Source organism: Lysinibacillus zambalensis (genome assembly GCF_040183165.1).
GTDB lineage: Bacteria > Bacillota > Bacilli > Bacillales_A > Planococcaceae > Lysinibacillus > Lysinibacillus zambalensis.
The window spans coordinates 57,672-113,366 of sequence record NZ_JBEGDG010000017.1; the positions used below are offsets into that span (position 1 = coordinate 57,672).

Consider the following 55,695-nt stretch of genomic DNA (forward strand, 5'->3'; position numbering starts at 1 on the left):
ATTCGTCTTCGCGGTCTAGCAGAAGCCGAGGCAAAACGTAAAATTGCGGAAGCCTTCGAATACTATGGTCAAGCAGCTGTTCTTGATATGATAGTACGTATGATGCCAGAATATGCAAAAGAGCTTGCGAGACCACTTGGCAATATTGATAAGATTACTGTTGTTGATACTGGCGGTGGGGAAGGAAGCGGCGGTGCCAATAAAGTAACTGCCTACGCAACTAATTTAATGTCAACGTTACAGGAATCGTTGAAGGAAACTTCAGGGATTGACGTTAAAGAACTAATTGAAAGCTACGCAGGGAAGCATACATTACGTCCTGAATTAGAGCAAATAGCAGTAGGCTTAGGAAAGCAAGTGCAAACTACAGATCATGAAACGCAAGAAGAAATAAAAGAAACAGTTGAACAAAAATAAAATTTTAGCCGCCTGATAGTTGTAATATCGGGCGGCTATTTTTGAGAATTTTTTATTTTTCTTTCATTTGTTTCCATTCACTAGCGAGCATACCGTAAGCAACATGGTCGACATAATGATCATAAAGCCATTCTGCCGCACGAATCGTTCCCTCTTTTGTAAAGCCTAAGCGCTCAGGGATGGCACGGCTTTTTGCGTTGCCCACAGCAGCACGGATTTCGACCTTATTGAGCTGTAAATCCTCAAAAGCATATTGTAATAATGCTAGTACGGTCTGCGACATAATACCGTGCCCTTGAGCTCCTTCGCTGAGCCAATAGCCTATAGCAGCGATTTTATTGCTATGATTTATCGTGTTGAAGCCAGCGACGCCAACAATTTCACTTCGAAAAATGATAACAAGAGAAAGGCTACTTTTTGCTTCATGTCCTTTAATACAGCCCTCTATATATGCTGTTGTATCGGCTATTTCTTTTGTGAAATCTAACCATGGCAACCATTCACGTAAATATGCTCGTGATGCATCTGTTAAGGAAAAAACAGCATGAGCATCTTCTAATTCGATAGTACGTAAAGATAGTTCTGGATTAATAGTAATTTGCAATGTTATTCCCCCTTCATTATTTTAAAGCATCATGCATAAAGCCCTTCATTTCACGACTAAGAACTGTTAACTCCTCGATAATTTCACTGAAATCTTGAACGAGTTGAGCCTGTTCGTTTGTAGCGTCATTGATTTGCCCCATATTTTGCTTCAGGTTATCAAGGTTTCTATTTATATTTCTTAGGGATGCTTCAATGTTTTCAGTTGCGCTTGATGTTTCGGAAGATAGCTTTCTAACTTCCTGCGCTACGATGTTAAAACCAGCGCCATGCTGTCCAGCGCGAGCCGCCTCAATAGAAGCATTTAAGCCGAGTAAATTGGTTTGGCGAGAAATGCTTTTTATTAAATCTGTGACTTCATTTGTTTTCTCTGAATCTTCAAGGGCGTGCTGTGCTTGTTTGTTAATTTCCTCACTTGTTGCTGCCAATTCCTCTGAATGTGAGGCGATCGTATGTACTTTGTCCTGTAGGCTGTTAACGATGCTATCCATTGTTCCCATATAATCCTCGAGTTTAAGTTCATTGTCGATTGGCAGTCCAAACGCTAGAGCTCCTACGACTTTCCCGTTTTCACGGATTGGAAAAGAAAACGCATTGATGGCAACGCCGTATACATCCTCTGGTATAACAACATCAGCATTTTTTCCACTAAAGGCAATGAAAACATTTTGGTCATTAGCATTTACTTTTTGACCATCTTGATAGCCTGAATCTACACGTTTGCCAGCTAAGTATTTTATAACTGTTTCACTTTCCTTCTCAACGACAGCCACGATTGCTTCTTCCTTTAATGAAAGGTGGATATAGGGTACTGAAAGGGCTAAAGCTTCAATAATCTTCATGAAAATTCCTCCAAGTCTGTGCAACAAAAATAGTTTGGTCATCGGAGCCTAATTGCCAATGATTGCAAGATGATTACTTTCACTGTAACACAATATTTGCCAACTCAAAATAGATAAAAACTAAATTTATATGAAGAAAATGTGACTATAGTCATAGGTTGGATGTTAAATGAAATCGTGCATACAAGAGATAAATTTGTCTATTTTATGACAAACAATCGTGAATTTTGAATATTATTGTATTAGAATAATAGTAGCATTGGAAGTACGTTAAGGAGAGAGAGAAATGGATTACATTCAAAAAGGGACAAAGGCGTTTCATAAAGCAAACTGGGCTTTATTTTTAGCGGGTTTTATTACCTTCGCCAACTTATATGTGACACAGCCATTATTACCAACATTTGCGAAGGAGTTTCATGTATCACCAGCTATTGCGAGTTTAACGCTTTCTGTGACAACCTTTGCGTTATCCATCAGTATGATTATTGTTGGCTCATTATCAGAGGCATGGGGAAGGAAGTCTTTGATGACGGTTTCTATTTTTGCGGCATCTATAATTACGCTTGCCCTTGCCTTTTCTCCTAATTTTGAAACGATATTAGTGTTACGTGTTATACAGGGTATTGTTTTTGCAGGGTTGCCAGCAATTGCGATGGCTTATTTAGGGGAGGAAATGGATCCATCTAGTTTAGGTATTGCAATGGGCTTATACATAAGTGGTAATTCGGTAGGTGGGCTTAGTGGCCGAGTTATTATAGGGACATTAACGGATCTTTACAATTGGCAAGTGGGGATGGTTGTACTAGGTGTTATCAGTCTAATGATTAGTGTGTTATTTATCTGGATGCTTCCTAACTCTAAGCGTTTTACAGCTCGACCATTACAGATAAAATCATTGGCGACGTCTCTTTTACAACATTTAAAGGACCCATCCATGCTTTGTCTTTTTGGTATTGGCTTCGTATTAATGGGGAGCTTTGTGACTCTTTATAACTACATTGGTTTTAAATTGATGGCGCCCCCTTATAATCTAAGTGCTACGATTGTTGGTTGGATTTTTGTTATTTACTTAGTAGGTACTTTTAGCTCTGCTTGGTTCGGAAGTCTAGCTGATCAATATGGCCGTCTAAAGATGCTGTTATTGTCTATTGCGATCATGTTTACAGGGGCGATTTTAACATTAAATGGGCTACTTAGTTTAAAAATTTTAGGGATTACAATCTTTACATTTGGCTTCTTTGCAGCACATTCGATTGCTAGTGGCTGGGTAAGTAAGCGAGCCACTCATGATAAAGCACAAGCTTCTTCTCTCTATTTATTTTTTTATTATTTCGGTTCAAGTGTTGGAGGAACGGTTGGGGGTGTGTTTTGGATGCACTTTGGCTGGGGAGGCGTTATATGTATGATTGCGGTATTTTTAGTCATAGCATGCTTACTTTCATTTTTATTAAAGAGGATCATTACTAAACAACGCATTGTAGCAGGGCACTAGGAATCTTTTTTCTTTGTGGTGTGTTATTGAGTTTATTTCCTTCATTTACATGATCTTCATAAAAAATGATTTGTCCTAAACTATTTGATAGTATAATGAGTAGACTGGATATAAAGAGGAGTTGAAAGATATGTTTACACGTAATAAAGGATTTTCTTTTGTCTTTGCTTTGCTGGCGGCAGTTTTAGTTTTGACAGGTTGTGGAGCTGCTAAAGAAAAATCGGAAGACAATGTAGATTATTCATCAAAGGTGAAGGAAAATCCAATTGTGACGATTACGATGAACAATGATGAAAAAATCGTCATCGAATTAGAGCCTTCTACAGCGCCGAATACGGTAGCAAATTTTATTTCCTTAGCTAAAAAAGGCTTTTATGATGGTCTTATTTTCCATCGAGTTGTCCCTGATTTTATGATTCAAGGTGGAGATCCTTCAGGTAATGGTACAGGAGGACCGGACTATTCGATAGAAGGTGAGTTTACATCAAATGATTTTAAAAATGATTTAAAGCATGAACGTGGTGTCATTTCAATGGCTCGTTCAAATGATCCGAATTCTGCGGGATCTCAATTTTTCATTATGGTAAAGGATACTCCGCAACTTGATGGCGAATATGCTGCTTTTGGGAAAGTAATCGAGGGGATGGAAACAGTAGATGCTATCGCTGCTGTTGAACGAGAAGGTGAAAAACCAATAAAAGACCAACAAATGAAAAAGGTCGAAGTAGATACAAAGGGCTTTGATTACCCTGCCCCAAAGGTAATAAAATAACAGATTTATAAATCCGAAACAAAAAAGCATGAGAGATCAGTTTTGATCTTCCATGCTTCTTTGTATTTAACCCATAATGTTGTAGCCTGCGTCAATGTAAATCGTTTCGCCTGTTACACCGCGAGATAAGTGAGAAAGCATAACGATTGTCATGTCTGCTACTTCATCTTGTTGAACATTACGTTTTAAAGGAGCTGTTTCTTCGATTTTGTGTAAAATTGTATTGAAAGAAGGAACCCCTTTTGCAGCAAGTGTGCGAATCGCTCCTGCTGAGATCGCATTAACGCGAATATTATCTTTACCAATATCTGCAGCAAGATAGCGCATAGATGCCTCTAATGCAGCTTTTGCTACACCCATAACATTGTAACCATCTAGTACACGCTCTGCTCCTAAGTAACTCATTGTTACGATAGAACCGCCCTCAGTCATATAAGGATGTGCGGCCTTTGCTGCTGAAATAAGAGAATAGGCGCTAGTGTCTTGCGCAAATGCATAGCCATCACGAGTTGTATTTAAGAAGCGATTGTGTAAATCTTCTGCATTAGCAAACGCTACTGAGTGGACAATTCCATGGATTACGCCTACTTTTGTACCGATTTCTTCGAAAGCTGCTTTTGTACTCTCGTCGCTGTTGACATCACATTGTACGATCAGTGAATCGGATTGTCCGATTTTCTCTAATTGCATTTGTAATTTTTTTAATGAACGTTCTTGACGGTATGTGAAAATAACATTTGCACCTACATCAAATAAACGTTTTGCGATACCCCAAGCAATACTTCGATCGTTTGCCACGCCCATTACGACAATATTCTTATCTTTTAATTGTAATAAATTATCCATCATCTAATAAGAGCCCCTTTATTTATGTTTATGAAATAATATCTGTTATTAGTACCAACTACTAAAATCTTATCATACATAAAAAATGGTTGCAATAATAAGTTGAAAAGAGTGGCCAAATTTACATTAAAAAGTACAAAAAAATCCATCTTCATTATGTTAGAGATGAATCGTGGTATAAGCATCTGTTACTAAGTGGTTCGTTTGTGAAAAATGGCTCATCACCATAACGTTTGGTTGATTTCCGTTCCGACTGGGTGCTTTGTTGTTGCTGTCGCTACGCTTTCGCACAGATAAAACATTTGTTGCTGTCGCTACGCTATGCTACAGGGTCTCGAGCTAATAGATGTTTTTTGCGAGAAAACGTAGAGGCAATATGGCGGCAGCGTCACGATGTTGGTCATGAAGGCGTTATCACAGGATGTGATGCTCTTAGCCTGCGTTCCTCTATTGTTGATCCCTAAAGAGTTGCTCAGTCACCGCTTCAATCAACTAATACATGAGGAGATAAAATAAAGGCACCCAGTTAAGGATGCCTTTAAAGATACAATTAAACCTATTCGAATTTTAATGAGTCGCCATCGAAAGTCTCATCTGCTACTTTGATTGAGTCAGTAGGGCAGCCTTCGAAAGCATCTTGCATGTCTTCTAGTAGATCTTCTGGAACTTCAGCTGTTCCCATGTTATCATCTAAAATAACGAAGGCGATACCTTCATCATCATAATCATAAATATCTGGTGCTGCGGCTCCGCAAGCGCCACAAGCGATACATGTATCTTTATCAACAATTGTGTATTTAGCCATATTTTTTTTCTCTCCTTTTTACATGTTCCTATCAAAGCTTCATACTCATTTTAAAGATGTTTATCTTACATTTCAACATAAATACTATTAAATTGGAGGAATTTGCGTCTATGTTTCATCAAATTTTATTGCAAATCTTTCAAAAACTAAATAACGAACGAACTATTTCTGCTGCTTATCATGTATTAAGAGGAAAGCGCTCAGGCCAGACTATTCAAGACATTGGCCTATTTAAGTTACATAATTATTTTGGATTATTACCTAAGTTACCTCGGAAGACATTTGATGAAGCTGTATCATTATTTTTGCAGTATAGTTGGTTAACAATACAAGAATCTGGTCACTATTCCATGAAAAAACTAGGTTTACAGCGAGCGGAGCAGACGCCTGACTTTTTATTTGACGGATGGCACTATAGGGGTAATGAGCATGTATTTTTTGCAAGGCTCTCGTTAATTGTACAAAGTTTATCTTATCAAAGTGCTGAGGTTCGTTCATTTTCTCCTATTAGTAGGGATACGAATATTCAATCCTGGGTAAGATCTTTTTTAGTTGAGCATCACTATCAAGATGGACATTTACAGCAACAATTATTGCAGGAATGTGAACAGGTACTGTCTGTGTTACCCTTGTCAGATGCTAATAAGCAACTCGTCCTCTATCGGTTAAGTGGTCATAGATTACCAGGATGGACGTGGCAGCAGCTCGCTAGTCAACGCCAGGAAACAGTTTTAGATTGTCAATTAGCGTTTATAGAATTGCTACATACGTATTTAAATGAAATTCATCAGACAAATGAATGTCCCTTGCTCGGTAAAATAACAGGGGGATTAAGAGTAAAAGCATTATTAACCGATTCAGCGCAGCAAACAGCACATTTTTATGAGCAGGGCTATTCAATTGAACAGATTGTGCAAATAAGGAAATTAAAACAAAGTACAATTGAGGATCATTTGGTAGAATTAGCTATGAATGAACCGAACTTTTCGATTGGTCCGTTCGTCTCTTATGAAGAAGCGGAAAAAGTTTGGCAGGCATCGAAACATTATCAAACTAAAAAATTGAAAACATTGCATGAAGTAGTTGAAGGTATGAGTTATTTTCAGTTAAGGCTTGTCCTTGCGAAAGGAGAAGTATAAATGGAACTTGAACAAACGTTAGCAAAGTATTTTGGCTATACAACATTTCGTCCAGGCCAAAAAGAGGTCATTGAAGCAATTTTAGAAAAAAAAGATGTTATTGCTTTATTACCAACAGGAATGGGGAAATCACTTTGTTACCAGTTGCCAGGATATATTTTGCAGAAGCCGATTTTAATTGTTTCTCCTTTGCTTTCTCTTATGCAGGATCAAGTAGAAGAGCTAAAACGTTTTGGTGAAAAGAGGGTAGTTGCATTAAATTCATTTTTAACCGTAAGTGAAAAACGATATGCGTTACATTTCTTAGAGCAGTTTCGTTTTATCTTTACTTCGCCAGAGATGCTTTTACAGCAACAGGTTCAAGATAAGCTTTCACAAATGCAGCTAGGTCTCATCGTAGTGGACGAGGCACACTGTATTTCACAGTGGGGCTTTGATTTTAGACCAGATTATTTACGAATTGGACAATGGTTTTCACAAGTGAATCGGCCACCAGTTTTAGCTTTATCAGCGACTGCGACGAATAAAGTAGTCAATGATATACGAGAAACATTGTCATTGGATACGCCATTTGAGTTTTTGTACAATGTGGATCGGCCTAATATTCACCTTGGGCGTGTTGTATTTGAGGATAGGGCAGATAAAGTACATTGGATTATGCAACATGTTAAAGAGACTGCAGGACCGGGTATATTATATATGTCCTCGCGGAAGCGTGCTGAACAATATAGTGAGGCGCTTATACAGGCAGGTATAAGAGCTGCAGCGTATCATGCAGGCTATATTGCTGAGGACCGTCAGTTTATTCAGCAACAGTTTATTGACGGAGAGCTTGACTGGATTGTGGCTACGAATGCTTTTGGAATGGGTATCAATAAGTCTGATATTCGTCAGGTCATCCATGAAACGATGCCTGCTAATGTAGAAAATTACATGCAGGAAATTGGCCGTGCAGGGCGTGATGGTCAACCAGCGCTCGCTATATTACTATATAGTGATGGCGACGAGGAACTTGCGAAATTTGTTGTAACAGGCGATTTGCCAACAGTTGGTCATGTTGATCGTTATCAGGAACTACTAAATCAACAAGTACACCCTTCTCAAATGTTGAAAAATGGAGAACTAAGTGAGACCGCTTTTCGTGTGCTTGATTACTGGCTGCAACAAGAAACGATGGAACAAGTGAAAGTGCGTTTAAATCATTTGGCACTAGAAAAATATCATGCTGTCGATAAAATGCATAAAATGACTCAGACAAAAGACTGTATACGCACAAAATTAGTCGGGTATTTTGGGCAAAAATTGCTGAAAAAACCGGAAAACTGTTGTGAAAATTGCGGAATCCATTATGATGAAATCAATAAGGTACGCTTGGCGGAAGAGAAAAAAATAGAAATGATTCCATGGGAAAGTCGGTTAAAACAACTCTTAATGGGTTTATAGAGGCTTATCACCAAAAGTTGTGGATGACATTTGATAAACGTAGTTTCGACTGAGCGACTCCTTGGGGATCAGCGATAGGGGAACGAAGGCTAAGACCATCACATCCTTGATAACGCCTTCGCGACCAACAGCGTGCTGTCGCTTCGCTTTCGCACAAAAAACATCTGTTGGCCAGAGACCCAGGGCAAGTCTTGCGAGAGAAGCGGCTTAGCGGATGCCTTCAAGAAAGTGTCCGGTCAGAACGGATAGACTCCAAGCTTTGGTGATATGCCCTTTTTAGACTATAATTTACGGTCATTTACTTTTTTCGCAAAATTCGTCATAATAGAATGATAGAAAGCGTAGTGAGGTTGGAGGAAAGACGAATGAGTAAAGAAGATTATCGCGATAAAATCGAAGAACATCGTCAATCTTTTGAAGAAGAACAAAAAGAACAGGAAGCTTTATCTAGAGTTGCAAGAATGAATAAAAATGGAAGTAATAATAAAAAGCCAAAAAATACAAAACGAAAAACGCCATTAATGACGATTCTTTTTGTAATTTTTATCTTAATTCCATTATCAATATTAGTCTATTTCTTAAAATTCTATGAACCTGGATCAACGATTGAAGAAGCTGAAAAAAATTCTTCGGAAGAAATTGTAGAAATTGATAATTCGGGGGATAAAGCTGTACCTGTGTCAACTGACAAAAACAAAGATGGCGATAAAGCAAAGGAAACGTCTAAGAAAGACGCAGAGAAATTAGCATCAGAACAGAAGGCAGCAGAGGAAGCGAAAAAAGCCGAAGCAGCCAAGAATGCAGAAGAAGCTAGAAAAGCCGAAGCAGCTAAGAATGCAGAGCAAGCTAGAAACGCAGATGAAGCTAGAAGAGCACAAGCCGAAGCAGATAGAAAAGCTGAACAAGCACGTAAGGCTGAGGAAGCACGAAAAGCAGAAGATGCAAAACAATCTGCAAATGCAAGTACACATACTGTAAAAGCAAATGAAAACCTATATCGTATTGCATTGAATCACTACGGTGATGGCAGTGAAGCAACACTAGCAAAAATCCGTGCAGCCAACGGTATGTCTTCTAATAATATATCAGTTGGGCAAGTGATTAAGTTACCATAAGAAAACGGATGTCATTCTTTGGCAATAATGTTTTTCGAGTATAAAATAATGGACAAACGTTAACACCAAATAGGGTTAAGGCGTACGTCTTATTTAGTGAAAAGGCGATTCTTTATTTTAAATGAATCGTCTTTTTGTTTTCGTAAGGAGAAGTGAAAGAATGATTTATTTTGGACTATTTATTTTAGTAGTCATCGCGTTCGTGCTTTATATGTTGAAGGTTGCACATGAAAATAACGTGTTACATCATCAATTACAATTAAAGGGTGAACAGGAAAAGATCCGACTATTTTTTATTTCGGATACCCATTTACGCAAAATTAACCGCCAGATGATTGAGCAGTTAGATGGTCCATTTGATGCTGTTATTATTGGTGGAGATTTTGCAGATGGACGCACACCCATTCAACGTATTCATGACAACCTAAATTTATTAACGCCTTTAGGACCAACTTATTTTATATGGGGTAATAATGACAGAGAAGTAGGCGAAGAGAGATTTCGAAGTATTTTACAGGACCATGGTGTTCAGATTATTGCCAATGATGCTGTATTACTCCCTAAGAAAAACCGCTTTTGGCTTAATGCAATTGAAGATACATCTATAATGAAAAGTAGGTTTGATGAAGCATTTGCAAAGGTCGAAGAGAAAGACTTAGTTGTTTTTATCGCACATAACCCTGGTGTTTTTGCAGAAGTCCGTGCAAAATTTAGAGCAGACTTAATGATGGGTGGGCATTTACATGGTGGTCAAATTAGAATTGGCCCATATGGAGTGCATCCTAAAGGCTCATATCGGGAGCGTGAAGGTGTGATGACGTTAGTAAGCAATGGTTACGGTACGACATTATTACCTTTCCGGCTTGGTGCGAGACCGCAGTGTCATATTATTGACATTGAAGTTTCGGGTAAATAAACAACCAAAACTCTTTAGAAGGCGTATAATGGAAGCGATAAGGATTTATTCGGTAAATGCCCAATTAATCAATTATGCCTTGGTATAATTGCGTTTGGAATCGGCTTTGTGCATGCACAAAGAACTCCTTTCCGATTTCCGTGACATCCGGCGGAGGCTTTAGGCCAACAAAAACATTAGTAGCTGACGTTTCACTTTCGCTACGAAAACATTTGTAGCTGACGTTTCACTTTCGCTACGAAAACATTTGCTGAAAGAAGTTAAAAGTAAAGTATTAGTATTTTGCTAATACAAAGTTGATAGGAGTGTCAAGAAATGCAGCAAGTAGATGCAATTATTGTTGGAGGAGGCCCATGTGGTTTAGCGGCAGCAATAGCCTTGCAAAATATTGGTTTAAAGCCAATTGTTATTGAAAAAGGAAATATCGTAAATGCGATTTACAATTACCCTACACATCAAACTTTTTTTAGTACGAGTGAACGACTAGCTATCGGCGATGTCCCTTTTATTATTGAAGGTCGTAAACCAAAGCGAAACCAAGCACTAGTTTATTATCGAGAAGTTGTGCGTTTGAAGGATATTCAAGTAAATCGCTTCGAAAAAGTAGATAGCGTTGTAAAAAATGGAGAGATGTTTACAGTAACGACAGATAAAGAGGTTTATACAACACCTTATGTTGTGATTGCAACAGGCTACTATGACCATCCAAATTATTTAAACATTCCAGGTGAGAAATTACAGAAAGTCTACCATTACTTTAAAGAGGGACATGAATTTTTTGATACTGATGTTCTTGTAATTGGTGGGAAAAATTCGGCAGTAGATGCAGCGCTTGAGTTGAATAAGGCCGGAGCTCGCGTTACTGTTGTCTACCGTGGTAGTGAGTATTCACCTAGCATCAAGCCATGGGTTTTACCAGAATTTGAAGGACTAGTACGAAATGATGAAGTCCAAATGCATTTCAATACAAATATACTGGAAATCCGTGAGCATGAGGTCGTTGTAGAAAAGGATGGCAACGAAAAAACATTCAAAAATGATTTTGTTTTTGCGATGACAGGCTATCATCCTGACCATTCATTTATTCGAGCAATGGGTGTCTCTATTGATGATGAAACGGGTCGTCCTTTCTTTAATCCAGAAACTATGGAAACGAATGTAGAAGGATTATTCATTGCAGGAGTTATTGCAGCTGGAAATAATGCCAATGAAATTTTTATTGAAAATGGTCGTTACCATGGCGATTGTATTGCGAAGACAATTGTAGAAAAAGAAAAATAGCAATAGGAGCTGTATAGGCAAGTAAGCTGCTTATACAGTTTTTTTTCGGAAAGAAGAGCTGAAGCGATGGATGAAAGAGTCCAAGCGAAGGAAAAAAGGGCTGAAGTGACGGATTGAGAGCAAGGCGGCTCATCCGATGCTCCCTATGAAAGGCCCACTCGAACGGAAATCAACCCCGCGTTATAATGATGATAAGTAATTTCTCTAATCAAATTGAAGTTGTTAAAAAGGTATGAAGGAGCTCTTGGATAATATTGATTACTTAGTTATTTTGTAGGGAGCTTTATGACGGTTTATTTTGTTGGAAAAGTATATGGTGTTAAATTACAAGAAGAAAGAAGTAAAAACATAGGGGCTAGAAATGCAGGTAGTATGATTGGAAAAGATGCTTTTATTTGGACCTTTTTAGGGGGTACTTTAAAAGGTGCTCTCATTGTTTTACCAACAAAGTTCGATTCCGTATGCATTACCAGCAGTACTTGTTGATAATGTTGTTGCAGTATTACAAGCATATCCAGAAAGATATGGACAGCTACAGCAACGTTTTAATTTCTTTCAGCAGGTGTTCAAAAACCCGCTGAAAGAAGTTAAAGCCTTCGGACGGATGTCACGGAATCGGAAAGGAGTTCGCAAAGGATGTTAGCCTAAAATCATCGCATCCATGCGATAATGGCTAACTGACCTGCATCGGTAAAAACGCCACGTCCTGTGGCATTACCGAAATGACCGACATCGTGTCGGCCCTCTTGCAGGCCTAAGCACAAAGCCGATTACGGACGCAATTATGCCGAGGCATAATTGATAACATAACATTGCAGCAGCTACCATTCAGGCACTATCAAGTTTCAACTAGACAGTATCCGATGCTCATCACTTTACAGCTTTCTAAGGATTTGGCAAATTTACAGAGAGATTTAAATTTAAATGGTTTTTATGTTCATGCGGATAGCCAATACTTACGTCGAAGAAATTTCGTACAGCTGTTTGTTATCCAGCCAGATTTTGATATAGCAATCGATCAGTTACATAATATTTTAGGTTATTATAAGCAAATTTTAGATGCATAAGCCAACGTGAATATCGAATACATTAGCCTTACATGAAAAATTCTTTTAAATCAATAGGCGCTCCAACTTTATTGAGCCCAATTAATAATTTTAATCGAGCCTTTTGACCATTAATGCCGGTTGCAAATATAGCTCCTAGGTCTTCGAGCATTTTGCCACCGCCATCATAGCCGTATACACCTTCTGCGATACCATTAAAACAACGGGATACGAGTATAACTGGAATGCCACGTTCTATAAGACTTTCAATACCTTTCACTACTGATGGAGGGACGTTGCCTTGTCCAAGGCCCTCTAATACAACGCCATCATATTTACATGCGAGTACTACATCAAGTAAATCAACTTCCATGCCAGCGTACACTTTCAGCATAGCTACTCGTTTTGATAATCCATCTATATCTACATATTGACGGCGGATAGGAGCATGATGAAATAATATTCTTGATTTTGTAATAAGTCCGATCGGGCCATACTGAGGTGACTGGAAAGTATTTACTGAACTGGTACTTGTTTTTGTAGTATTAATAGCAAGGTGGACTTCGTCATTCATGGCAACAAGAACGCCTTTCTTGCGAGCTTCTTCATCTACAGCTACACGAACGGCTTCTACTAAATTATAAACGCCGTCTGCACCAAGTTCGTTTGAGGAGCGCATGGCACCTGTTAAAACAATAGGAATTGATAAATCAGTCGTTAGCTCTAAAAAGTATGCTGTTTCTTCTAATGTATCAGTACCATGGGTGATAACAACGCCATCAATTTTCTCCTCTGCAACTTTTTTGATAATAAGATTACGTAATTTAAGCATTTCTTTTTGAGTAATATGTGGTGATGGGAGGTTAAATGCCTCCATTTCAATAATTGTGGCAAGCGCATCAAGTTTACTACTTTCCTTCATAAGAGGATTTTCCTTGTTAGGCATAACGGCACCTTCATCGCTCATCGCCATAGATATTGTTCCACCTGTATGAATTAATAAAATTGTTTTTTTCATAAAAAATAATATCTCCTTTTAAAAAGTTTTGTGTCATAACATGGTATAATAATAGCAGTTTATCTTCATGTAATAGATGTTTTTTGTCGGAAAATGTCACAAAAGTTTTCCGCCTATGACATACGATATACTTTTTGTCCATTAACCGACAGAATAGATAAACATAGGCTATGAAATTTTACATCCTGCAAAAATGCTAAAGTTAACCAACATTGTGATCCGGACGCTTCACTTTCGTATAAAAAACATTGTTGGAAAAGTCAGAAGGATGTCACGAATTTTAAAATCTTAACATCATTATGTCAAGGTGAAATTGATTTTTGAAAGGGGCCGGCATCATGATCATCTTATTATCAGCTGCCATTGCTCCCGGTTTAGCGCTTTTTAGTTACTTTTATTTGCGCAATCAGATGGCAACGGAGCCAAGAAGAACCTTACTTCAAACGTTTTTGTATGGCGCATTTTTAACGTTCCCAATCTTGTTCTTACAATATGTACTAACAGAGGAAGGGGTCTTTCGATATCTTTATCTACAAGATGTAGTTTTTTCGAGTGTAGTTGAAGAGTTTTTTAAATGGTTTATTCTGTTAATCGCAATCTACAATCATGTAGAATTCGATGATCCTTATGATGGCATACTGTATGGTGCAAGCATATCTCTTGGTTTTGCCACAATTGAAAATGTTCTTTATTTATTTTCTTTCGGTTTAGATACTGCTTTTATGCGTGCATTATTACCTGTATCGAGTCATGCTTTGTTCGGTGTTGTAATGGGCTATTATTATGGACGTGCCAAGTTTTCAAAGTTTGCAAAGACGAAAGAAATGATTGCTATGGCGCTTTGTGCACCGGTAGTATTACACATTTTATATAATACAATTTTATCATTTAAAGGATATTGGGTATATTTAATGATACCTTTTATGCTATTTTTGTGGTGGTTTGGGCTACGAAAAGTCAAGCTTGCTCACTATCACCTAGTACAACATTTGCATATGCATAAAAAAATATAAAGCGTAGAAATCTAAAAAAGATTTCTGCGCTTTTCTTTTTAACTTCTTTCAGCAAATGTTTTCGTAGCGAAAGTGAAACGGCAGCTACAAATGTTTTCGTAGCGAAAGTGAAACGGCAGTTACAGAAATCTTCCACCTCTATAGTGGTGAGAGGAATACGGATTTAAGTTACTTTTCAGCGGGGGTCCAAACACGCTGAAATATAGGAACTCAATCTAAAAACGCCAGGTCCTGTGGCAACGACTGAGTGACCAACATCATGTTGTTGCTGACGCTACGTTAGCACTGCGCTTTCACACAGAAAACATTTGTTGGCCCAAAGCCTCCAGTGGATGTCACGGAATCGAAAGGGAGTTCAATATAGGCTAACTGACCTGCATCGGTAAAAAACGCCGCGTCCTGTGGCATTACCGAAATCACCGATATCGTGTCGGCCCTCGTGTTGTGGCTGACGCTTCGCTTTTGCAAAGACAAAACCAAGACCTTTTGCTGACGCTACGTTAGCACTGCGCTTTCGCACAAAAAACATCTGCAGGCCTAAGAACAAAGCCGATTCCGGACGCAATTTCGCTGAAGCAAAATTGATATGTATAAAATGAGTCGTTTGTTTCAAGCTATGAAAAAAAGGAGTGATGATAGTGCGTTTAGTAAGCATAATTTTTGCTTTGATTTTGGGGATTAGTATATTTGCTATTCCGCAAAATGATGCCATTGCATTTACCGAGCAACAAATTTCTCGTGGTGCTTATGGGGATGATGTAATTGAGCTACAAGCAAGGCTACAATACTTAGGATTTTATAAAAGTAAAATTGATGGCAAATTTGGCTATAACACATATTGGGCTTTACGTAATTTCCAAGAAAAATATGGTTTACCAATAGATGGAGTAGCTGGTGCTAAAACTAAAAAAGCTTTATCAGGTTATTCAGATTACGATGAAGGATGGGTCAAAGCGCAATTAAATGCAGGAAATCAATTCACCTATTTTGGTGGAGTTCCACTTGATCAGCAAGTGAAAGCAAACACTGGCGGCGGCGGTGGCGGTAAAAGCAGTGGTAGTAGTAATAATAATGGTACTCAAACTCAAATACCTCCAAAATATACTGACAGAGATATTCAGTTAATCGCGAATGCTGTTTATGGTGAAGCTAGGGGAGAGCCTTATGAAGGGCAGGTAGCAGTAGCGGCTGTTATTTTAAATCGTTTAGAGAGTCCTGATTTCCCAAATACTATTTCAGGTATCATTTTCCAACCGCTAGCCTTTACTGCGGTGGCAGATGGACAAATTTGGCTTGAACCAAACGAACGTGCAAAAGAAGCGGTTCTTGATGCTATGAATGGATGGGATCCTTCAGAAAATGCACTTTATTATTTTAATCCGAAAACAGCTACAAGTAAGTGGATTTGGTCAAGACCTCAAATTAAACGAATTGGAGAACATATTTTCTGTTCATAGAAAGGAGGAAAACAAATGAGAACTATGCTCGTTATACTCACTGCGGCAGTTATTGGCTTAGGGGCATATAGCATTAATATGTACGGAGAAAATAAAAGTTTACAACGTACTGTGCTAGCTCAGTACACAGATAATTTAACGGATGCATCTGAAAAATTATCGCATCTACAAAGAGCTGTTTCACAATCTCTATTGTTTCGAGATGATCAAGCGATTCACAATGAGTTAGATTCTGTTTGGCGACTAAGCTCTGACGTTCGAACGTCTATGTCTAATATTCCTATCGGGCAGGAAATGTCGAACGACTGGCTAAATTACTTAGGGCGCCTCGGAGATGAGGCAAAGAAAACATCTAAAACAGGTGATTACCAAGCTTGGCGAGAAAAAATGCCACAAGTCTCTACAAATTTACAATCTCTTTCAGATGAATGGTCAGCTGCAACAGTAGATTTTTATAAAAATAACGGTAAAATGGATGTCTGGTTACGACAAGTAGATACGAAGAACCCTAATACAACATTTGATAATGTGCAAAAGACATTAAAGGATTACGGCGAAAAAGATTTCCCGCTTACATTAAGTGAATCGGATTGGCAGAAAAAAATAGAACTTAAAGCATTACAAGATTCAGTCATTACTGAAAAAGAAGCATTGGAAAAAGTAAAACAATTATTCCCTATCATAAAAGATGCAACATTTACTGTTACAAAAAGTAGCGATACTGCACCATATCCGTTTTATCATATCCAATTCCACCAAGGCATTCGTTTAGGATATGTTGATTTAACAGAAAAAGGCGGGCATTTAATTTCCTACTTAGTGGAACGTCCGGTAGATGAAGCAAGGGTATCGCAGGATGAAATTATGAAAAAAGCTGAAGAATATGTAAAAAGACTTGGAATGAATGATGTTGCATTTGTGGAAACTCGTGAAAATCATCAGGCATGGCATGTGACATTTGCACGGGTTCACCCAGGTGATAATGCATTGGTATATGCGGATGGGGTGCAATTAAAACTTGCTAAGGATACAGGCGAGTTACTTGGTGCAAATGCGATGGAATATATTCAGGAAGAGACGATTAAACAACAAACAGCAAAACCAATTGATTGGAAAACTTTCTTCGATGCCGACGTGAAAGTAGAAGAAGTAAGAAATATTTATACAGATAATGGTCAATTTGAACAGCGCCTTTGTTATGAGGTAATTGCGGTACGTGATAAAAATACGCAAGAAACGTTCAGAATTGTTATTGACGCAGAAAATCACAATGTTTTAAAAGTGGAATATTTAACGTAATCTAAGAAAAAACTACCAGTTTTTATATAGCCAGAATGGGCATCTCATGCGATAATAAAGTATATTTGTGTTCGAGGAGATGCTCATGGAAATAAAAATTGGTACTCAATTAGAACTTGAACCAACTTATACAGAGAGTGTTGAAAAATTTCGCTGTAAAGTTGTAGAACAAACTGAAAATATTATTTATATCGATTATCCAATAAATGTTGCCACAAACAAAACTGCTTTTTTAATAGATGGATCTGAATTTAGAGCAACTTTTCACACGGATGATAAACTTTCATTTGCTTTTAGTACTGAAGTGGTTGGGCGTAGAGCTGGTAACATTCCTATGATTATGTTGCATTGTCCGAAGGAAGATGACTTTATTAAAATTCAGCGTCGTGAATATGTACGTGTGGAAACGCCTGTAGATATAGCGATACAGTTTCAAGATGCCAAATATCAGCTAGTAACAACGGATATTAGCGCAGGTGGATTGGCAGTTCTCCTGAAAGGGGTAATTAATTTCCAAGCTGGTGATGATGTTCAGTTAACAATCGTTTTACCATATGCCAACGGAGATGTTAAATACGTGATTACGGATGCGACGGTTGTTCGTATATTCGAAAAAGATGCCCAAAAAATTGCCACTATACAACTAACAGATACTGATGATGTAGACCAACAGCATATTGTTCGTTTCTGTTTTGAACGTCAGTTAGTGAATCGTCGTAAAGAAATAAATCCTTTTGATGATTAATTTTTTCGCTTATTAATTGTTTTCTCAACCGCTATAGGTGGGTGAGATGAATGCGGATTTAAGCTGCTTTTCAGCGGATGTCCAAAAACCCGCTGAAAAAGAGGAACTCGGTTTAACAACGCCACGTCCAGTGAAATTTTACTGAAATGACCGATATCATTCGTCCCTCATGCAGGACAAATCACAAAGTAGATTCTGGAGCAATTATGCCGAGGAATAATTGATAGGAAGTTTACACACCTTCAACTTGAGTAGTAATTAGATTTTAGAAAGAGGTTGGGACAGAAGGTTTTAAGTAACTTGAAAAGCCGAACTATTATAACAGTGCTGACACAGCATTCTACAATAGTTCGGCTTTTTGTATTTCAATAAATAAAAAGTAAATTTATCATTCGGCTTTGGATACAGATAAATTAGTTATGTCCCAGCCTGTTTTTTATGATACAATATGGTGTGATAGAAAGTAGGGGGAAATATGAAGAAAAACATTCAAATTGCGATTGATGGACCGGCTGGCGCTGGGAAAAGCACAATCGCAAAAATCGTTGCAGAGGCACTTGAATTTACTTATATCGATACAGGTGCTATGTATCGTGCTGTCACGTATAAAGCAATGCAACAAAACATACATTTAGATGATGAAACAAAATTAGCAGAAATGCTTGCATCTAGCACAATTGACTTAAAGCCTTCTTCTCAAGGACAACTTGTCTTTTTAGATGGAAAGAACGTTTCTGCTGAAATTCGATCAAATGAGGTCACTTCATCTGTTTCACAAGTAGCAGCTCATGCTAAAATACGCGAACTATTAGTAAAACAGCAACAAAAGCTGGCAGCTAATGGCGGTGTAGTGATGGATGGGCGCGATATTGCTACACATGTATTAAAAAATGCAGAACTAAAAATATTTATGTCTGCAACTGTAGAAGAGAGAGCAAGACGTCGTTTTATTGACAATCAAAAGCGAGGAATTGAATCTACCGTTGAAAAGCTTCAAGAAGAAATTGCCCTGCGCGATAAAATGGATAGCGAGCGTGAAGCATCACCACTAATTCAAGCAGAAGATGCCATATTTTTAGACACGACAGCATTGTCAATTGATGATGCAGCACAGGCCATTTTAAAATTAGCGCAAGAAAAAATGCTGTAAATCCGAAAATTTCAGACAATTTTTTGAATTTAAAGGATTTATTTTTGTCTTTGTCTTCAATATCGAATAAAATAGTAAGGGAAGATGCGAAGGAGGGTTACATATGTCTGAAGAAATGAACAATGTAGAACAAACGTTTAACGAAGGTGATATCGTCAAAGGTATTGCTGAGCAGGTTGATGAAAAAGCGGTAACTGTTTCGATCCCAGGTGCACCATTTGACGGTATTGTACCGATAAGTGAATTATCAAGCCTACACATTGAAAAAGCGTCTGACGTCATCTCTGTCGGAGATGAGTTGGAGTTGATGATTACAAAGGTTGAAGAAGAAAACTATGTATTATCAAAACGTAAAGTAGATGCTTTAAAAGCATGGGATACACTTGAGCAAAAATTCAACGCAGAGGAAATTTTCGAAGCGGAAGTAAAAGATATTGTTAAGGGTGGTCTTGTCGTAGATTTAGGGGTACGTGGCTTCGTTCCTGCATCCCTAGTAGAAGACTACTTTGTTGATGATTTTGAAGACTATAAAGGTAAGTCTCTTAACTTTAAAATTGTTGAGCTTGATAAAGAAAAAAATCGCTTGATTTTATCACACCGTGCTGTAGTGGAAGCTGAAAAAGCTTCTCAAAAGAAAGATGTTATTAACCAAATTAAAACTGGCGATGTTTTAGACGGTAAAGTACAGCGTATTGCATCATTTGGTGCCTTTATTGACCTTGGTGGTATTGATGGCCTTGTTCATATTTCACAAGTGTCTCATGAGCATGTGAGTGATGTGAGTGAGGTTTTATCAGAAGGACAAGAGGTGAAGGTGAAAGTCCTTTCTGTAGACCCAGCAAATGAGCGTATTTCATTATCTATTAAAGAGACGATACCTGGTCCTTGGTCGAACATTGAAGAGCGTGCAGCTAAAGGTACAGTGTTAGATGGAAAAGTAAAACGTCTTACTTCTTTCGGAGCATTTGTGGAAGTTTTCCCAGGAGTAGAAGGTTTAGTGCATATTTCGCAAATCGCGCATAAGCACATTAATACGCCTCATGAAGCTTTAAAAGAAGGACAAGAGGTACAGGTGAAAGTGCTTGACGTAAATGCTGCAGATGGCCGTTTAGCATTAAGCATTAAAGATTTACTTGAAAATCCTGAGGCAGAGGAAGTAATCGACTATGAATTACCAGAAGAAAACACAGGTTTCTCTTTCGGTGATGTCATTGGCGATAAGCTGAAAAACTTTAAATAAACTTGACAAGCGAGGATACGGTTTGTGTCCTCGCTTTTTTATGGAGGAAACGGATAGAAAAGCCAAAGCGATGGGAAGAACAATCAAAGTAAAACGGATAGAATAAATCAGACTCGAAGATAATTACATCACATCGAACATTCAAACAGCTCAGCCGAAATGATATAAAAATTTCTAAATAGACTTAAAGAACGGTACATAGCGCGCACATTCATGGATATGATATGATATAATGGCATTTTTCGTGTATAATAGCGAAAGACAAGAAGTTGGAAGGATGAAGTACAGATGACGAAACCAGTAGTAGCCATCGTAGGTCGTCCGAACGTAGGTAAGTCGACGATTTTTAATCGTATCGTTGGAGAACGTGTCTCGATTGTGGAAGATATTCCAGGCGTTACACGCGACCGTATTTATAGTTCGGCAGAGTGGTTAACACATGACTTTAATATTATTGATACAGGTGGTATTGAGATTGGGGACGAGCCGTTTTTAGAACAAATTCGTCAACAAGCGGAAATCGCCATTGATGAAGCGGACGTTATTATCTTTATGACAAATGGTCGTGAAGGTGTAACAGCTGCTGATGAGCAAGTAGCTAAAATTTTATACAAAACAAAAAAACCGGTCGTTTTAGCAGTTAATAAAATTGATAACCCGGACATGCGCGAAATGATTTATGATTTCTATGCGCTTGGCTTTGGTGAGCCTTGGCCAATTTCTGGTTCTCACGGCTTAGGCTTAGGGGATTTATTGGACGAATGTGCTAATCATTTCCCTAAGGAAGATGAAGAGCAATATGGAGAAGAGGTTATTAAATTCTCGTTAATTGGTCGTCCAAATGTCGGAAAATCTTCGTTAGTAAATGCATTTTTAGGCCAAGACCGCGTTATTGTGAGTAATATCGCAGGGACTACTCGAGATGCTATTGATACTCCGTATGTGTATGATGATCAGGAATATGTCATTATTGATACGGCAGGTATGCGTAAAAAAGGGAAAGTATACGAAACGACAGAGAAATACTCTGTATTACGTGCATTACGAGCAATTGAACGTTCTGATGTTGTTTTAGTCGTTCTAAATGCAGAAGAAGGCATTCAAGAACAAGATAAAAAAATTGCAGGCTATGCGCATGAAGCAGGAAAAGCTGTTGTTATCGTAGTTAATAAATGGGATGCTATTGAAAAAGACGAAAAAACAATGAACGTCTTTACACAGCAAATCCGTGAGCATTTCTTATTCTTAGACTATGCACCGATTATTTTTGTATCGGCCAATACAAAGCAGCGTGTACATCAAATTTTACCGATTATACAACGTGTAAGTGAAAACCATGCAATGCGTATTCAATCATCTATCCTTAATGAGGTGATTGAGGATGCTGTGGCACGTAACCCAGCACCAGCTGATAAAGGACGCCGTCTTCGTATCTACTATGCTACTCAAGTTGCGATCCAGCCACCGACATTTGTCGTATTTGTTAATGAACCAGAGCTAATGCATTTCTCTTACGAACGATTTTTAGAAAACCGTATCCGAGAAACATTTGATTTTGAAGGAACGCCAATTCGATTAATTTCCCGTGCTCGTGCTTAGGAAAAATATACACATACAATACGCCAGCCCGACAATATTGTTGGGTGGCGTCTTTTTACAAAAGAGCAAAGTATAATTTTCTCTAGCATTTTTCGTAACTAATAAGAGTGAATTGTTTTTCTTAACAAGGGAGGATTTTGAATGGAAAAAGTTTGTGTGTTAGGAGCAGGCTCGTGGGGTACAGCACTTGCGATGGTGCTTGCAGAAAATGGGCATGATACACTTTTATGGACTCATCGAACAGATCAAGCTGAAGAAATAAACAACCAACATACTAATAGAAAGTATTTGCCTGAAACTGTACTGCCGACAAATTTGTATGCGACAAGTGATATTGCTAAGGCAGTTGCTCATTCGGAAACAATTATCGTAGCAGTGCCAACTAAGGCTATTCGAGAAGTATGTGAAAAAATGTGCGTAACTCTCGATAAAAAAATACTGTTTGTGCATGTATCGAAGGGAATTGAGCCTGATACATTAAAACGAATTTCAGAAATTTTAGAAGAAAGTCTACCTGCAGAATTTGTAGAAGAAGTTGTAGTACTATCAGGTCCAAGTCATGCAGAGGAAGTTGTCTTACACCACCCGACAACGGTTACAGCAGCTTGTGCAAACATTGAAGCCGCAGAAAAAGTGCAGGATTTATTTATGAACCAATATTTCCGTGTCTACACAAGCAAAGATGTGATTGGCGTAGAAATTGGTGGTGCATTAAAAAACGTAATTGCATTAGCGGCAGGTATTTCAGACGGCTTAAATTATGGTGATAATGCTAAAGCGGCACTTATTACTCGAGGCTTAGCTGAAATTTCACGTCTTGGTGTTGAAATGGGAGGGAATCCATTCACATTTTCAGGACTTTCAGGCATGGGGGACTTAATTGTAACATGTACAAGTGTACACTCTCGTAATTGGCGCGCAGGTAATTTATTGGGGCAAGGAATGAAACTACCAGAGGTACTCGATCAAATGGGCATGGTTGTTGAGGGGGTACGCACAACAAAAGCGGCCTATCAGCTAGCAGAGAAATATGATGTTGCTATGCCAATCACTGCGGAGCTTTATAGTGTTCTATTTAATAATATCGAACCAAAAATAGCGGTTGATACATTAATGATGCGTATGAAAAAACCAGAAATCGATGACATGATATACTAAATTAATGGAAATGGATAAATAAGGTTAATCAATATACCTAATCTATTTGATTAGTTTTGTCATAAAATGGACATAAATAAGGTGTCTCAGAGAATATCTGAGACGCCTTATTGTGTGCTTTTAATTAATTATTTTAAACAGGATGTCCATTTAACTTCTAGCAAAAGTCTCCTACCTCTATAGACGGTGGTATGATACGGTTTTAAGCTACTTTTCAGCGGATGTCCAAACACCCGCTGAAATAAAGGAACCCAGTCTAAGAACGCCACGTCCTGTGGCAATGACTGAGTGACCAACATCATGTTGGCCCAAAGCCAATTTCGGACGCAATTATGCCGTGGCATAATTAATTGATAGTTATTGGACAACTATTTCTTTTTAGCGAAAGCACATAGTATAATATATTTTGATTGTTTCGTGACGTTGTAGAAAGGTGGTTGTTTTAAATGGGTCCGTTAGCACATTTACCTGCGCTTGATGTAATGTGGGTATCGTTTTATTGTATTGGCTTTTTGATTATATCTATTGGTTTAATTTATCTCGGTCGTAATAAGATTTCGAACGTTTTTTTACGTACAATCGTAAATTTAATTGCATACATACTGTTTGGACTTGGCACATTTTTAATGGTTCTAATTGTAGCCACATGGCCAGCATAAAAATGATGAGGTGGAAGTGACATGAAAAAACTAAGTGCTTTTCTTTTGGTAATTGTAACCGCTGTACTTCTAGTAGGTTGTGCATATCCAGAAGACGAAAAAAGGGCAAAAGTAGTGCCGGATGCTGATAATTTAGCTGCGGTTCAGCGTGCGGTTGATGAATATCGTGAAGCAACTGGTGGACTAGTTCCAATTAAAAATAGCGAGCAAGATACAGATATATATATAAAATATTTAATTGATTTTGAAAAACTAATGCCTAAATATCTTGCGCAAATTCCTGGGAACGCCTATGAAAAGGGTGGGGTTTTCCAGTATATTATTTGGGAACCTGAAAATGAAGCTAAAGTAAAATTGGTAGATTTAAATGCCGCAGAGCGAATTCGTGAAATTAATATTCGTAAACTTTCAAGCGAATATTTACCGATAAAGGGTGTATCTTCTGATAATGTATTTCAAATTAACTTTGAAAAATTGGGGTATAAAACAGATGTAACTGTGAAGAGCCCTTATTCTGGTGCTGAATTACCAATATTTATGACAGGCGATGGCGAAATGCATGTCGACTATTCAGTAGATTTAGGGCAACTACTAAAAGAAGAAAAGCATGACGTAAAACCTGGAGATGATATTCGTCAGCTACTTATCGATAAATATCCAGTAGTGCCAGCTTATTCATTACCATATACAGTAGATGAAAAAGGTGAGCCGATTTATTTTATGGACGCCTATAATAGTGACGCAAAAAAAGCTAGAGAAAAATTAATTCAAGAGTATGAATCCAAAAATAAAAAAGATTAGTCAATAAGCTCCTTACATTTGTGAGGGGCTTTTCATATTTATCTAACCGATCGCATATAGTGAAAAAGCGTAGATAAAGGAGGCAGAAACCTTGAGTGAAGCAGTATTTAGAGAAATTGCAGAGCGCACAAATGGCGATGTTTATATTGGTGTTGTCGGTCCAGTACGTGTAGGTAAATCAACATTTGTAAAAAAGGTTATGGAATCGGTCGTGTTACCAAATATTGTGGATGAAACAGAAAGAATGCGTGCACAAGACGAGTTGCCACAAAGCTCGCCGGGGCCAGTCATAATGACTGCTGAGCCGAAGTTTGTGCCTGCCCAAGCAACACGTATTGCTGTCGGTGAAGATGAAATGACCTTCCAAATTCGTTTAGCAGATTGCGTTGGTTATGTCATTGACGGTACAAAGGGCTATGAGGATGAAAATGGTCCGAAATTTGTGCATACACCTTGGCATACAGAGCCTATCCCTTTCCAGGAAGCGGCGAAAATAGGCACGGATAAAGTAATTCGTGACCATGCCAATATTGGAATTGTTGTAACAACAGATGGCACGGTCAATGGTATAAGTCGTCGTGCGGCGGAGAAGGCTGAAGAGGAAATTGTAGAGCAATTAATGGATATTGGAAAACCTTTTGTTATTGTATTAAATTGCCAAATGCCAGCTCGGGAGGAAACGGTGCAGCTTCGAAATGAGCTATTTGAGCGCTATAATGTTCCGGTAATTGCCATTTCGATTGATCAAATGCGCGCATCTGATATTCAGTATATTTTGCAAGAAGCATTATTTGAATTTCCAATTCGAACAATTGAGGTGGAAAAGCCAGATTGGTTAGATGTTTTAGATGCAACACATCCATTAAATGTTGCATTAATTGATTCGATGGAAGAAGTGTTGTCATCTATTATGAAAATTAGAGATGTGCAGCAGGCGTCAGATGCTTTTAAAGCCATTGATTTTATTGATCAAAGTGAAGTGGTACATGTGGATGCTGGTATTGGAACTGCGGTCATTCGAGTATCATTACAAGGCGAGCTATATAAGTCGGTTTGTAATGAATGGCTAGATGAACCAATTGAGACGAAGCGTGATTGGCTACTCTTTATTAAAGAGGCGGCAGAAGCAAAAGAGGCACAAAAACGCTTTAAAACTGCTATTAGTCAAGCAGATTCGACTGGTTATGGTGTCACATTGCCAATGATGCAGGAGTTTGAACCAACAGCACCAGAACTCATTAAACAAAATAATTTTTATGGTGTGCGTATGAAGGCAAAAGCGCCATCATATCATATTATTCGTGTAGATATGGAATCAGAATTCGCGCCACTAATAGGCTCAGAATTCCATAGTCAACAATTACTTAAGGACTTAAATCATGCTTATTTACATGATCGTGATGCTTTATGGAACACGCAACTTTTTGGAACTCCGCTTCATGAAGTGTTAAAAGAAGGAATACGCTATAAAATGGATGCAGTTCCAAATACAGCTAAAAAACGGATGCGACAAACAATTGAACGTATGGTGAACGAAGGCGATAGAGGATTAGTTACATTTATTTTGTAGTGATAAAAAGAAAAATAAAGCGCAAAAAAATACTACAGGGCTTTTCGTTCTTATGCGAAAAGTCCTGTTATTTTTGTTTTTTGGGTGAAAAACTAATTTTTTGGTTATAATCATGAATGAATACAGTTGCGTAGCGGTTTTCTATGTGTTAATCTTTTTACAGAATTGGTTCATGACCCTTTGAGAGGAGGTGAATGGTGTGAATAAAACAGAATTAGTAAACTCTGTTGCTGAAGCTGCAGGTCTTTCTAAAAAAGACGCTTCTAAAGCAGTTGAAGCTGTATTTGATACAATTCAAGATGCTCTTGCAAAGGGTGACAAAGTACAATTAATTGGTTTTGGTAACTTTGAAGTACGTGAACGTGCGGCTCGTAAAGGTCGTAACCCACAAACTGGTAAAGAAATCGAAATCGCTGCTAGCAAAGTACCTGCTTTCAAACCAGGTAAAGCGCTTAAAGATGCTGTAAAATAATACACGTCTAGTAGTTACATAGAGCAGTCTTCATGTATACGAACATGGAGGCTGCTCTTTTTAACTTATTTCAGCGAGTGTTGCATAGATAACTGTACATAGAAAGATCACATAAACGTCAGTGTAAGCAAAATAGATTTCCTATGCACAATGTAGGTCTATCGATGAAAGTCGAGATTTATTTTTTGAAACTTGTAGATATACTTAGTAGGTTGGGCTGGAGATAGGGCATCTCCTTAGAGGATCACTGTCACTGGGACGCAAGCGAGTTGGGGGACGAATGCTAAAATCATCATATTTGTCATGACCTTTCGCAGAAAAAACTGTCAGCACGACTTCTCTAGAAAGAAGCGTCTTGTCGAAATGGTCAACCTGACGTCATTGTGATGAGCAAAAATTTACAAAATATACTACTAATTAGTAAGTGTGAAGTGGCGATTTTGCTTATATCGTGTTGAATTTCTTTTGAATCAAGTAAGTCATTTTGCGCTTACCTTTTGGATATGCTACGATGCATAAGGAAATGTGTAATGTATTGATACGCAGGAGGGTTTTTACGGATGTCGAATGTTGATTTATTGAAAATAGAAGAAGCAGTAAAAATGATATTAGAGGCGGTAGGCGAAGATGTAAATCGTGAAGGTTTACTCGATACACCAAAACGTGTAGCAAAAATGTATGCAGAAATGTTTAGTGGCTTACATGAAGACGCAAAAGATTATTTTAAAACAGTGTTTCATGAAGACCATGAGGAATTAGTACTTGTAAAGGACATTCCGTTTTATTCGATGTGTGAGCATCATCTTGTGCCTTTTTACGGAAAAGCGCATGTCGCATACATACCAAACGATGGCATTGTTGCTGGACTAAGTAAATTAGGACGCGCAGTAGAAACTATTGCTCGTCGTCCGCAATTACAAGAACGTATTACCTCTTCAGTGGCAGAGACAATTATGGAAATGCTCTCTCCGAAAGGTGTTTATGTAGTGATTGAGGCAGAGCATATGTGCATGACGATGCGAGGGCTTAAGAAGCCTGGATCTAAAACTGTGACATCGGTTGCACGTGGTATTTACGAAGAAGATGAAGTAAAACGTAGAGAAGTTTTATCATTTATTCAAATGTCTTAATATGCATGTCTAATTATGTTATGATGGACTAAGAATTTGTCGGATTTAAGGAGTGTAAAGACAATGTCACAAGATTATATTGTTATTCAAGCAGAGGAAGATGGCGTGCATGTAATCGGTTTAACTCGAGGTACAGATACAAAGTTCCATCATTCTGAAAAATTAGATGCAGGCGAAGTTATGATTGCTCAATTTACTGAACATACATCTGCCGTGAAAATACGTGGGAAAGCACAGATTCATACAGCTCATGGTGTTATAAATAGCGAAACGAAAAAGTAATGAAGAACAATGACAGGCAGAAGTGCTTTAAAAATGGATTTGTGTTGATGGCAAATTAGTGATGCACATATAAATCGACTAAATGTGTAAAACTGTTTTTAACTTATTTCAGCAATTGTCTTTATGTAGCGTAAGCATCAGTGCAACGACGGGTACAGAAACGTTAAAGCTTTCGGATGTCATGGAATCGGAATGGAGTTCAATAAAGGTTGTTAGCCCTAAGATCATCGTATTCATGTGATAAGGGCTAACTGACCTGTGGTATTACTGAAATGATCGACCTCGTGCAGGACTAAGCACAAAGCCGATTCCGGAATCGATTATGCCGAGGTATGTTTGATTGGGGAAACTCTACTGCCTGTCATGTTGAATAAAGCAAAAAATTTTTATTCCGAATCGTCGCGTGTGCTATAATGACTCAGTAAGCAAGCGTTAGATCCATGAAGTGGCTAACGTATTTGAAAGTGAAATGGAGTAAGGTCTATGAATGCAACATACATTCAAAATTCAATTGCACAATTAAAAACAGAGATTTTCATGGATGTTCGTCATAGAACTTTGCAAAAATACACAGGAGTGCCTGTGCTCGATGAAAATCAATTATTTTACTTGTTAGTTCCCTTTTTGAATGGTGAAGAGTGGCAACAAGAGGAAAGAGAAGCTGCAATCACGGTTGGGATTGTGTACGCAGCTTTAGCGGCGCACGATCATATTAAAGAATTAAATGCCACATCAAAAGAGCAGCAGCTAACCGTTTTAGCTGGGGACTTTTATAGTGGTCGTTATTATGAGATTTTAGCGAAGTCGGGAAATGTCGCATTGATTAGAAATTTGTCGCAAGGAATTGTGCAACGTTGTGAACACCAAATTAAAGTATATGAGGCAGAAAAACGAACACTCGAACAATGGTATGCCTCAATAACTAACATTGAATCGGGATTAATCTCAAAATTTTTTGAGCTCTATTCGTTTGGTAACTATATTCCAATTGTGGAAAAGAGCTTATTAACCTTGCGTTTAGAAAGAGAATGGGCGACTTATCAACGTGGACAAGTAACGGTAATGAGTAGGGTTCTTGAAGAAAGTGCGAGATATGCTGGAGTGACCTATGGCAACGTTATACAGGATAAAATTGTGCAATTAAAAACAGAGCTGTTACAGGTGATAGAAGAGGCATCATTTTTACAAGGTGATGTAAAACTAGCTCTACAAGCACATGTAGAGGCATCCATTGCTTCTACTAATGGATAAGAGAGGTTTTTCGAAATGGCTAAAACGAAAGAAGAGCACGTGCACGAAGTATTTGAAAGTATTTCGCAAAGCTATGACAAAATGAATGGTGTTATTAGCTTCCAGATGCATGTTGGCTGGCGCAATGATACGATGAAGCGTATGGCAGTAAAACCTGGAGCGAAAGCACTGGATGTTTGCTGTGGTACGGCAGATTGGACAATTGCATTAGCTGAGGCAGTTGGTGAAAGCGGAGAAGTAAAAGGGGTAGACTTCAGTAAAAACATGCTGAAGGCTGGTGAGCAAAAAGTAAAGCCATACCCACAAATTGAACTAATACATGGAAATGCTATGGAATTACCTTTCCCAGACGATACATTTGATTATGTAACAATTGGTTTTGGGCTTCGCAATGTACCAGATTATTTACAAGTTTTAAAGGAAATGAATCGTGTTGTAAAACCTGGAGGAATGGTTGTTTGTTTAGAAACATCTCAATCTGAAATTCCCGGCTATCGACAATTATTCCGTTTTTATTTTAAATATATAATGCCGGTATTTGGTAAAATATTTGCGAAAAGCTATAAAGAATATTCTTGGTTACAGGAATCAGCAAATGATTTCCCAGGTATGAAGAAGTTAGCGGCAATGTTTGAGCAGGCAGGTTTAGAAAAAGTAACGTACAAAGCATACAGTGGCGGTGCTGCGGCAATGCATATGGGCTTTAAAAAGGTACGTTAATGGGGGAAGGTTTTCACAAGTGGAAAAGATGAAGTTAAAACTACTCTATTCCGATTTGAAATCAGATATCGAAATCATTGAAAAAGAATTAGAAAGAGCAGTGAACTCTTCTTCAGGTTTGATCAATGATGCTTCTCTCCATTTATTGCAAGCTGGTGGTAAACGGATACGACCAATTTTTGTGTTGCTTGGCGCGAAATTTGGCGACTATAATATCGAAAAGATGAAGGATGTAGCCGTGCCAGTAGAGCTTATTCATATGGCATCACTTGTGCATGATGATGTAATTGATGATTCCAATATGCGAAGAGGACGCCCGACTGTCAAATCACAATGGAATAATAGAGTTGCAATGTACACGGGCGATTTTATTTTTGCGCGTGCACTTGAATATATTACAAAGCTTGAAGACCCATTAGTTCATCAAATTTTAGCACGTACGATGGTGGAAATTTGTAACGGTGAAGTCATTCAAATCGAAGATAAATTTAGATTAGATCAAGGCTTAAAGGATTATTTTAGACGAATCAAACGCAAGACGGCATTACTAATTTCTTCTAGTTGTGAACTTGGTGCAGTAGCAGCAGGTGTCGATCCCAAAACAGTGAGACATTTGAAACGTTTCGGCTATTTTGTAGGCATGAGCTTCCAAATTATCGATGATGTTTTAGACATAATGGCAACAGATAAAGAATTAGGGAAGCCAGCCGGTAGTGATTTATTGCAGGGGAATATTACATTACCGATTCTACTGTTAAAAGATGATCCTGGAATGCAACCTTATTTGGCAAAAGTATTTGCAGGTACTTTGACAGAGGTAGAACGTCAAAATATGTTACGCTATGTGCGTAAATCCGACGCGATTGAGCAAGCTAATAAAATGAGTGATAAATATTTGAAAAAGGCATTACAGGAAATAGATGCATTACCAAAACATCCCGTCAAGAAAAAACTACGTGATGTCGCTTTATTTATGGGTAAGCGTAAATTCTAGCTTTTTGTTGTACAAAGCCCGATTTTTTGTTAATATTTATCGGTAGGTGTAAAACCTGTTATACGAATTTAAGGAGTGTTTTAAACATGGCAATCGAACAAACTTTTTTAATGGTTAAGCCTGATGGCGTAGAACGTCAAGTAGTAGGAGATATCGTAGATCGTTTTGAACGTCGCGGTTTTGTATTGAAAGGTGCTAAATTAATGGTAATTCCTACAGAATTAGCAGAAAAGCACTACGCTGAGCATGCTGAGCGTCCATTCTTTGGTGAATTAGTTGATTTCATCACTTCTGGTCCTGTTTTCGCTATGGTATGGGAAGGCGAAAACGTAATTAAGCTTGCTCGTACAATGATGGGAGCAACTAAACCTGAAGAATCTAACCCAGGTACAATCCGTGGTGACTATGCAACAACTGTTTCTCACAACATCATTCACGGTTCTGATTCACTTGCTTCTGCTGAGCGTGAAATCGGCTTATTCTTCGGTGAAGATTTAGTTTAATTTCTTTCAGCGTTTATCTCCGACTTAGTGAGATGACAATTATGCTAAGGCATAGTTGAATTTGCAAATAGATTAAGCAATCTCAATTCAATTTGAGATTGCTTTTTTTATTGCTCTGAAAATGGAGTGCGGTTACTTAATAAATAGAAAAAAATAGACCTATAAAATCAGTGTGGAAATTTTCTAAATACATATAGAATTGTTAAATACTTATTAGTCATGTAAAATAAAAGATGTAATATTCTGATAATTATAGTTTTTGAATAGCTTAATAATCAAGAATATATTTCATAGCATCTAAATACATTGGATGCTATGAAATGAGAGAATTGACAGCGCAAAGGGGTTTTTTTATGAGAGAAGTGGTAATTGTATCAGCAGTTCGTACAGCAGTTGGCAGAAGTAAAGGGGCATTAAGTAATGTTCGTGCAGATGACTTAGCGGCTGATGTACTGCAAGAAGTGGTACAACGAGCGGGGATCAATAAGGGTCAGGTGGAAGATGTTATTTTTGGCTGTGTGACGCAAACTGCTGAACAGGGAGCAAATATAGCCCGTACGGCCCTATTAATGGCAGGTTTTCCGGAGAGTGTACCAGGTGTGACAATTGATCGTCAATGTGGTTCAAGTCAGCAGGCTGTTCATTTCGCTGCACAGGCTATATTAGCAGGCGATATGGACATTGTTATCGCTGGTGGAGTTGAAAGTATGACGAGGGTGTCAATGGGTTCTAACATGAAGGGTGCCCACGCAGGTAAACGATTACAAGACAATTATACAATTATTCATCAAGGGTTATCAGCCGAAAAAATAGCGGAAAAATGGAACTTGTCGAAGGAGCAGCTCAATAACTTTGCTTACAATAGTCATAGACGAGCATTAGGTGCAATTGAGGCAGGCCATTTTAAAAAGGAAATACTGCCTGTCCAAGTTACAGAAGAAGACGGCACGGTGAAAACATTTTCTGTTGATGAGGGACCACGGGCAGAAACGACAGTTGATAAATTAAATGGATTAAAAACCGTTTTCCAAGAAGATGGTGTGATAACAGCCGGTAATGCAAGTCAAATGAGTGATGGTGCCTCAGCTGTAGTTATTATGTCTTTAGAAAAGGCGGAAGAGCTTGGCATCCGACCGCTTGCAAAAATTGTTACAAGAGTTGTAGTTGGCTCAGATCCGACGTTAATGCTAACTGGTCCAATTGAGGCAACTAGACAAGCGCTAGAACGTTCAGGTCTTACGATCGAGGAAATTGACACGTATGAAGTAAATGAAGCTTTTGCGCCAGTACCACTTGTTTGGTTGCGTGAAATTGGAGCAGATCCAAATAAGTTAAATCCAGATGGTGGAGCAATTGCTTTAGGGCATCCACTAGGAGCGACGGGCACAAAACTGTTAACAACGATGCTATACAGAATGGAACGAGAAAATTTACAGTATGGCTTACTTGCAATTTGTGAAGGTATGGGAATGGCGAACGCTACTATCATTGAAAAAATGTAAAAGGGGTTGTGTTTGATGAATGAAGTAAAAGCGGTTGTAACAGGGGGAGCATCTGGTTTAGGAGAGGCGACTGTTCGTAGAATTGTTGCTAAGGGTGGCAAAGCAGTTATTTTTGATCTTAATGACGAGCGAGGACATGCACTAGTAGAGGAGTTAGGGGAGAATGTCCAATATGCACGCGTTGATGTGACAAAAGAAGCTGATGTAGCGGCAGGGCTTGAGCAAGCAGTAGCAACATTGGGCTCCATTAATGTCACAGTGAATTGTGCTGGAATTGCTGATGCAAGTAAAGTACTTTCAAAGCGTGGTGTGCATGCACTAGGTTTATTTGAAAAGGTGATTTCTGTGAATTTAATTGGTACGTTTAATGTGATTCGTCTAGCAGCCGAGAAGATGCAACTGAATGAGCAAAACGAGGATGGTCAGCGCGGCGTTATTATTAATACTGCATCTGTGGCGGCGTTTGATGGGCAAATAGGACAAGCAGCATATAGTGCCTCAAAGGGTGGTGTGGCAGCGATGACGTTGCCGATTGCTCGAGAGCTTGCTGAAATCGGTGTACGTGTCATGACGATTGCTCCAGGATTAATAGAAACACCAATGTTTGCGTCGCTGCCAGAGCCAGCAAGAACAGCACTTGCTCAAATGACGCCTTTCCCTAAACGACTTGGAAAACCAACAGAATATGCGTTGCTGGTCGAAGGTATTATCCAAAATGGTTTGTTAAATGGTGAAGTCATCCGCTTGGACGGCGCGATTCGTTTGCAGCCAAGGTAAGAGGGATTATAAAGGTGGTTGATTCTTGCTAAATTAGCCAGAAAGAATGACGAAGGCTAAAACCATTTTCCTGTTAGTAGCTTTCGTGAAAAAATGCTTGTCTACGGATAGTGAGGCGAAGAATTAGCTTATTTCGACTGTAATTATTGGTAGCGGCAGAAGCCTTGGACGATTCGAAAATTATATAAACAAAGGGGAGCGTTGTTATGCATATGATGGATACACCTTTATTATTAACAAGTTTTTTGGATCGAGCAGAACGATTTTTCCATTCGAAAAAAATATATTCGCGGACAAGCCCTACAACAATTCACGAGTTTACTTATAAAGAATATGTAAAACGAACTCGTAAACTAGCAGATGCCCTTACAAAGCTGGGAATGGAGAGAGGGATGAAGGTAGGAACCTTCGCTTGGAATCACCACCGTCATTTAGAAGCATATTTTGCAGTGCCATGCGCAGGAGCCGTATTGCATATGATTAATATTCGATTAGCGCCTGAGCATATTGCTTATGTTATTAATCACGCAGAAGATGAAATATTACTAATTGATGATAACTTAGTTCCACTTATTGCACCAATTGTCTCTCAGCTTAAAACAGTCAAGCACTTTATCGTAATGGGAGATGATATTGTGCTAGAAAATATCCCGCTACCAAATGCTCTGTCTTATGAGGCATTAGTCGATGAGGCGAATGAAGACTTTAAATTCCCAAATGATTTAGATGAAAATACACCTGCTGGTATGTGTTATACAAGCGCAACTACAGGAATGCCAAAGGGTGTTGTGTATACTCATCGTAGTATTGTCCTCCATACTATGGCAGCAGGACTTTCTGATAGTATAGCTATTAGCGAGACAGACGTTGTATTACCTGTCGTACCAATGTTCCATGCGAATGCGTGGGGATTTCCGTTTGCGGGTGTATTATTTGGTGCTACACAGGTGCTCCCGGGGCCAATGTTTACACCACAGCTATTACTTGATTTATTTGAAAGATATAAGGTAACGCTGACTGCAGGAGTACCTACAATTTGGCTTGGGCTATTACAGGAGCAACGTAAAAATCCTCGTGATTTGTCTTCAATACGGTTGATTGTTTGTGGTGGTTCAGCGTCGCCGAACGGTCTAGTTCGTGGTTTTGAAGAGGAGCTTAAAATTCCTTATATGACGGGCTACGGTATGACCGAGACATCGCCACTTGTTAGTATATCGACGTATTTAACGCATATGCAAGATTATTCGTTGGATGAAAAAATGGATGTTCGTACTACGCAGGGAATAACAGTGCCACTCATTGAAACACGTGTAGTCAATGAAAAAGGTGAAGTACCTTGGGACGGCAAAACAATGGGTGAATTGACAATTAGGGGTCCATGGATTGCTGCTGAGTATTATAACGATGAACGAACAAATGAAGCCTTTAAAGATGGCTGGCTCTACACTGGTGATATTGCTGTAGTGACAGTAGATGGTTATATTAAAATTACAGATCGTACGAAAGATTTAATAAAAAGTGGTGGAGAATGGATTTCTTCGGTAGACCTTGAAAATGCCTTGATGTCACATCCTAAAGTGTTGGAGGCAGCTGTTATAGCTATTCCTCACGAAAAATGGATAGAACGACCTCTAGCGTGTGTTGTATCGAAGCCTGAATTTAAAGATTCCATTTCGAAATCAGAGCTATTAGAAGCTTTACAATCGCAATTCCATAAAACATGGATTCCTGATGATGTTGTATTTTTAAATGAGATACCTAAAACTTCTGTAGGAAAGTTCATGAAGGTAAAATTGCGAGAAGATTTAAAAGGTTATCGTGTAGAGGTTTAAGAGGCAAAAATTTTGAAGGTGGTGACTAACTACCTTCATTTTTTTATTTAAAATATAGGAACATCTCCATAGCGTGGGATAATATCCCTTTCGACAATGCGTTATCCAAGAACATGATACAACTAATGGAATATTTTTTCTAAAATAGTGAAAGAATGAAAAGAAAAGTGAAACTATTTTTTCAATTTTACCGTATAATCATTATTAATGAGAGGATGTGGACGTATTGTCAATTGCAATAGTTGCTATTATTGGTGGAGTAGTTATTTGTTTAGCAGGGATTTTTACTGATGCTCATACAAGAAAGGAAAAAATTAGATTAAAGGCTATTGAGAAAGAAACGGAGTTAGAGAAGCTTCGATTAGAAACATATACGATGGAAACAGAAAAATTACGTCTAGAATTAGAGCAATCCAAAGTGTTATTATTAGAGGAAAAACAAAACTCAACTAAGTAACTTGGATTACATGTGAAAGAGTATTTCAGGAATGGCACTTTTCCGCTATAATGGAAATACGACGCTAGAGGGGAAGAAGACCGGATGTCTGATTATGAACAGTTTATAGAAGGTATAAAGCGCAAAACAGGAATAGATTTAGCGCTATATAAAGAAGCGCAAATGAAAAGACGATTAACATCTCTGTATGAGAAAAAAGGATATCGTAATTTTGTGGACTTTCTAAAGGCACTTGAACAAGATCGTGATTTAATGAATGAGTTTTTAGATCGCATGACGATCAATGTTTCCGAATTTTATCGCAATGGGAAGCGTTGGGAAGTGTTACAGGAAAAAATATTTCCGAAATTACTGCAATCTAATAAGCGTTTAAAAATTTGGAGTGCTGCTTGTTCAACAGGTGAAGAACCTTATTCTTTAGTTATGGTATTATCTCAGCTAATGCCATTATCTCAAATTCAAATTATTGCTACTGATTTAGATGAGAATGTCATTCAAAAGGCGAAATTAGGTGTGTATCCAGAGCGCTCATTAGCAGAAGTGCCGAGTGATATTAAAGCTAAATGTTTCGAGCAAGAAGGTTCCTTTTATAGGGTCAAGGATGAAATTAAACGTTGTGTGACGTTTAAGAAGCATAATCTACTAAATGACAATTACGATTCTAATTATGATTTAATTGTTTGCCGTAATGTGATGATTTATTTTACTGAAGAAGCGAAGGATCAGATTTATACGAATTTTAGTAAAGCATTGCGCAAGGATGGGGTTTTATTTGTTGGATCTACTGAGCAAATTTTTAACCCATCTCGTTATGAGTTTGAAGTCGAGGATACATTCTTCTATAGAAGGACCTAGTTAATAATATGAGAAAAGCATTCGTACAGAAGGTAGTATAAATAGCATGTACATATTTTTAAAAAGCTTTAGACATAGATGAATCGTACGCTTTTCGCTTTGCCATAAGCAAAAAGCGTATTTTTTTATTAGTTATCATAAAAGCATGGTTGGTGAAAATTAAAAATTAGTGGAGATTTTTTCTATGTACATCGTTCAGAATATTCTAATTTAACAATGGGTGAAGTTGCTGGGTAATTCGGAATTTACAAACAATTGAAACGAGTCTTGAAAGACATTTGCAAAAGGACTGTTTTTTTTAGAGAATATATGTTATAGTGAAAAATACATACTTTAGCGAGTTGAAGGGAGAAAGTGTTTATGCGTTACTTAACAGCGGGAGAGTCACATGGCCCCCAATTAACAACAATTATTGAAGGTTTACCATCGCTCTTACCAATTACAGCAGAAAAAATTAACCACGATTTAAAGCGTCGCCAAGGAGGACATGGGCGAGGTCGCCGTATGCAAATCGAAACGGATACCGTAGATATCGTTGCTGGTGTTCGTCATGGGCAAACACTTGGTTCTCCCGTAGCGCTAGTAGTCACGAATGATGACTGGAAGCACTGGACAAAAATTATGGGAGCAGAACCATTAGCAGAAGATGTGAATCCTGAAGATATTAAACGTCAAATTTCACGTCCTCGTCCAGGACATGCAGATTTAGTAGGAGGCATGAAATACGGACACCGTGATTTACGTAATGTGTTAGAGCGTTCTTCAGCGCGTGAGACAACAGTTCGTGTAGCTGTAGGTTCTGTTGCAAAAGCGCTTTTGAATGAATTAGGTATTTCCATTGTGGCACATGTAACAGAAATCATAGGTATTAAAGCAGACACTTCCTTAGTAGAAGGGAAATCAGCAGATGAAATTCGTGCCATTGTTGAAGCTGATCCTTGCTATTGCGTTGACCCAGAGGCTTCCGCAAAAATGGTGGCAGCAATCGATGAAGCGAAAAAAGCAGGAGACTCAATTGGTGGTGTTGTTGAAGTCATTGTAGAAGGAATGCCAGCCGGTGTCGGTTCTTATGTTCATTATGACAGAAAGCTAGATTCGAAATTAGCAGCTGCCATGTTATCTATCAATGCATTTAAAGGTGTTGAATTTGGAATAGGATTTGAAATGGCACGCCGTAAAGGCTCTGAAGTCCATGATGAAATTATTTGGTCAGAGGAAGAAGGTTATACACGTGCAACGAATCGACTTGGCGGCTTAGAAGGTGGAATGTCTACTGGAATGCCAATTGTTGTACGTGGTGTAATGAAGCCAATTCCTACATTATATAAACCGTTACAAAGTGTTGATATTGAAACGAAAGAGCCATTTAAAGCTAGTGTAGAACGCTCTGATAGCTGTGCGGTACCAGCAGCATCAGTTGTTGCTGAGCACGTTATTGCCTGGGAAATAGCGAATGCGATTGTAGAACAATTCCATAGCGATCAATTACCTCAACTAAAAGCTCAAATCGACGAACAACGTCGATCTACAAAGGGGTTCTAATTTATGCGAGTACCAGTAGCGACGAAATCACATCAATATGAGGTTGTCATTGGTCATAATTTTTTGGCAGAAGCAGTAAAAGAATTCGATGATCAGCTTCAAAAAGCCGATAAACTCATTGTTTTTACAGATGCTAATGTGTGGGCAGCGCAAGGAGATTATTTCAAGGCTAATTTCCCTTATCATTTTGAGGTCTTTGTCTTACCAGGTGGTGAGGCATGTAAAACCTTCGAACAATACTTTGCGGCACAAACGTTTTTACTTGAACAAAAATGCTCACGTAAATCATTTGTTTTTGCATTTGGTGGGGGTGCTGTAGGTGATTTAACTGGCTTTGTTGCTGCCACATATATGCGTGGGGTGCCGTTTATTCAAATTCCAACAACGATTTTAGCACATGACTCAGCGGTAGGCGGTAAGACAGCTATTAACCATCCACTAGGTAAGAATATGATTGGTGCGTTTTATCAACCTGAGGGAGTCATTTACGATACTATATTTATCGACAGCTTACCTGAGCGTGAAGTACGTTCAGGAACAGCAGAAGTGATCAAGCATGCAATGATTTCGAATGCAGCGTGGTTAGAGGAATTAATGGCTGTAGAGACAGTTATTCATTTCAGCACAGAAGAATTAGCAAAGCAGCTTAGAAAAGGAATTGCAGTAAAAGCGCAAATAGTAGCAGAGGACGAAACCGAGCAATCCGTACGGAAATTTTTAAACTTAGGTCATACTTATGGTCATGCCATTGAAGCGGCAGCTGGTTATGGAAAAGTAGCGCATGGCGAGGCTGTAATGATTGGACTCGTGTATTGTTTATTATTAAGTGAAAGATATGGAAAATTAGACCGTAACTTCACTACCGCATTTTTGCATTTTGCAGTGAAGAATGGCTATCCATTTGACTCGGTGAAAATGTATACTTTTGATCAGTTAACAGAATATTTAATGAAAGATAAGAAAGCGGAGTATGGTATTTTACAATTTGTATTATTGGATGAAATTGGTAAACCTTTCGTACAACCAATTGATTTAGCAGAATGCAGAGAAGTAGACACCGAATTCCGACAGCTATTAGCGGAGGTGCTTGTATGATTCGTGGACTTAGAGGAGCAATTACAATAGAATCTGACAGGCAAGAGCTTGTATGGGATGAGACAGCAAGATTAGTGCGTGAAGTAGTAACAGCAAATAATGTGGAAGTAGATGATATTGCTTCCATACTAATTTCCACAACACCTGATATTACGTCAGCATTTCCTGCACGTGCTGTACGGTTAATGGACGGATGGCAATATGTACCTGTCATGTGTACGCATGAAATGGACGTGCCGAATGCATTGCCACTTTGTATTCGTGTATTAATACATGCGAATGTTGAAGTGGCACAAAAAGATGTAAAACACTTGTATCTCAATGATGCAGTGAAATTAAGACCAGATTTAGCCCAAGCTAAATAATTAGAGGAGATGTTTAAGATGAAATGGAAACAACAACTGGACGGTATGCAAGCATATAAGCCTGGAAAACCAATTGAAGAAGTACAACGAGAATATGGCTTACAAGAAGTCGTAAAATTAGCATCTAACGAAAACCCATTTGGGTGCTCACCTAAGGTAACTGCTTATTTACAAAATAATTCAGTAAATCATGCTATCTATCCAGACGGCTATGCGCAAAATTTACGTACAGCTGTTGCAAATTATCTAGGTGTCAAAGAAACACAGCTTCTTTTTGGTAACGGCTCTGACGATATCATTGCGATTATTACTCGTGCATTGTTGTATCCAGGTGTAAACACAGTGATGGCAGACCCATCCTTCTCTCAATACTGGCACAATGCTGCAATAGAAGGCGCGGAGGTACGTAAAATCCCTTGTATCGAAGGTACACATGACCTAGCAGCAATGATAGCGGCAATTGATGAAAACACATCGGTCGTTTGGATTTGTAGTCCAAATAATCCAACAGGTGTTGTGATACCAGATGTTGAATTACGAGCATTTTTAGCTAAAGTACCAAGTGATGTGCTAGTAGTATTAGATGAAGCTTACATCGAATACGTAACACATCCTGGTCACAAAGATACTCTACCTATTATTGACGAGTTTCCAAATGTACTATTGTTGCGTACATTCTCAAAAGCATATGGTCTTGCTTCTTTCCGAGTTGGTTATGCAATTGGGCAACCAGACGTGATTGCTAAACTAGATCCCGTAAGATCGCCATTTAATAATACAATTCTAAGCCAAGCGGTTGCGACAATCGCTTTAAGTGATCAAGATTTTATAAAGGCTTGCCGAGAAGTAAATGAAAAAGGTAAAAAACAATATGTTGAATTTTGTGAAAAGCATAATTTGCAATACTTCCCGTCTGATACGAACTTTATTTTCTTTAATACGAATGCCGATAGCGATGTTGTTTTCAATGAGCTAATGAAACGAGGCTTTATCATCCGTAGTGGAAATGCGTTAGGATTACCTGGGTTTATCCGCGTGACAATCGGAACAGAGGCTCAAAATGAAGCGTTGCTAGGTCACCTTGAAAACGTCCTAAAAGAGCAAGGAGTTTTTGCATGACGACCCGTAAAGTGCTCGTTATTGGGCTAGGCCTCATTGGAGGCTCAATTGCCCTAGCGTTACAAAAGGCACCCGAGACAAAAATTATTGGCTATGATATGGATGAGAAAACACGTGAACATGCGAAAACGTTAAATATTGTGCATGATATTGTGACAGATCCAAAAGCAGTGGCGGACGAAGTAGATGTTATCATTTTTGGAACTCCCGTTAACGCAACACTTGAATGGATGGAACAATTAAAAACATGGCCGTTGAAAAATAAAGTAATCGTAACAGATACAGGTAGTACTAAAAAGAGAATTATGCAAAAGGCTGGGGAACTACGTGAGTTAGGCATTACCTTTATTGGAGGACATCCAATGGCAGGCTCACATAAAAGCGGTGTTTTAGCTGCAAAGGCTCACCTTTTTGAAAATGCGTATTATATGCTAACACCGCTTGCCGGTGAAGAAATTGTCCATATGGCACAGCTTGAAAGCTTATTAAAGTTTACACACGCAAAGGTTGTAAGTGTATCTGCTCGTGAGCATGATCATATGACAGCTGTAGTTAGTCACTTCCCACATGTCGTTGCTGCTTCTCTTGTGCACCAGTTGGGCGAAGAAAATGGTGAGTATCCGATGACGCGTTCACTTGCTGCAGGGGGCTTCCGTGATGTAACGCGTATTGCGTCATCCAATCCGATTTTATGGCGAGATATTACATTGCAAAATCGAGATGAGCTTATTGCACAGCTAGATGGCTGGGAAAAGGAAATGAGTCGTGTTAAGGAGCTCCTTTTAAATGGTAGCTCGGAGGACATTGAAAAATACTTTGCAGTTGCCAAAGAGCTAAGAGATGAATTACCGATTAGTGCTGGAGCAATGTTTACATCATTTGACTTATATGTTGATGTTCCTGACTATCCGGGTGTTATTTCTGAGGTGACAGGCTTACTTGCAGATGAAGCGATTAGTATTACGAATTTACGTATCGTAGAGTCACGGGAGGACGTGTTCGGAATCCTTGTTATTAGCTTACAAAGCGAAAGTGACCGTGAACGAGCAGCAGCGTGTATACAAAAGCGTGCTAAATATGAAACATATATTTCATAGGCAGACTAGAAAAGCTTAATAAGAAATGCATTTTTTAAAGAAAGCGTCGAAATTACGGCGCTTTCTATCTTCATATTGGGGGGAAGAAAACGATGAGTGAAAAAGTATTACAATATGATAAACCTTCCTTACAAGGGACTTTAATGATTCCAGGTGATAAATCTGTTTCTCACCGTTCCATTATGTTTGGAGCGATTGCAACGGGTAAAACGACAGTTGACGGCTTTTTATTAGGGGAGGATTGTTTGAGTACAATTGATTGCTTCCGAAAGCTTGGTGTGAAGATTGACGTGGAAGGAACAAATGTATCTATCGACAGTCCAGGTATAGAGGGGTGGCAAGAGCCCACAGAAGTACTATACACAGGAAACTCTGGTACGACGACACGTTTGATGTTAGGGATTCTAGCAGGGTCTAATGTACATTCAGTAATGACAGGGGATGCATCCATTGGAAAAAGACCGATGCGCCGTGTTATTGATCCGTTGCGTCAAATGGGTGCACACATTACTGGAAGGACAAATGGACAATATACACCATTAGCTATTCAAGGTACAACATTACAAGCTATTGATTACAACATGCCTGTTGCGAGTGCTCAGGTGAAGTCAGCTATTTTACTTGCCGGTTTACGTGCTGAAGGTACTACAATTGTGCGAGAAACGGAAGTATCTCGAGATCATACTGAGAGAATGCTACGTCAATTTGGTGCACAGGTTGACGAGGTGGATGGTGTTATTGCATTACAAGGAGGGCAAAATTTAACAGGGACGCATGTTTCTGTACCAGGTGATATTTCATCAGCGGCCTTTTTCTTAGTAGCAGGAGCTATTTGTGAAGGTAGTAAAATAACGCTACAAAATGTCGGAATTAATCCAACACGAGATGGTATCATCGAAGTGCTTCATAATATGGGCGCTTCGATAACAGTTATGCCGAATGAAGATAGCCAATCAGAGCCGACAGCAACAATTACAATAGAAACGTCAGCATTAACAGGAACTACAATTGAAGGAGATATTATTCCTCGTCTTATCGATGAAATCCCGATTCTAGCTTTATTAGCAACGCAGGCGAACGGCAAAACGATTATTAAAGATGCCGAGGAGTTGAAAGTGAAGGAAACAGATCGGATAACGGCTGTAGTGGATGAATTGAAAAAACTAGGTGCTTCAATTGAAGCGACTGAGGATGGAATGATTATTGAAGGACCAACTCCATTACGTGGTGCTCGCTTAAAAACTTACGGTGATCATCGTATAGGCATGATGGGCGCTGTTGCTGCACTAATAACAGATGGTTCTGTAACTTTAGATGATGCAGAATGTATTGCAGTTTCTTATCCATCGTTTTTCGAGCACATAGAGGAAGTAAAGTAAAGTAAAGTCTATCTTTATTCAGCAGAAGACTCCTACCTCTGACTGTGGTGAGATGATTGCGGTTGAGGTTTCTTTTCAGTGGATGTACCAAACGCCTACTGAAATGTAGGAACTCAGTCTTAAGCATGCCACGTTCTGTGCCAATACCGAAATGGCAGACATCGTGTCGGCCATCGTGTGCAGACCTGGGCACAATTCAAAATCTGGACAAAATTACGCCAATGCGAAATTAATCCTGACTCTCCAAGTCTTTTGGGGAGTTTTTTCTTGTTTCGAAAGAAAATGTTTTGTAGCATAAAGATATAAATGAAAGAATAGGTGAATGACTGTGAACAATGCGATGACTGAAATGATGCAAGCACTTGAACAAGGAGACTTAGCATTAATTGAACAGCTACTTGAATCATTTTTAACGAAGGAGCTACCTGAGGAAATTTATACGCTAGCAGAAATGTTTATGCAGTATGGGTATATGAAGGAAGCTGACCGTGTACTGGAGCATTTACAATTTTTATTCCCAGAAGAGGCACAGTTGAAAATTGATCGTGCAAACGTCTTAATGGAGCTTGGCGCTGAAGATGAAGCGCTAGATTTTTTATTAGAAATAGAGGAGACATCTCCAGAATATCCCCAAGCATTATTAGTATTAGCGGATTATTATCAAATGCAAGGATTATTCGAAGTAGCAGAAATGCGTATTAATGAGGCCCTATCTATATTACCAGACGAGCCATTATTACAATTTGCTAAAGCGGAGCTTTTATTTGAAACGGGTCGTTTTTTAGAGGCTGCGAGACTATATGAAGAATTATATGAACAACAAGTTGAATTTGCAGGGATAAGTCTTGTTGAAAGACTTGCTGAAGTGTATCGTGCTGGAGCTGCCTATGAAACGGCTTTAGATTACTATTTAAAAGCACTTGACGATGAAATAAAGCCAGATGTTTTATTTGGAGCTGCATATTCGGCCTTTCAATCACAAAAATATGAGATGGCCATTAAACAATTAGAAGAATTAAAAGAATTAGATCCTGATTATTTTTCTGCCTATTTATTGCTTGCTGAAAGCTATGCCATGACGGAGGACAATAAAAAAGCTTATGCTGCCATTCTAGAAGGATTAAAGCGTGATGAATATGATAAGTCCTTATATTTATTTGCAGGTAAAATGGCTTTAAAAATTGGTTTGCCAGATGAGGGTGAACAACATCTACGTGAAGCTATTGCCTTAGATCCTGAATACATGGAGGCGGTATTGGCATTAATCTCTGTGTTGGCACAGCAAGAGCGTCATGAGGATGTAATAGAATTATTTGAAGAGTTGCAAAAAAATGATTTTGAATGGAGCACATTATACCCATTTGCTGCGGTTGCATATGAAAATTTAGAATTGTACGACCGTGCATACGAATTTTACCGTTTGGCATATAATGATTTTAAGGAAGACGCAGCATTTTTAGAAAAATATGTTTATTTCTTATTAGAAGAAGGAAAGCGTTCAGAAGCAAAAGAAGTACTTGGCCAATTAATAACTATTCAACCTGGTGAACTAGAGTGGCAAGAGAAGTTAGAAACCTTAGAATTTGAGTAAAGGAGGGAGTGGGTATGACTGCTTCTGTATCAGTTGTCGATAAAAAAGCATTTGTTAGATGGTTTTTAAAGAATTATCAATTGAAACGTCGTGAGTGTGTATGGATTTTGAATTACTTATTAAGCAACGATGAGTTATTAAAACGAATTCGATTTGTTGAAGAAGCTCATTATTGCCCTAGAGCAATGGTAATGTCAACAGTTGACTCAACAGGTGTGCCATTTCGTTTCTACAAAGGTAATGTAATGACAGCAGATGCTGAGAAATCTTTTCATGATTTACGCTTACATGAACATGAAGATATGTATATACAATTGAATTTTCCTAATGTACCTCCAAGTGCACAATACTTAGCAGTTCTTGAAGAAAACCCTTATATGCCGGAAGCACTAATTGTCAGTGAAAAAGATCGCTTACTGGCAGAAGAGCTGCTTTCCAACAGCTTACTCGTATTCCAAGAAGAAAAATTACTCGCACAAATTGATGAAGCTCTCGATCAAGGAGATGAAGAGCGGTTTTATGAATTGTCTAATTTGTTACAAGCTCTAAAGGAAACAGCTAATTTACATTAGTTATAGGCAAAAATTGAATGTCCTTTATCTACCTCAATATGATAACATAACAAGTGAATGATTGTTTTCACTTTTTATTGGATATCCTATTGAAGAGTGGAGAAGGGCATTTTTTTATTTTCATAACGCAATTACGTTATATGTAACATGAGGAGGTTTGTTAGATGTATTTTAATGCAAGCGATGTGACATCGTTTATGGCACAGAAGGAATTTATCGATACAGCAATTGTTCCACTCGTAACCGTCGATTTATCTCCTGAAAAAATGAAACAGAGTGGTACAGAGGCAGATTTTTTGTTATCGCTTACATCTTTTATTGAACAACAGTTTAAAGGCCGTCTATTACTGATGCCACCATTTTCGTATAGTGCAACATTAAAAAGTGAAGATATGCCGAAGCAATTAGAGACACAATTACATAATGCTGGTTTTAAGCATGTGTTCTTCATTACTTGTGACCATTTTTGGACAAATATTGGAGAGGAAGTAAATGTTGTTTGGCTACCAGCGATTCCGTTAGAAAGTATGGATAAAGGTGTGAAAAACTCTATTCTTGAAGATCAATTGCGACAAGTTATTCCGATGCTTTCGACCAAATGGGCACAGATTTAACAATTTGTTTCAATAAATGTTCACATTCTCCAGCTTTCCACAGAATGCTATATTGACCAAGCTATGGAGTTGATATATCATAGATATGTCCTAGTATTACTATTTGTAAAAGAATGTCCGTTGGACTGACCTTTAAGTTAGAGGGGGGAAAAAAATGAGTAATAATCGAGTTTCACGTCGTCAATTCCTAAGCTATACACTAACTGGTGTAGGTGGCTTTATGGCGGCAGGTATGCTGATGCCGATGCTTCGTTTTGCAATTGACCCAGTACTACAAAAACATACTGGTGGGGACTTTATAAAGACAGAGCATAAAATCGCTGATATTACTAAAGAACCTATTAAAGTTGACTTAAAATTTGAACAAGTTGATGCATGGTACAAATCAGAAGTAACAAACGTAGCATGGGTTTTCAAAGAAGGCGATCAAATCGTTGCGTTATCTCCTGTTTGTAAGCACTTAGGTTGTATGGTGAACTGGGGAGAAGATTCTGCACACCCAGATCAATTCTTCTGTCCTTGTCATGCTGGACGTTACGAGAAGAATGGTAAAAACGTACCAGGAACACCACCAACAGGTCCGTTGGATGAATATGAAGTTAAAGAAGAAGATGGTTACTTATTGCTTGGTCCAACTAAAGCAAATACTCTAGTTAAGTAAGGGGGTACAAAACAGTGCTAAATAAAATTTATGATTGGGTCGATGAACGCTTAGATATTACACCTATTTGGCGTGATATTGCCGACCACGAAGTGCCAGAGCACGTGAACCCTGCACATCATTTTTCAGCATTCGTTTACTGTTTCGGTGGATTAACTTTCTTCATCACGGTAATTCAAATACTATCAGGTATGTTTTTAACAATGTATTACGTACCAGACGTAGTGAATGCATGGAAATCAGTTTATTATTTACAAAACGAAGTAGCATTTGGTGAAATCGTACGCGGTATGCACCACTGGGGAGCTTCATTAGTAATCGTAATGATGTTCTTACATACACTTCGTGTATTCTTCACAGGTTCTTATAAGAAACCTCGTGAATTAAACTGGATGGTTGGTGTAGGTATTTTTGGTGTAATGATGGGTCTTGGTTTTACAGGATACTTATTACCATGGGATATGAAAGCATTATTCGCTACAAAAGTAGGTATCGAAATTGCTGCATCTGTACCGTTTATCGGTGAATGGATTAAAATCTTATTAGCGGGTGACTCAACTATTCTTGGTGCTCAAACGTTAACACGATTCTTTGCGATTCATGTATTCTTCTTACCTGCAGTATTGTTTGGGTTACTTGCAGCACACTTTATCATGATTCGTCGTCAAGGAATTTCAGGGCCGTTGTAATAGTTCTTGACGGTTCGATGATTTTTTAAAGGAGGGGACATAATGCATCGCGGAAAAGGAATGAAATTTGTTGGTGATTCTCGTATTAAAGCGAATCACAAAATGCCGAACGTTCCAAAGGATTATTCCGAATATCCAGGTAAGACGGAAGCTTTCTGGCCGAACTTCTTACTAAAAGAATGGATGGTTGGTGCTGTATTTTTAATAGCTTATTTACTATTAACAGTTGCACATCCATCACCTCTTGAAGGACCAGCTGATCCAACAAGAGCATACGTGCCATTACCGGACTGGTACTTCTTATTCATGTATCAATTATTAAAATACTCATATGCTTCAGGTCCATATAACGTTATTGGAGCAATTGTAATTCCAGGTCTTGCATTTGGAGCGCTATTATTAATGCCATTTTTAGATAAAAGTCCAGAACGTCGTCCATCTAAACGCCCATTACCAACTGCGTTTATGTTATTGACATTGGCTGCTATGTTCTACTTAACTTGGGAGTCAGTTGTTAACCATGACTGGGAAGCTCAAAAAGCTATGGGTGCAATTGTAGAAGAGGTTGAGGTTGATATTGATGAATCTCTACCAGGATTTGCAATTTGGAACGGTGACACTGGTGAACAAGCTAAAACTTGTATCGGTTGTCATGCTGCTGACTTAAAAGGTGGTCCAGCTGCTCCAGCATTAGTTGGTAATAAACTAACAGCTGAAGAAGTAGAAGAGATTATCCACAACGGTCGTGGCAATATGCCAGCTGGTGCTTTCGCTGGTACAGATGAAGAAGCGAAGCAATTAGCTGAATTTATTGCGAGCTTAAAGGCTAAGGAATAAGCTTTGTTTTAAAAGAGTCAGGAAACTGGCTCTTTTTTTCTAGTCTAATATTGTGACTGTTACAGCTTCAAAAAAGTTCCCGTACAATATATTATTGAGACAATAATATTTGTTAGGATATACATAATGCCAGTATTCAACATTGAAAGAACGTGGCTAATTAAAGATTATTTAATACATAATAACAGATAAAAAAGGCATCTTAGTAAAGACAGAAGAAAAAGGAGTTTTAATTATGCAAATTACACGTGCAAACGTCTGGTATCTCCTTACACATAAGTCATTTTTAATACTTTTACTTATTATCAATCTATTAGGAACTATTTACGGTTATTATTGGTACGGGTGGCAGCTTGCTATAACGGAACCAATTTTTTATATTTTTGTTCCGGATAGTCCGACAGCCAGCTTATTCTTTTGCTTTGTATTGTTAGCTTGGATTATGGGGAAGAAATGGCCTCTAATGGAAGTACTAGCACTGATAACATTAGTAAAGTATGGAATTTGGGCTGATGTGATGAATATTTGGACGTTGATTGAAACTGGATCTATTGGTTGGCAAGGCTGGATGCTTGTAGGCTCGCATTTTATGATGGCCTTCCAAGCAGTTCTATACATTGGTAAATATGTTTTTTCATATTGGCATATTGCCGTAGCAGCCGTATGGACATTGCATAATGATGTGATTGATTATGTATTTGGCCAAATGCCGATGTACCGTGATTTAGTTGATTACACAAGCTATATTGGCTATTTTACTTTTTGGTTATCGGTCGCATGCATTTTTTTAGCGATTTTCTCAATTAGATGGCGCAAATATTTGCCGAATTAGGTAATTGATTATAGAATTATAGTATAGAGATAGAAAGGGGTTAGAAAATTGTCAACAACCATGTATATTGTTTATTTTGCAATAATAATGCTACTGCCGCTTTACGCACAGATGAAAGTAAAGGGCACGTATAATAAGTTTGCAAAAGAACGTACAATGAAGGGACAAACCGGTGCAGAGATAGCGCGTACGATTTTAGATGCAAACGGCTTATATGATGTACGAGTTGTTCCAACACAAGGTGTGTTATCTGATCATTATAATCCGGCGACAAAAACGGTTGCTTTATCGGAAAGTAACTTCTACGAAGCAAGCATTGCTGGAGCTGCAGTTGCTGCCCACGAAGTTGGCCATGCCATCCAGCATAAAGAAGCTTATTCAATGCTAACATTACGTAGTAAGCTAGTGCCGGTTGCAAATATTTCATCAAATATGTCTTGGATATTTGTTATGATTGGTATTTTTGCAAGTAGTACAAATATGTTACTTTTAGGTATCGTATTATTGGCAGCAGGTGTGGTTTTCCAATTAGTAACATTGCCAGTAGAGTTTGATGCATCGAAGCGTGCGTTAGTACAAATGAATTCCCTAGGTATTATTACAAATGAAGAAGAGCGTCCAGCGCGTAAAGTGTTAAGCGCTGCAGCATTAACATATGTTGCCGCAGCAGCAGTAGCTGTATTAGAATTATTACGTTTAGTATTAATCTTTACAAATATGCGAAGTGACGACTAATTAAAGAACTTGTTGTAGTGGTATTTCACTATAGCAAGTTTTTTAATCCGTCAAACTGTAATATGTAAAAAAATGCCTACCTCAACGAATGTTTTTATTCGAGAGAGCAGGCAAATGTTCATTTTAATGGAGTGGTTGTTTTTGGTCGTCGAGCGTGAAGCCTTCTCCTGCCACATCTCGTACTTCTATTATTGATACGAAAGCGTGAGGATCGACGTCATAAACAATAGATTTTAAACGTACAACTTCATTGCGACCAATGACACAATAAATAACTTCTTTTTGTTGCTTCGTAAAATGGCCATGGCCTTCAAGTATAGTAATGCCGCGTTCCATTCGTAATGCAATCATGTCAGCAATGGCGCTAGATTTTTCAGATATAATAAGTGCTCCACGTGCTGCATATGCTCCTTCTTGAACAAAATCAATAACGCGCGCGCCAACAAATACCGCGACAAGGGTATACATCATAGAGCGTGCATCTAAAAACGTTATCCATGACAGTGTAATGACAATTGCGTCAAAGATGAACATCGTTTTACCCATACTCCAGCCAAAATATTTATGCCCAAGGCGAGCTAAAATATCTACACCGCCAGTTGTACCACCGAAGCGAAAGACGATCCCGAGTCCTAGTCCAACAAAAACCCCTGCAAAAAGTGCAACAAGTAGTAAATCATCCTCTAAATGAATAGTAAATTGATACTTTTGGAAAATTTTTAGGAAAACTGAAACAGATAAAGTTCCAACGAGCGTATAAATAAATGATTTTTTCCCAAGTAAACGATAGCCAATAATAAACATAGGAATGTTTAATAGTAAATTCATGAAGGCAGGGTCCCAGCCTAGTGTAAAATAAAGTATGAGTGTAATCCCACTTAGGCCACCTTCACCAAGTTGATTTTGCATGTTGAAGTGGACGAAGCCGAAGCTAAAAATTGCAGCTCCGAGCATTATTGCGATGATATTGATGACTTTGATCTGTTTTAGCATATGACCTCCTGTAGTCCCAAACAATTGAAGTTGTGCTATCTATTATCTGACATTTTATTGTTTTTGACAACAATGGTGTAAATTTTATACGATGGTAAGTAGGAGTGTGATTTAAATGACTGAAAAAGTAACAATGCAAGCTTTACAGCAGCGTGTGGATGATTATATAGGACAATTTAAGGAAGGTTATTTCCCACCATTTGAGTTATTGGCTCGTCTAACTGAGGAACTTGGTGAATTGTCTCGCGAGGTACAGGACGTTTACGGGCAAAAGAAGAAAAAGAGTACAGAGGATGCTAACAGCATTGAAGAAGAATTAGGTGACTTTTTCTTTGTCTTAGTTTGCTTTGCAAATGCACAAGGCATTAAATTAGATGAAGCACTTTTACGCGTTATACATAAATTTGAAACAAGGGATAAAGATCGCTGGACTAGAAAGGATGAAGAATAATGTCAATTCGTGTAGCTATTGCAGGACCTAGGGGGAAGATGGGGGCTGAGGCTGTACATACGGTCATGAAGCATGACAAAATGGAATTAGTAGCTGTACTAGATTATAAGGAAGTAGGAAAAACATTAGCTGATTTGGAGATGTTTCCAACAAGTTATACTGCTCCAATCTTTACAGATATGTCAGAGCTTGTAGAGGCAACTGCACCAGATGTATTAGTTGATTTAACAAACCCGCATGCAGTATATAAACATACTAAAGAAGCCTTGCATTTAAATGTACGCCCTGTGATTGGTACAACGGGCTTTACAGATGAACAACTAGTGGAATTATCAGCAATGGCTAAAGAAAAAGAGCTTGGCTGCATTATTGCTCCGAACTTTGCGATAGGGGCAATCCTTATGATGAAGTTTGCTAAGGAAGCGGCAAAATATTTACCAGATGTTGAAATTATTGAAATGCACCACGATCAAAAGTTAGATGCACCATCTGGAACAGCTGTTAAAACAGCACAAATGATTCAAGAGGTGCGGGCACAAAAAATGCAAGGACATCCAGAGGAAAAAGAAACACTTGAGGGTGCAAGAGGGGCAGAATTGGACGGCATGCGCCTTCATTCTGTTCGTTTACCAGGTTTAGTGGCACACCAACAAGTGTTATTTGGTGGAGACGGACAGCTTTTAACAATTCGTCATGATTCATTAAACCGTAATTCTTTTATGTCTGGTGTAGCATTTTGCGTAGAAGAAGTCATGAAAATGGATCAACTTGTATATGGTTTAGAAAACATCATCTAAAGATTGGGATGGAAGCTTTATGAAAATCGCATTAATTGCACATGATCGCAAAAAAGATAATTTAGTACAGTTTGCTATTGCTTACCGTAATATTTTAAATGAGCATACGTTGTTTGCTACAGGGACAACAGGACAGCGTGTTATTGAAGCTACAGGCTTAGAGGTAACACGTTTCCGTTCTGGACCACTCGGTGGTGATCAACAAATTGGCGCAATGATTGCCAATAATGATATGGACATGGTCATTTTTTTCCGTGATCCTTTAACAGCACAACCACATGAGCCAGATGTTTCTGCACTGATCCGACTTTGTGATGTTTACCAAGTGCCATTGGCTACAAATATGGGAACTGCAGAAATATTACTAAAAGGCCTACAGGAAGGCTTTGTGGATTGGAGACTGATTCAAGAAAGACGAGATTAAAAAAAGACGTGATTTAGAAAGGATGATAATCGAATGAAAAAGCTAAAAATTGGCATTACCTGTTATCCAACTGTTGGAGGCTCTGGTGTTATTGCAACAGAATTAGGAAAAATGCTTGCAGAGAGAGGACACGAGATTCATTTCATCACCTCAAGCGTACCATTTCGATTGAATAAAATTTATCCAACCGTCTTTTTCCATGAAGTAGAAGTTAATAATTATTCAGTATTTCAATATTCGCCATATGATATAGCATTAGCGAGTAAAATGGCGGACGTGATTAAGGATGAAGAGCTAGATGTGCTTCATGTGCATTATGCAATACCACATGCGGTCTGTGCTGTCTTAGCTCGTGAAATGAGTGGTCGTGACATTGGGATTGTCACAACACTACATGGTACAGATATTTCGGTGCTTGGGCAGGATTCCACTCTTTCACAGGCAATTAAGTATGGTATTGACAAATCTGATATCGTAACGACAGTGTCAGAAGCATTAAAGCAACAAACCTATGAGCTTATCGATACAGTAAAGCCGATTAATACGATTTACAACTTTGTTGATGAACGTGAATACTTCCCGCGCAATTCAGGAAGCCTAAAGGAACAATTCGGAATTGAAGAAGACGAAAAAGTTATTATTCACGTATCTAACTTCCGTAAAATTAAGAATCTTCCTCATATAATAGACGCATTTATGAAGATTCGCGCAAACATGAAGGCAAAGCTGTTGCTTGTAGGAGATGGCCCTGAAAAGCATCGTGTAATGGATCAAGTAAAGGAAAGTCCTTACATGAAGGATGTTCTATTTTTAGGTAAACAAGAGAATTTAGCTGAATTGTATGCAATCAGTGACCTTAAATTATTACTATCACAGCAAGAATCATTCGGGTTAGTCTTACTTGAAGCAATGGCTTGTGGTGTACCTTGTATTGGATCAGCTGTAGGCGGTATTCCAGAAGTCATTGAACACGGTGTGGACGGTTTTATAGTGGAATTAGGAGATACAGACGCAGTGGCAGAATATGCTGTGAACCTCTTGAATGATGAAGAGAAATTACAACGTTTCCGTGAAGCAGCCATTTGTGCTGTTGATGAAAAATTCCATTCATCAAAAATTGTAGAACAATATGAAAAATTGTATGAAAAGGTTGCTGAAAGAAATCATGCAAAACAATAAAGAATGGCAAGCGGCCTATTCAGTTATTGAACAACTAGAAAACGCCGGCTTTGAAGCAGTAATCGTCGGTGGTGCGGTACGAGATGCCATACTCGGTCGCCCTGCCCATGATGTAGATGTTGCAACAAATGCCATGCCAGACGAAGTAAAATCTGTCTTTAATCACACGGTTGATATAGGAATTCAGCATGGGACGGTACTTGTTATCGTGCCAGCTGGATCGGTGGAGGTAACGACATATCGCACAGATGGGGAATATACGGATCACCGTAGACCAGAGGAAGTGCAATTTGTACGTTCGCTAAAAGATGATCTACAGCGCCGAGACTTTACGATGAATGCCATTGCGATGCGTCGTGATGGCTCATTTGTTGATTTTTACGGGGGGCGCCAAGATATTGAGGCTGGTGTCATTCGAGCAGTAGGTGACGCACAGAAACGCTTTTCGGAAGATGCATTACGAATGCTTCGAGCCGTACGTTTTTCAGCACAACTAGGTTTTCTAATTGAATCAGAGACCTTGCAAGCAATGCAGGACAAGGCTAATACTATTTCTTGGATTGCAAAGGAGCGTAAAAAGGCAGAGCTCGATAAGCTATGGGTAGGGAAAGATGTTTTTAATGGTATTAGAAAGCTTGAGGAAAGTAGCTTAGTGAATTATTTAAGTGGTACTTTTCAAGCAGAGGACTGGTGTAAATTTAACACGCAGGACAAGCTATTAGGCTGGGCATATTTTTCAATGTTACAGGATGATCATTGGCTAGAAGTGCTAGGTGACTATCGTTTATCGAATAAAGAGATAGCATTTGTAAAAGCTGTGTTAGCAGCTTTTAAGGCTTTGAAAAATGGCTGGACGAATATGGATTACTTTTCGCATACACACCAGGAACTCGAGGCAGCTTGTTATTTTGCGGAGCTGAGACAGCTTGACGTTCAAATGCCACAGCAAAGTATCCAAGAAATACAGAAAAAGCTTCCCATTACACACAAGCAAGAGCTTATTGTAAACGGGACGGATTTATTAAAATGGTCTGGAATAAAAGGTGGACCATGGGTAAAAGAGGCGTTGCAGGAAATGCTTGAAGCGGTTGTCAACGGCGAACTTCAAAATGACCGACAGCACATAAAGAATTGGATAGAACATGATTATTTCAAAAAAGAATGATAAACGTTGATTTTTATCATTTCTGTATGATGAGGAACCGTCTTAAAAAGAATAAGACGGTTCCTTATTAATTTAAGCTCTTTTTTTGCTTATCTTTAAAAGTTGAATGTGACATTTGTTAAAACGCATACGATGTACTAAGTTGATTGTAGTGGAGGCTGGCGACTCCAGAAAGCTCTGCTTTGCGCGAAAGCGAAGCGTCAGCAACAAATTTTTTATCTGCGCGAAAGCGAAGCGTCAGCGGCAAATTTTTTATCTGCGCGAAAGCGAAGCGTCAGCGGCAAATGTTTTAACTGTGCGAAAGCGAAGCGACAGCAACAAATGTTTTAACTGTGCGAAAGCGAAGCGACAGCAACA

The 55,695-nt window shown here is 38.5% G+C and carries 61 protein-coding genes (1 of these 61 cut by a window edge); 54 read left to right on the top strand and 7 right to left on the bottom strand.

Going from position 1 to position 55,695, the window contains the following annotated elements; all coding sequences use genetic code 11:
* Positions 1-417 carry the 3' end of a flotillin lipid rafts scaffold protein FloT gene (gene floT / locus ABNX05_RS19115; RefSeq protein ID WP_349661161.1) on the top strand. Its footprint begins 1,149 nt before the window's first position, so 417 of the gene's 1,566 nt are visible here — the last part of the coding sequence; its start codon lies beyond the left edge, outside the window; its stop codon occupies positions 415-417.
* 52 nt (positions 418-469) lie between these two features.
* Here floT and ABNX05_RS19120 read toward each other — a convergent pair whose 3' ends face one another.
* Together ABNX05_RS19120 and ABNX05_RS19125 are read right to left on the bottom strand one after the other, a co-directional pair.
* On the bottom strand, positions 470-1,021 hold the full coding sequence (locus tag ABNX05_RS19120) for a GNAT family N-acetyltransferase (RefSeq protein ID WP_349661162.1): 552 nt from the start codon (positions 1,019-1,021) through the stop codon (positions 470-472).
* A 16-nt stretch (positions 1,022-1,037) separates the two neighbouring features.
* Positions 1,038-1,862, bottom strand: coding sequence for a methyl-accepting chemotaxis protein (locus tag ABNX05_RS19125; RefSeq protein ID WP_349661163.1), 825 nt, complete (start codon positions 1,860-1,862; stop codon positions 1,038-1,040).
* 286 nt (positions 1,863-2,148) lie between these two features.
* Here ABNX05_RS19125 and ABNX05_RS19130 point away from each other — a divergent pair, with 286 nt between their 5' ends.
* Together ABNX05_RS19130 and ABNX05_RS19135 are read left to right on the top strand one after the other, a co-directional pair.
* The gene (locus ABNX05_RS19130) at positions 2,149-3,354 is read left to right on the top strand and encodes an MFS transporter (RefSeq protein ID WP_349661164.1); all 1,206 of its coding nucleotides are present in this window, start codon (positions 2,149-2,151) and stop codon (positions 3,352-3,354) included.
* Between the two features lie 130 nt (positions 3,355-3,484).
* A complete protein-coding gene (locus ABNX05_RS19135; RefSeq protein WP_349661165.1) occupies positions 3,485-4,126 on the top strand; it encodes a peptidylprolyl isomerase in 642 nt (213 codons plus the stop codon).
* 66 nt (positions 4,127-4,192) lie between these two features.
* Here the strand turns inward: ABNX05_RS19135 and fabI are convergent, their stop codons facing one another.
* Both fabI and ABNX05_RS19145 read right to left on the bottom strand, forming a co-directional pair.
* The gene (gene fabI, locus ABNX05_RS19140; protein WP_337991027.1) at positions 4,193-4,975 is read right to left on the bottom strand and encodes an enoyl-ACP reductase FabI; all 783 of its coding nucleotides are present in this window, start codon (positions 4,973-4,975) and stop codon (positions 4,193-4,195) included.
* Positions 4,976-5,528: 553 nt separating this feature from the next.
* Complete coding sequence (locus ABNX05_RS19145) at positions 5,529-5,777, bottom strand: ferredoxin (protein ID WP_004232564.1); 249 nt, start codon at positions 5,775-5,777, stop codon at positions 5,529-5,531.
* A 110-nt stretch (positions 5,778-5,887) separates the two neighbouring features.
* On the opposite strand from ABNX05_RS19145, the gene ABNX05_RS19150 reads away from it, so the two are divergent.
* The 8 genes from ABNX05_RS19150 to ABNX05_RS19185 all read left to right on the top strand — a co-directional run bounded on the left by ABNX05_RS19150 (position 5,888) and on the right by ABNX05_RS19185 (position 12,738).
* Positions 5,888-6,916: a YpbB family protein gene (locus ABNX05_RS19150; RefSeq protein ID WP_349661166.1), complete on the top strand. Its 1,029-nt coding sequence runs from the start codon at positions 5,888-5,890 to the stop codon at positions 6,914-6,916.
* Positions 6,917-8,359 (top strand): RecQ family ATP-dependent DNA helicase, encoded by a 1,443-nt coding sequence (locus ABNX05_RS19155; RefSeq protein ID WP_349661167.1) that lies wholly within the window; start codon positions 6,917-6,919, stop codon positions 8,357-8,359.
* 365 nt (positions 8,360-8,724) lie between these two features.
* On the top strand, positions 8,725-9,474 hold the full coding sequence (locus tag ABNX05_RS19160) for a LysM peptidoglycan-binding domain-containing protein (protein ID WP_349661168.1): 750 nt from the start codon (positions 8,725-8,727) through the stop codon (positions 9,472-9,474).
* Between the two features lie 160 nt (positions 9,475-9,634).
* Positions 9,635-10,390 carry a metallophosphoesterase gene (locus ABNX05_RS19165; RefSeq protein ID WP_349661169.1) on the top strand — a complete coding sequence of 252 codons (756 nt, stop codon included), beginning with the start codon at positions 9,635-9,637 and terminating at the stop codon, positions 10,388-10,390.
* 315 nt (positions 10,391-10,705) lie between these two features.
* On the top strand, positions 10,706-11,671 hold the full coding sequence (locus ABNX05_RS19170; protein WP_349661170.1) for a YpdA family putative bacillithiol disulfide reductase: 966 nt from the start codon (positions 10,706-10,708) through the stop codon (positions 11,669-11,671).
* A 285-nt stretch (positions 11,672-11,956) separates the two neighbouring features.
* A complete protein-coding gene (locus ABNX05_RS19175) occupies positions 11,957-12,157 on the top strand; it encodes a glycerol-3-phosphate acyltransferase (RefSeq protein WP_349661171.1) in 201 nt (66 codons plus the stop codon).
* Entirely contained in the window at positions 12,096-12,314 is a 219-nt protein-coding gene (locus tag ABNX05_RS19180) for a hypothetical protein (protein ID WP_349661214.1), read from the top strand. Before ABNX05_RS19175 ends, ABNX05_RS19180 begins: the two co-directional genes overlap by 62 nt.
* A gap of 169 nt (positions 12,315-12,483) precedes the next feature.
* Positions 12,484-12,738: a hypothetical protein gene (locus ABNX05_RS19185; RefSeq protein ID WP_349661172.1), complete on the top strand. Its 255-nt coding sequence runs from the start codon at positions 12,484-12,486 to the stop codon at positions 12,736-12,738.
* A gap of 28 nt (positions 12,739-12,766) precedes the next feature.
* Here the strand turns inward: ABNX05_RS19185 and ABNX05_RS19190 are convergent, their stop codons facing one another.
* Positions 12,767-13,735 carry an asparaginase gene (locus ABNX05_RS19190; RefSeq protein ID WP_349661173.1) on the bottom strand — a complete coding sequence of 323 codons (969 nt, stop codon included), beginning with the start codon at positions 13,733-13,735 and terminating at the stop codon, positions 12,767-12,769.
* A gap of 338 nt (positions 13,736-14,073) precedes the next feature.
* On the opposite strand from ABNX05_RS19190, the gene prsW reads away from it, so the two are divergent.
* The gene (gene prsW, locus ABNX05_RS19195; RefSeq protein WP_079559895.1) at positions 14,074-14,748 is read left to right on the top strand and encodes a glutamic-type intramembrane protease PrsW; all 675 of its coding nucleotides are present in this window, start codon (positions 14,074-14,076) and stop codon (positions 14,746-14,748) included.
* Between the two features lie 355 nt (positions 14,749-15,103).
* Here prsW and ABNX05_RS19200 read toward each other — a convergent pair whose 3' ends face one another.
* Positions 15,104-15,268, bottom strand: coding sequence for a hypothetical protein (locus ABNX05_RS19200; RefSeq protein ID WP_349661174.1), 165 nt, complete (start codon positions 15,266-15,268; stop codon positions 15,104-15,106).
* A gap of 118 nt (positions 15,269-15,386) precedes the next feature.
* Here ABNX05_RS19200 and sleB point away from each other — a divergent pair, with 118 nt between their 5' ends.
* The 36 genes from sleB to ABNX05_RS19380 all read left to right on the top strand — a co-directional run bounded on the left by sleB (position 15,387) and on the right by ABNX05_RS19380 (position 50,329).
* The gene (gene sleB / locus ABNX05_RS19205; RefSeq protein ID WP_349661175.1) at positions 15,387-16,205 is read left to right on the top strand and encodes a spore cortex-lytic enzyme; all 819 of its coding nucleotides are present in this window, start codon (positions 15,387-15,389) and stop codon (positions 16,203-16,205) included.
* Between the two features lie 15 nt (positions 16,206-16,220).
* Positions 16,221-17,504: a PepSY1/2 domain-containing protein gene (locus ABNX05_RS19210; protein WP_349661176.1), complete on the top strand. Its 1,284-nt coding sequence runs from the start codon at positions 16,221-16,223 to the stop codon at positions 17,502-17,504.
* 85 nt (positions 17,505-17,589) lie between these two features.
* Positions 17,590-18,249 (top strand): flagellar brake protein, encoded by a 660-nt coding sequence (locus ABNX05_RS19215; RefSeq protein ID WP_349661177.1) that lies wholly within the window; start codon positions 17,590-17,592, stop codon positions 18,247-18,249.
* Positions 18,250-18,724: 475 nt separating this feature from the next.
* Entirely contained in the window at positions 18,725-19,399 is a 675-nt protein-coding gene (gene cmk / locus ABNX05_RS19220) for a (d)CMP kinase (RefSeq protein ID WP_349661178.1), read from the top strand.
* A gap of 103 nt (positions 19,400-19,502) precedes the next feature.
* The gene (gene rpsA / locus ABNX05_RS19225) at positions 19,503-20,639 is read left to right on the top strand and encodes a 30S ribosomal protein S1 (protein WP_349661179.1); all 1,137 of its coding nucleotides are present in this window, start codon (positions 19,503-19,505) and stop codon (positions 20,637-20,639) included.
* 288 nt (positions 20,640-20,927) lie between these two features.
* Positions 20,928-22,238, top strand: coding sequence for a ribosome biogenesis GTPase Der (gene der / locus ABNX05_RS19230; RefSeq protein ID WP_349661180.1), 1,311 nt, complete (start codon positions 20,928-20,930; stop codon positions 22,236-22,238).
* Between the two features lie 141 nt (positions 22,239-22,379).
* On the top strand, positions 22,380-23,396 hold the full coding sequence (locus ABNX05_RS19235) for an NAD(P)H-dependent glycerol-3-phosphate dehydrogenase (RefSeq protein ID WP_349661181.1): 1,017 nt from the start codon (positions 22,380-22,382) through the stop codon (positions 23,394-23,396).
* A gap of 446 nt (positions 23,397-23,842) precedes the next feature.
* Positions 23,843-24,055 carry a DUF2768 domain-containing protein gene (locus ABNX05_RS19240; protein WP_079559903.1) on the top strand — a complete coding sequence of 71 codons (213 nt, stop codon included), beginning with the start codon at positions 23,843-23,845 and terminating at the stop codon, positions 24,053-24,055.
* 21 nt (positions 24,056-24,076) lie between these two features.
* Entirely contained in the window at positions 24,077-24,856 is a 780-nt protein-coding gene (locus ABNX05_RS19245) for a YphF family lipoprotein (RefSeq protein WP_349661182.1), read from the top strand.
* 91 nt (positions 24,857-24,947) lie between these two features.
* Positions 24,948-26,426, top strand: a complete 1,479-nt coding sequence (spoIVA, locus tag ABNX05_RS19250; protein ID WP_349661183.1) for a stage IV sporulation protein A — start codon at positions 24,948-24,950, stop codon at positions 26,424-26,426.
* A gap of 199 nt (positions 26,427-26,625) precedes the next feature.
* On the top strand, positions 26,626-26,898 hold the full coding sequence (locus tag ABNX05_RS19255; RefSeq protein WP_004232618.1) for an HU family DNA-binding protein: 273 nt from the start codon (positions 26,626-26,628) through the stop codon (positions 26,896-26,898).
* A gap of 560 nt (positions 26,899-27,458) precedes the next feature.
* Entirely contained in the window at positions 27,459-28,028 is a 570-nt protein-coding gene (folE, locus tag ABNX05_RS19260) for a GTP cyclohydrolase I FolE (protein ID WP_079559906.1), read from the top strand.
* A gap of 63 nt (positions 28,029-28,091) precedes the next feature.
* Positions 28,092-28,310 carry a trp RNA-binding attenuation protein MtrB gene (gene mtrB / locus ABNX05_RS19265; protein ID WP_197141420.1) on the top strand — a complete coding sequence of 73 codons (219 nt, stop codon included), beginning with the start codon at positions 28,092-28,094 and terminating at the stop codon, positions 28,308-28,310.
* 483 nt (positions 28,311-28,793) lie between these two features.
* Complete coding sequence (locus ABNX05_RS19270) at positions 28,794-29,561, top strand: heptaprenyl diphosphate synthase component 1 (RefSeq protein ID WP_349661184.1); 768 nt, start codon at positions 28,794-28,796, stop codon at positions 29,559-29,561.
* 15 nt (positions 29,562-29,576) lie between these two features.
* Positions 29,577-30,281: a demethylmenaquinone methyltransferase gene (locus ABNX05_RS19275; protein ID WP_349661185.1), complete on the top strand. Its 705-nt coding sequence runs from the start codon at positions 29,577-29,579 to the stop codon at positions 30,279-30,281.
* 19 nt (positions 30,282-30,300) lie between these two features.
* The gene (gene hepT, locus ABNX05_RS19280; protein WP_349661186.1) at positions 30,301-31,275 is read left to right on the top strand and encodes a heptaprenyl diphosphate synthase component II; all 975 of its coding nucleotides are present in this window, start codon (positions 30,301-30,303) and stop codon (positions 31,273-31,275) included.
* An 86-nt stretch (positions 31,276-31,361) separates the two neighbouring features.
* Positions 31,362-31,778, top strand: coding sequence for a nucleoside-diphosphate kinase (gene ndk / locus ABNX05_RS19285; protein WP_053482577.1), 417 nt, complete (start codon positions 31,362-31,364; stop codon positions 31,776-31,778).
* 353 nt (positions 31,779-32,131) lie between these two features.
* Positions 32,132-33,280 (top strand): thiolase family protein, encoded by a 1,149-nt coding sequence (locus tag ABNX05_RS19290; protein WP_349661187.1) that lies wholly within the window; start codon positions 32,132-32,134, stop codon positions 33,278-33,280.
* Positions 33,281-33,295: 15 nt separating this feature from the next.
* Positions 33,296-34,057, top strand: a complete 762-nt coding sequence (locus ABNX05_RS19295) for a 3-hydroxyacyl-CoA dehydrogenase (protein WP_349661188.1) — start codon at positions 33,296-33,298, stop codon at positions 34,055-34,057.
* 206 nt (positions 34,058-34,263) lie between these two features.
* Positions 34,264-35,889 (top strand): long-chain fatty acid--CoA ligase, encoded by a 1,626-nt coding sequence (locus ABNX05_RS19300; protein WP_349661189.1) that lies wholly within the window; start codon positions 34,264-34,266, stop codon positions 35,887-35,889.
* 226 nt (positions 35,890-36,115) lie between these two features.
* Positions 36,116-36,346, top strand: coding sequence for a hypothetical protein (locus ABNX05_RS19305; protein ID WP_386827872.1), 231 nt, complete (start codon positions 36,116-36,118; stop codon positions 36,344-36,346).
* A gap of 84 nt (positions 36,347-36,430) precedes the next feature.
* Positions 36,431-37,201: a CheR family methyltransferase gene (locus ABNX05_RS19310; protein ID WP_349661191.1), complete on the top strand. Its 771-nt coding sequence runs from the start codon at positions 36,431-36,433 to the stop codon at positions 37,199-37,201.
* Positions 37,202-37,561: 360 nt separating this feature from the next.
* Complete coding sequence (aroC, locus tag ABNX05_RS19315) at positions 37,562-38,743, top strand: chorismate synthase (protein ID WP_349661192.1); 1,182 nt, start codon at positions 37,562-37,564, stop codon at positions 38,741-38,743.
* A gap of 3 nt (positions 38,744-38,746) precedes the next feature.
* Positions 38,747-39,838 (top strand): 3-dehydroquinate synthase, encoded by a 1,092-nt coding sequence (gene aroB, locus ABNX05_RS19320; RefSeq protein WP_349661193.1) that lies wholly within the window; start codon positions 38,747-38,749, stop codon positions 39,836-39,838.
* A complete protein-coding gene (gene aroH, locus ABNX05_RS19325; protein WP_349661194.1) occupies positions 39,835-40,203 on the top strand; it encodes a chorismate mutase in 369 nt (122 codons plus the stop codon). Before aroB ends, aroH begins: the two co-directional genes overlap by 4 nt.
* A gap of 18 nt (positions 40,204-40,221) precedes the next feature.
* Complete coding sequence (gene hisC / locus ABNX05_RS19330; RefSeq protein WP_349661195.1) at positions 40,222-41,322, top strand: histidinol-phosphate transaminase; 1,101 nt, start codon at positions 40,222-40,224, stop codon at positions 41,320-41,322.
* Positions 41,319-42,419 carry a prephenate dehydrogenase gene (locus ABNX05_RS19335; RefSeq protein WP_349661196.1) on the top strand — a complete coding sequence of 367 codons (1,101 nt, stop codon included), beginning with the start codon at positions 41,319-41,321 and terminating at the stop codon, positions 42,417-42,419. The genes hisC and ABNX05_RS19335 overlap by 4 nt, the downstream gene beginning before the upstream one ends.
* 92 nt (positions 42,420-42,511) lie before the next feature.
* A complete protein-coding gene (gene aroA / locus ABNX05_RS19340) occupies positions 42,512-43,798 on the top strand; it encodes a 3-phosphoshikimate 1-carboxyvinyltransferase (RefSeq protein ID WP_349661197.1) in 1,287 nt (428 codons plus the stop codon).
* A 322-nt stretch (positions 43,799-44,120) separates the two neighbouring features.
* Complete coding sequence (locus ABNX05_RS19345) at positions 44,121-45,389, top strand: tetratricopeptide repeat protein (RefSeq protein ID WP_349661198.1); 1,269 nt, start codon at positions 44,121-44,123, stop codon at positions 45,387-45,389.
* Positions 45,390-45,403: 14 nt separating this feature from the next.
* Positions 45,404-45,961: a ReoY family proteolytic degradation factor gene (locus tag ABNX05_RS19350; RefSeq protein ID WP_079559925.1), complete on the top strand. Its 558-nt coding sequence runs from the start codon at positions 45,404-45,406 to the stop codon at positions 45,959-45,961.
* Positions 45,962-46,125: 164 nt separating this feature from the next.
* Positions 46,126-46,575, top strand: a complete 450-nt coding sequence (locus tag ABNX05_RS19355) for a DUF2487 family protein (RefSeq protein ID WP_349661199.1) — start codon at positions 46,126-46,128, stop codon at positions 46,573-46,575.
* A 154-nt stretch (positions 46,576-46,729) separates the two neighbouring features.
* A complete protein-coding gene (locus tag ABNX05_RS19360; protein WP_349661200.1) occupies positions 46,730-47,236 on the top strand; it encodes a Rieske (2Fe-2S) protein in 507 nt (168 codons plus the stop codon).
* Between the two features lie 14 nt (positions 47,237-47,250).
* Positions 47,251-47,925: a menaquinol-cytochrome c reductase cytochrome b subunit gene (qcrB, locus tag ABNX05_RS19365; RefSeq protein ID WP_049666761.1), complete on the top strand. Its 675-nt coding sequence runs from the start codon at positions 47,251-47,253 to the stop codon at positions 47,923-47,925.
* A 42-nt stretch (positions 47,926-47,967) separates the two neighbouring features.
* Positions 47,968-48,762, top strand: a complete 795-nt coding sequence (locus ABNX05_RS19370) for a menaquinol-cytochrome c reductase cytochrome b/c subunit (RefSeq protein ID WP_349661201.1) — start codon at positions 47,968-47,970, stop codon at positions 48,760-48,762.
* A gap of 235 nt (positions 48,763-48,997) precedes the next feature.
* Positions 48,998-49,594, top strand: a complete 597-nt coding sequence (gene lhaT / locus ABNX05_RS19375; protein ID WP_349661202.1) for a lipoprotein heptaprenylglyceryl N-acetyltransferase LhaT — start codon at positions 48,998-49,000, stop codon at positions 49,592-49,594.
* A 60-nt stretch (positions 49,595-49,654) separates the two neighbouring features.
* Positions 49,655-50,329 carry a zinc metallopeptidase gene (locus tag ABNX05_RS19380; protein WP_349661213.1) on the top strand — a complete coding sequence of 225 codons (675 nt, stop codon included), beginning with the start codon at positions 49,655-49,657 and terminating at the stop codon, positions 50,327-50,329.
* Between the two features lie 123 nt (positions 50,330-50,452).
* On the opposite strand, the gene ABNX05_RS19385 is transcribed toward ABNX05_RS19380, so the two are convergent.
* Complete coding sequence (locus ABNX05_RS19385; protein ID WP_349661203.1) at positions 50,453-51,322, bottom strand: YitT family protein; 870 nt, start codon at positions 51,320-51,322, stop codon at positions 50,453-50,455.
* A 115-nt stretch (positions 51,323-51,437) separates the two neighbouring features.
* Between ABNX05_RS19385 and ABNX05_RS19390 the strand changes: the two genes are divergently transcribed.
* From ABNX05_RS19390 to ABNX05_RS19415, 6 genes are all read left to right on the top strand, one after another.
* On the top strand, positions 51,438-51,773 hold the full coding sequence (locus tag ABNX05_RS19390; RefSeq protein ID WP_349661204.1) for a nucleotide pyrophosphohydrolase: 336 nt from the start codon (positions 51,438-51,440) through the stop codon (positions 51,771-51,773).
* Entirely contained in the window at positions 51,773-52,570 is a 798-nt protein-coding gene (dapB, locus tag ABNX05_RS19395) for a 4-hydroxy-tetrahydrodipicolinate reductase (RefSeq protein ID WP_349661205.1), read from the top strand. The genes ABNX05_RS19390 and dapB overlap by 1 nt, the downstream gene beginning before the upstream one ends.
* A 19-nt stretch (positions 52,571-52,589) precedes the next feature.
* Positions 52,590-52,994, top strand: coding sequence for a methylglyoxal synthase (gene mgsA / locus ABNX05_RS19400; RefSeq protein WP_197141460.1), 405 nt, complete (start codon positions 52,590-52,592; stop codon positions 52,992-52,994).
* 33 nt (positions 52,995-53,027) lie between these two features.
* On the top strand, positions 53,028-54,173 hold the full coding sequence (bshA, locus tag ABNX05_RS19405; protein ID WP_349661206.1) for an N-acetyl-alpha-D-glucosaminyl L-malate synthase BshA: 1,146 nt from the start codon (positions 53,028-53,030) through the stop codon (positions 54,171-54,173).
* Positions 54,160-55,338 (top strand): CCA tRNA nucleotidyltransferase, encoded by a 1,179-nt coding sequence (locus tag ABNX05_RS19410; protein ID WP_349661207.1) that lies wholly within the window; start codon positions 54,160-54,162, stop codon positions 55,336-55,338. The genes bshA and ABNX05_RS19410 overlap by 14 nt, the downstream gene beginning before the upstream one ends.
* A 142-nt stretch (positions 55,339-55,480) precedes the next feature.
* A partial coding sequence (locus tag ABNX05_RS19415; RefSeq protein WP_349661208.1) for a hypothetical protein occupies positions 55,481-55,695 on the top strand: 215 nt, incomplete at its 3' end.

Excerpts from the sequence above, each read along its gene's own strand:
- ABNX05_RS19125 (WP_349661163.1), bottom strand. The coding sequence starts at position 1,862 with ATGAAGATTATTGAAGCTTTAGCCCTTTCAGTACCCTATATCCACCTT.
- ABNX05_RS19130 (WP_349661164.1), top strand. The coding sequence starts at position 2,149 with ATGGATTACATTCAAAAAGGGACAAAGGCGTTTCATAAAGCAAACTGG.
- ABNX05_RS19135 (WP_349661165.1), top strand. The coding sequence starts at position 3,485 with ATGTTTACACGTAATAAAGGATTTTCTTTTGTCTTTGCTTTGCTGGCG.
- fabI (WP_337991027.1), bottom strand. The coding sequence starts at position 4,975 with ATGATGGATAATTTATTACAATTAAAAGATAAGAATATTGTCGTAATG.
- ABNX05_RS19145 (WP_004232564.1), bottom strand. The coding sequence starts at position 5,777 with ATGGCTAAATACACAATTGTTGATAAAGATACATGTATCGCTTGTGGC.
- ABNX05_RS19150 (WP_349661166.1), top strand. The coding sequence starts at position 5,888 with ATGTTTCATCAAATTTTATTGCAAATCTTTCAAAAACTAAATAACGAA.
- ABNX05_RS19155 (WP_349661167.1), top strand. The coding sequence starts at position 6,917 with ATGGAACTTGAACAAACGTTAGCAAAGTATTTTGGCTATACAACATTT.
- ABNX05_RS19160 (WP_349661168.1), top strand. The coding sequence starts at position 8,725 with ATGAGTAAAGAAGATTATCGCGATAAAATCGAAGAACATCGTCAATCT.
- ABNX05_RS19165 (WP_349661169.1), top strand. The coding sequence starts at position 9,635 with ATGATTTATTTTGGACTATTTATTTTAGTAGTCATCGCGTTCGTGCTT.
- ABNX05_RS19170 (WP_349661170.1), top strand. The coding sequence starts at position 10,706 with ATGCAGCAAGTAGATGCAATTATTGTTGGAGGAGGCCCATGTGGTTTA.
- ABNX05_RS19175 (WP_349661171.1), top strand. The coding sequence starts at position 11,957 with ATGACGGTTTATTTTGTTGGAAAAGTATATGGTGTTAAATTACAAGAA.
- ABNX05_RS19190 (WP_349661173.1), bottom strand. The coding sequence starts at position 13,735 with ATGAAAAAAACAATTTTATTAATTCATACAGGTGGAACAATATCTATG.
- prsW (WP_079559895.1), top strand. The coding sequence starts at position 14,074 with ATGATCATCTTATTATCAGCTGCCATTGCTCCCGGTTTAGCGCTTTTT.
- ABNX05_RS19210 (WP_349661176.1), top strand. The coding sequence starts at position 16,221 with ATGAGAACTATGCTCGTTATACTCACTGCGGCAGTTATTGGCTTAGGG.
- ABNX05_RS19215 (WP_349661177.1), top strand. The coding sequence starts at position 17,590 with ATGGAAATAAAAATTGGTACTCAATTAGAACTTGAACCAACTTATACA.
- cmk (WP_349661178.1), top strand. The coding sequence starts at position 18,725 with ATGAAGAAAAACATTCAAATTGCGATTGATGGACCGGCTGGCGCTGGG.
- rpsA (WP_349661179.1), top strand. The coding sequence starts at position 19,503 with ATGTCTGAAGAAATGAACAATGTAGAACAAACGTTTAACGAAGGTGAT.
- der (WP_349661180.1), top strand. The coding sequence starts at position 20,928 with ATGACGAAACCAGTAGTAGCCATCGTAGGTCGTCCGAACGTAGGTAAG.
- ABNX05_RS19235 (WP_349661181.1), top strand. The coding sequence starts at position 22,380 with ATGGAAAAAGTTTGTGTGTTAGGAGCAGGCTCGTGGGGTACAGCACTT.
- ABNX05_RS19240 (WP_079559903.1), top strand. The coding sequence starts at position 23,843 with ATGGGTCCGTTAGCACATTTACCTGCGCTTGATGTAATGTGGGTATCG.
- ABNX05_RS19245 (WP_349661182.1), top strand. The coding sequence starts at position 24,077 with ATGAAAAAACTAAGTGCTTTTCTTTTGGTAATTGTAACCGCTGTACTT.
- folE (WP_079559906.1), top strand. The coding sequence starts at position 27,459 with ATGTCGAATGTTGATTTATTGAAAATAGAAGAAGCAGTAAAAATGATA.
- mtrB (WP_197141420.1), top strand. The coding sequence starts at position 28,092 with ATGTCACAAGATTATATTGTTATTCAAGCAGAGGAAGATGGCGTGCAT.
- ABNX05_RS19270 (WP_349661184.1), top strand. The coding sequence starts at position 28,794 with ATGAATGCAACATACATTCAAAATTCAATTGCACAATTAAAAACAGAG.
- ABNX05_RS19275 (WP_349661185.1), top strand. The coding sequence starts at position 29,577 with ATGGCTAAAACGAAAGAAGAGCACGTGCACGAAGTATTTGAAAGTATT.
- ndk (WP_053482577.1), top strand. The coding sequence starts at position 31,362 with ATGGCAATCGAACAAACTTTTTTAATGGTTAAGCCTGATGGCGTAGAA.
- ABNX05_RS19290 (WP_349661187.1), top strand. The coding sequence starts at position 32,132 with ATGAGAGAAGTGGTAATTGTATCAGCAGTTCGTACAGCAGTTGGCAGA.
- ABNX05_RS19295 (WP_349661188.1), top strand. The coding sequence starts at position 33,296 with ATGAATGAAGTAAAAGCGGTTGTAACAGGGGGAGCATCTGGTTTAGGA.
- ABNX05_RS19300 (WP_349661189.1), top strand. The coding sequence starts at position 34,264 with ATGCATATGATGGATACACCTTTATTATTAACAAGTTTTTTGGATCGA.
- ABNX05_RS19310 (WP_349661191.1), top strand. The coding sequence starts at position 36,431 with ATGTCTGATTATGAACAGTTTATAGAAGGTATAAAGCGCAAAACAGGA.
- aroC (WP_349661192.1), top strand. The coding sequence starts at position 37,562 with ATGCGTTACTTAACAGCGGGAGAGTCACATGGCCCCCAATTAACAACA.
- aroB (WP_349661193.1), top strand. The coding sequence starts at position 38,747 with ATGCGAGTACCAGTAGCGACGAAATCACATCAATATGAGGTTGTCATT.
- aroH (WP_349661194.1), top strand. The coding sequence starts at position 39,835 with ATGATTCGTGGACTTAGAGGAGCAATTACAATAGAATCTGACAGGCAA.
- hisC (WP_349661195.1), top strand. The coding sequence starts at position 40,222 with ATGAAATGGAAACAACAACTGGACGGTATGCAAGCATATAAGCCTGGA.
- ABNX05_RS19335 (WP_349661196.1), top strand. The coding sequence starts at position 41,319 with ATGACGACCCGTAAAGTGCTCGTTATTGGGCTAGGCCTCATTGGAGGC.
- aroA (WP_349661197.1), top strand. The coding sequence starts at position 42,512 with ATGAGTGAAAAAGTATTACAATATGATAAACCTTCCTTACAAGGGACT.
- ABNX05_RS19345 (WP_349661198.1), top strand. The coding sequence starts at position 44,121 with ATGACTGTGAACAATGCGATGACTGAAATGATGCAAGCACTTGAACAA.
- ABNX05_RS19350 (WP_079559925.1), top strand. The coding sequence starts at position 45,404 with ATGACTGCTTCTGTATCAGTTGTCGATAAAAAAGCATTTGTTAGATGG.
- ABNX05_RS19355 (WP_349661199.1), top strand. The coding sequence starts at position 46,126 with ATGTATTTTAATGCAAGCGATGTGACATCGTTTATGGCACAGAAGGAA.
- ABNX05_RS19360 (WP_349661200.1), top strand. The coding sequence starts at position 46,730 with ATGAGTAATAATCGAGTTTCACGTCGTCAATTCCTAAGCTATACACTA.
- ABNX05_RS19370 (WP_349661201.1), top strand. The coding sequence starts at position 47,968 with ATGCATCGCGGAAAAGGAATGAAATTTGTTGGTGATTCTCGTATTAAA.
- lhaT (WP_349661202.1), top strand. The coding sequence starts at position 48,998 with ATGCAAATTACACGTGCAAACGTCTGGTATCTCCTTACACATAAGTCA.
- ABNX05_RS19380 (WP_349661213.1), top strand. The coding sequence starts at position 49,655 with ATGTATATTGTTTATTTTGCAATAATAATGCTACTGCCGCTTTACGCA.
- ABNX05_RS19385 (WP_349661203.1), bottom strand. The coding sequence starts at position 51,322 with ATGCTAAAACAGATCAAAGTCATCAATATCATCGCAATAATGCTCGGA.
- ABNX05_RS19390 (WP_349661204.1), top strand. The coding sequence starts at position 51,438 with ATGACTGAAAAAGTAACAATGCAAGCTTTACAGCAGCGTGTGGATGAT.
- dapB (WP_349661205.1), top strand. The coding sequence starts at position 51,773 with ATGTCAATTCGTGTAGCTATTGCAGGACCTAGGGGGAAGATGGGGGCT.
- mgsA (WP_197141460.1), top strand. The coding sequence starts at position 52,590 with ATGAAAATCGCATTAATTGCACATGATCGCAAAAAAGATAATTTAGTA.
- bshA (WP_349661206.1), top strand. The coding sequence starts at position 53,028 with ATGAAAAAGCTAAAAATTGGCATTACCTGTTATCCAACTGTTGGAGGC.
- ABNX05_RS19410 (WP_349661207.1), top strand. The coding sequence starts at position 54,160 with ATGCAAAACAATAAAGAATGGCAAGCGGCCTATTCAGTTATTGAACAA.